36 protein-coding genes (1 of these 36 only partly in view) are annotated in these 45,184 nt (G+C 72.0%); 14 read left to right on the top strand and 22 right to left on the bottom strand.

Going from position 1 to position 45,184, the window contains the following annotated elements; translation table 11 throughout:
- Window positions 1–238 precede the first annotated feature (238 nt).
- The 8 genes from A5481_RS00405 to A5481_RS00370 form a co-directional block, all read right to left on the bottom strand.
- Window positions 239–1,297, bottom strand: a complete 1,059-nt coding sequence (locus A5481_RS00405) for a protein kinase domain-containing protein (protein WP_053082357.1) — start codon at window positions 1,295–1,297, stop codon at window positions 239–241.
- Window positions 1,294–2,778 carry a type VI secretion system-associated protein TagF gene (gene tagF / locus A5481_RS00400; protein ID WP_048433813.1) on the bottom strand — a complete coding sequence of 495 codons (1,485 nt, stop codon included), beginning with the start codon at window positions 2,776–2,778 and terminating at the stop codon, window positions 1,294–1,296. Before tagF ends, A5481_RS00405 begins: the two co-directional genes overlap by 4 nt.
- Entirely contained in the window at window positions 2,775–5,612 is a 2,838-nt protein-coding gene (tssM, locus tag A5481_RS00395) for a type VI secretion system membrane subunit TssM (RefSeq protein WP_053082358.1), read from the bottom strand. Before tssM ends, tagF begins: the two co-directional genes overlap by 4 nt.
- On the bottom strand, window positions 5,609–7,024 hold the full coding sequence (icmH, locus tag A5481_RS00390) for a type IVB secretion system protein IcmH/DotU (RefSeq protein WP_048433814.1): 1,416 nt from the start codon (window positions 7,022–7,024) through the stop codon (window positions 5,609–5,611). Before icmH ends, tssM begins: the two co-directional genes overlap by 4 nt.
- A 293-nt stretch (window positions 7,025–7,317) precedes the next feature.
- A complete protein-coding gene (tssK, locus tag A5481_RS00385; RefSeq protein ID WP_048433815.1) occupies window positions 7,318–8,655 on the bottom strand; it encodes a type VI secretion system baseplate subunit TssK in 1,338 nt (445 codons plus the stop codon).
- A 32-nt stretch (window positions 8,656–8,687) separates the two neighbouring features.
- On the bottom strand, window positions 8,688–10,016 hold the full coding sequence (locus tag A5481_RS00380; RefSeq protein WP_048433816.1) for a type VI secretion system-associated FHA domain protein: 1,329 nt from the start codon (window positions 10,014–10,016) through the stop codon (window positions 8,688–8,690).
- Window positions 10,017–10,055: 39 nt separating this feature from the next.
- Window positions 10,056–11,366, bottom strand: a complete 1,311-nt coding sequence (locus tag A5481_RS33180; protein ID WP_053082359.1) for a DotG/IcmE/VirB10 family type IV secretion system protein — start codon at window positions 11,364–11,366, stop codon at window positions 10,056–10,058.
- Between the two features lie 119 nt (window positions 11,367–11,485).
- On the bottom strand, window positions 11,486–12,448 hold the full coding sequence (locus A5481_RS00370; protein ID WP_197514116.1) for a DotH/IcmK family type IV secretion protein: 963 nt from the start codon (window positions 12,446–12,448) through the stop codon (window positions 11,486–11,488).
- 772 nt (window positions 12,449–13,220) lie between these two features.
- Here A5481_RS00370 and A5481_RS00365 point away from each other — a divergent pair.
- On the top strand, window positions 13,221–14,264 hold the full coding sequence (locus A5481_RS00365) for a type IV secretory system conjugative DNA transfer family protein (protein ID WP_064503707.1): 1,044 nt from the start codon (window positions 13,221–13,223) through the stop codon (window positions 14,262–14,264).
- Entirely contained in the window at window positions 14,261–14,851 is a 591-nt protein-coding gene (locus A5481_RS00360; RefSeq protein WP_082984876.1) for a YcbK family protein, read from the top strand. Before A5481_RS00365 ends, A5481_RS00360 begins: the two co-directional genes overlap by 4 nt.
- A 138-nt stretch (window positions 14,852–14,989) precedes the next feature.
- Here the strand turns inward: A5481_RS00360 and A5481_RS33175 are convergent, their stop codons facing one another.
- A complete protein-coding gene (locus A5481_RS33175) occupies window positions 14,990–15,166 on the bottom strand; it encodes a hypothetical protein (RefSeq protein WP_156312274.1) in 177 nt (58 codons plus the stop codon).
- Between the two features lie 133 nt (window positions 15,167–15,299).
- Between A5481_RS33175 and A5481_RS00355 the strand changes: the two genes are divergently transcribed.
- Together A5481_RS00355 and A5481_RS00350 are read left to right on the top strand one after the other, a co-directional pair.
- Complete coding sequence (locus tag A5481_RS00355; protein WP_064503709.1) at window positions 15,300–16,361, top strand: alpha/beta hydrolase; 1,062 nt, start codon at window positions 15,300–15,302, stop codon at window positions 16,359–16,361.
- A gap of 38 nt (window positions 16,362–16,399) precedes the next feature.
- The gene (locus tag A5481_RS00350; protein ID WP_064503705.1) at window positions 16,400–17,281 is read left to right on the top strand and encodes an intradiol ring-cleavage dioxygenase; all 882 of its coding nucleotides are present in this window, start codon (window positions 16,400–16,402) and stop codon (window positions 17,279–17,281) included.
- Window positions 17,282–17,298: 17 nt separating this feature from the next.
- On the opposite strand, the gene A5481_RS00345 is transcribed toward A5481_RS00350, so the two are convergent.
- Window positions 17,299–19,455 carry a methyl-accepting chemotaxis protein gene (locus A5481_RS00345; RefSeq protein ID WP_064503704.1) on the bottom strand — a complete coding sequence of 719 codons (2,157 nt, stop codon included), beginning with the start codon at window positions 19,453–19,455 and terminating at the stop codon, window positions 17,299–17,301.
- A 1,053-nt stretch (window positions 19,456–20,508) separates the two neighbouring features.
- On the opposite strand from A5481_RS00345, the gene A5481_RS00340 reads away from it, so the two are divergent.
- On the top strand, window positions 20,509–21,123 hold the full coding sequence (locus tag A5481_RS00340; RefSeq protein WP_156655600.1) for a hypothetical protein: 615 nt from the start codon (window positions 20,509–20,511) through the stop codon (window positions 21,121–21,123).
- Window positions 21,124–21,626: 503 nt separating this feature from the next.
- Here A5481_RS00340 and A5481_RS00335 read toward each other — a convergent pair.
- Window positions 21,627–22,241 carry a TetR/AcrR family transcriptional regulator gene (locus A5481_RS00335; RefSeq protein WP_064503702.1) on the bottom strand — a complete coding sequence of 205 codons (615 nt, stop codon included), beginning with the start codon at window positions 22,239–22,241 and terminating at the stop codon, window positions 21,627–21,629.
- Between the two features lie 88 nt (window positions 22,242–22,329).
- Between A5481_RS00335 and A5481_RS00330 the strand changes: the two genes are divergently transcribed.
- Both A5481_RS00330 and A5481_RS00325 read left to right on the top strand, forming a co-directional pair.
- Window positions 22,330–23,574 carry an efflux RND transporter periplasmic adaptor subunit gene (locus A5481_RS00330; protein WP_064503701.1) on the top strand — a complete coding sequence of 415 codons (1,245 nt, stop codon included), beginning with the start codon at window positions 22,330–22,332 and terminating at the stop codon, window positions 23,572–23,574.
- Between the two features lie 517 nt (window positions 23,575–24,091).
- Window positions 24,092–27,283, top strand: coding sequence for an efflux RND transporter permease subunit (locus tag A5481_RS00325; RefSeq protein WP_048437293.1), 3,192 nt, complete (start codon window positions 24,092–24,094; stop codon window positions 27,281–27,283).
- Window positions 27,284–27,574: 291 nt separating this feature from the next.
- Here the strand turns inward: A5481_RS00325 and A5481_RS00320 are convergent, their stop codons facing one another.
- The 8 genes from A5481_RS00320 to A5481_RS00285 all read right to left on the bottom strand — a co-directional run bounded on the left by A5481_RS00320 (window position 27,575) and on the right by A5481_RS00285 (window position 35,069).
- A complete protein-coding gene (locus A5481_RS00320; RefSeq protein WP_064503700.1) occupies window positions 27,575–28,159 on the bottom strand; it encodes a hypothetical protein in 585 nt (194 codons plus the stop codon).
- 179 nt (window positions 28,160–28,338) lie between these two features.
- Window positions 28,339–29,043, bottom strand: coding sequence for an ABC transporter ATP-binding protein (locus tag A5481_RS00315; RefSeq protein WP_064503708.1), 705 nt, complete (start codon window positions 29,041–29,043; stop codon window positions 28,339–28,341).
- The gene (locus A5481_RS00310) at window positions 29,036–29,767 is read right to left on the bottom strand and encodes an ABC transporter ATP-binding protein (protein ID WP_064503699.1); all 732 of its coding nucleotides are present in this window, start codon (window positions 29,765–29,767) and stop codon (window positions 29,036–29,038) included. The genes A5481_RS00315 and A5481_RS00310 overlap by 8 nt, the downstream gene beginning before the upstream one ends.
- On the bottom strand, window positions 29,764–30,804 hold the full coding sequence (locus A5481_RS00305; RefSeq protein ID WP_064503698.1) for a branched-chain amino acid ABC transporter permease: 1,041 nt from the start codon (window positions 30,802–30,804) through the stop codon (window positions 29,764–29,766). The genes A5481_RS00310 and A5481_RS00305 overlap by 4 nt, the downstream gene beginning before the upstream one ends.
- Window positions 30,804–31,682, bottom strand: coding sequence for a branched-chain amino acid ABC transporter permease (locus tag A5481_RS00300; RefSeq protein ID WP_064503697.1), 879 nt, complete (start codon window positions 31,680–31,682; stop codon window positions 30,804–30,806). The genes A5481_RS00305 and A5481_RS00300 overlap by 1 nt, the downstream gene beginning before the upstream one ends.
- Before the next feature lie 171 nt (window positions 31,683–31,853).
- Window positions 31,854–33,104 (bottom strand): ABC transporter substrate-binding protein, encoded by a 1,251-nt coding sequence (locus A5481_RS00295; RefSeq protein WP_197514115.1) that lies wholly within the window; start codon window positions 33,102–33,104, stop codon window positions 31,854–31,856.
- A 140-nt stretch (window positions 33,105–33,244) separates the two neighbouring features.
- Complete coding sequence (locus tag A5481_RS00290; RefSeq protein ID WP_048433513.1) at window positions 33,245–34,045, bottom strand: putative hydro-lyase; 801 nt, start codon at window positions 34,043–34,045, stop codon at window positions 33,245–33,247.
- 127 nt (window positions 34,046–34,172) lie between these two features.
- Window positions 34,173–35,069, bottom strand: coding sequence for a LysR family transcriptional regulator (locus tag A5481_RS00285; RefSeq protein ID WP_048433512.1), 897 nt, complete (start codon window positions 35,067–35,069; stop codon window positions 34,173–34,175).
- A gap of 159 nt (window positions 35,070–35,228) precedes the next feature.
- Between A5481_RS00285 and pdxR the strand changes: the two genes are divergently transcribed.
- From pdxR to A5481_RS35805, 4 genes are all read left to right on the top strand, one after another.
- Window positions 35,229–36,704 carry a MocR-like pyridoxine biosynthesis transcription factor PdxR gene (pdxR, locus tag A5481_RS00280; protein ID WP_048433511.1) on the top strand — a complete coding sequence of 492 codons (1,476 nt, stop codon included), beginning with the start codon at window positions 35,229–35,231 and terminating at the stop codon, window positions 36,702–36,704.
- 86 nt (window positions 36,705–36,790) lie between these two features.
- On the top strand, window positions 36,791–39,403 hold the full coding sequence (locus A5481_RS00275; RefSeq protein WP_245238763.1) for a putative bifunctional diguanylate cyclase/phosphodiesterase: 2,613 nt from the start codon (window positions 36,791–36,793) through the stop codon (window positions 39,401–39,403).
- A 286-nt stretch (window positions 39,404–39,689) separates the two neighbouring features.
- The gene (locus A5481_RS35810; RefSeq protein WP_342447331.1) at window positions 39,690–39,953 is read left to right on the top strand and encodes a DUF2867 domain-containing protein; all 264 of its coding nucleotides are present in this window, start codon (window positions 39,690–39,692) and stop codon (window positions 39,951–39,953) included.
- 6 nt (window positions 39,954–39,959) lie between these two features.
- Window positions 39,960–40,256: a DUF2867 domain-containing protein gene (locus A5481_RS35805; protein ID WP_342447330.1), complete on the top strand. Its 297-nt coding sequence runs from the start codon at window positions 39,960–39,962 to the stop codon at window positions 40,254–40,256.
- 481 nt (window positions 40,257–40,737) lie between these two features.
- Here A5481_RS35805 and A5481_RS34500 read toward each other — a convergent pair whose 3' ends face one another.
- The 3 genes from A5481_RS34500 to A5481_RS00260 form a co-directional block, all read right to left on the bottom strand.
- On the bottom strand, window positions 40,738–40,914 hold the full coding sequence (locus A5481_RS34500) for a hypothetical protein (protein ID WP_167350050.1): 177 nt from the start codon (window positions 40,912–40,914) through the stop codon (window positions 40,738–40,740).
- Between the two features lie 194 nt (window positions 40,915–41,108).
- Window positions 41,109–41,504, bottom strand: coding sequence for an SWIB/MDM2 domain-containing protein (locus A5481_RS00265; RefSeq protein ID WP_048433510.1), 396 nt, complete (start codon window positions 41,502–41,504; stop codon window positions 41,109–41,111).
- 168 nt (window positions 41,505–41,672) lie between these two features.
- Window positions 41,673–42,692: an aldo/keto reductase gene (locus A5481_RS00260; RefSeq protein WP_048433509.1), complete on the bottom strand. Its 1,020-nt coding sequence runs from the start codon at window positions 42,690–42,692 to the stop codon at window positions 41,673–41,675.
- A gap of 276 nt (window positions 42,693–42,968) precedes the next feature.
- Here A5481_RS00260 and A5481_RS00255 point away from each other — a divergent pair, with 276 nt between their 5' ends.
- The 3 genes from A5481_RS00255 to A5481_RS00245 form a co-directional block, all read left to right on the top strand.
- Window positions 42,969–44,120 carry an MFS transporter gene (locus A5481_RS00255; RefSeq protein ID WP_048433508.1) on the top strand — a complete coding sequence of 384 codons (1,152 nt, stop codon included), beginning with the start codon at window positions 42,969–42,971 and terminating at the stop codon, window positions 44,118–44,120.
- A gap of 99 nt (window positions 44,121–44,219) precedes the next feature.
- Window positions 44,220–44,990, top strand: a complete 771-nt coding sequence (locus A5481_RS00250; protein ID WP_048433507.1) for a polyamine aminopropyltransferase — start codon at window positions 44,220–44,222, stop codon at window positions 44,988–44,990.
- Between the two features lie 95 nt (window positions 44,991–45,085).
- Window positions 45,086–45,184, top strand: the 5' portion of a protein-coding gene (locus A5481_RS00245) for a sigma-70 family RNA polymerase sigma factor (protein WP_048433506.1). 576 nt of this gene lie beyond the right edge of the window; the window shows 99 of its 675 coding nt (coding positions 1–99); it begins with the start codon at window positions 45,086–45,088; the stop codon falls past the right edge of the window.

Raw genomic sequence — 45,184 nt, 5'->3', positions numbered from 1 at the left:
GCATTCTCTGAATCGCCCTGCATGCCACCCTGGAGTGGGTTGACCGGTCCCACCACCGCCGCCTCGCGCCGCTCGGCGACATCCCTCCCGCCGAGGCCGAAGCGCGCTATCATGCCCAAGTCGGCGACCAAGTCGGCGACCAAGCCTTGGCTGCCTGACCCAAGACAAACAGCTCCGAGAAACTCGGGGCGGTTCAGTCTTTCCGGCGTCGCGCAGGACGGCGGGCCCGGCGATCGTCTCACGCCTCCGTACGAGATCGCGCTCCGCCCGGCACCAGACGAGCCTTGAGCCATAAGAGCGGCGTCCCGGACAGGTGCCGCACGACCCCGTCCGCGTCCGGCCGCGCCTGCGGCTCGTCCCGGAGGAGATCGCGCACCACCCGCCCGAGTCGCCCGCCGATACCGGGATCCGGCAGGCGCGCGCGGGCGGCACACGCGCTGTCGCGATCGCGTCCGAGGCCGTAGCGCTCGCCTCGGGCGGCCGCCGCGAGCAGCAGGCCCAGCGCGTAGAGGTCGGCCGGGGGACCGCCGGGCTCACCGGCGAGCTGCTCGGGGGCGGCGACCGACCACTTGCCGGCGAACGCGACGTCCGGCAGCGCCTCGCCGGCTCGGCGAACCACGCCGAAATCGATCAGCGTCGCGCCGTCGGGCCCGCCGCACAGCATCACGTTCTCGGGCGACACGTCGCCGTGGACGAGGCCCGCGGCATGCACCGCCGCGAGCGCCCCGGCGAGGCGCCGGGCGAGCGTCGCAACCGCTTCGGGCGGCAGGGCCCCGCCGGTGCGCAGGGTCTCCGCCAGGGTCTCGCCGTGCAGGAGATCCATCACGATCACCGAGCGGCCGTCGCCGTGGCGCAGGAGGTCGCGGGCACGGGGGATCGCCGAATGGGACAACCCCATCAGGGCGCGGGCCTCGCTGACGTGCAGCCGCGCCAGCACGGGATCGAGGGCGCGCTCGGGCCGCAGAACCTTGGCGGCGTGGTCGCTGCGCAGGTCGCGGTGGCGCACCCGGTAGATCTCGGCGAGGCCGCCGCGGCCGATGCGCTCGCGCACCGTGTAGGTGTTGGCGATGATCGTCTCGGGCAGCAGCGAGGCCTCCGGTGGGGCGGGCGGCGCGGCCGGGAGGGCGCCGTCGCCGAGCCGGTCGAGGGCGGCCCGGGCGGCGTCGAGGACGATGCGGCGCTCCGCCTCCGGGCGCGGATGCCCGTCGCCGTCGCGCCCGATCGCCGCCGCCAGGGCGTCGAGCCGCACCTGCACCCGCAGGGTCTCGCGCCGCGCCGCCTCGGCCTCCCGGCTCATTGCGCCGCATCCCCCTCGCCCGCGGCGTCGACCACCACGACCGAGACGTTGTCCCGGGCCCCGGCGATCAGGGCGTCGTCGATGGTGCTGGCCACCGCCTCGGACGGGCCGCCGTGGCCCGCGACCTGGGCGAGGCCGCGCTCGCCCAGCGCGGCGACGAGGCCGTCGCTGCACAGGATGAAGCGGTCGCCGGCCCGCACCGGGCCGGCGGCCCAGTCGAGGGCGAAGGCGTCCTCGGCGCCGACCGCCCGGGTCACGACCTTGCGGCCCTCGCGGTGGGCATGGTCGCGGGTGAGCGGGGTGAGCGTGCGGTCGCGCAGCAGGTAGGCGCGGGAATCCCCGGCCCAGGCGACGGCGTAGCGCCCGGCCCGCACCATCAGCACCACGACGACCGCCGCCACCACGGCGTCGGGGCCGAGCCGTCGGGCGCGGGCGCGCAGGGCCTCGTTGGCCTCGCGCATCAGCCGCTCGATCGTGGCGCGGGTGAGCGCGGCGTCGAGGCCGGCGGGGAGCCCGGTCAGCCGCTCGGCCACCGTCGCGGCGGCGACGTCCGCTGCGGCGTGGCCGCCCGCCCCGTCGGCCACGGCCCAGAGGCCGAGGTCGGGCCGGGCGACGACCGCGTCGTCGTTGCGGCTGCGGCGGGTGCCCTTGTGCGAGCGCGCCGCCGAGACGAGCCGCACCGCGTCCGGCGGCGCCGACGGCGCGAGGGCGGCCGGCGCCTCCGGCACCGGGGATACGGGGGCCTGCGCCCGGACCTCCTCACGGGTCCAGTCCTGCCAGCCCCAGGCGTCCCAGCGCCCGTCGAGCAGGGCGGCGAACTGCTCCGGCGCCGGCACCCCGCGATGCAGGAGGAGCGAGGGCGCGACCGCCTCGGACCCGGTCGTCCACCACAGCGTGAAGGCGCGCCGCGAGCCGGCGAGCACGCCCTCGACCGCGTCGGCATAGGCTCGCAGCGCTTCGGCCTCGCCGTCGAGGCCGAAGCGCCGCGGCGCGTCGGCGAGGTCGCCCGGGGGCAGGCCCGGAAGGCCGAGGTCGGCGAGGCCGGTCTCGAAGGCGTGGAAGTCGAAATCGTCGTCGAGGCAGGCGCGGGCGCGGGCTTCGGCAGCGTCGAACCACCCGCCGGAGAGACGGAACAGCCGCCAGGGATCGGTGAGGCCCGGCATCTCGGCGGCCAGCACCAGGGGGAAGTAGCGCCCGACCCGGTCGACCGAGGGCATCAGCACGCCGACGGCCGGGTGCGGCCCCATCGTGCCGCGGCCGAGCACGAACCGCCAGACCGGGGCGACGAGATAGGCCGGCAGCCAGGCCTCGCCGAGCTGGCGGCGGCTCGCCACCAGCGCCCGCGACAGCCATTGGTCGAGGGCATCGTGCAGCGGACCGCCGAGGCGGCGGCTGACGAAGTCGCCCCGGGTCGGGACCTTGCCGAAGAACCCGACCGTCGCGGGTTCCGGCGTGGCGCCGGCCGCCCGCCGCCCCGTCACGGGAACCTCGGGCAGCGGAAGGTCCGCAGGGTGGCGAGGGCGAAGGGGCTCGGCCGGGTCGGGCTGCGCAACTCGAAGCTCGCCTCGTGCCCGCCCAGCGCGTAGGTGAGCCGCAGCCGGTCGCCGCCCGTGGCCTCGCCCCGCCCCGCATCGACGAGCCGGAACAGCGCCCATGGCCCGGTGAAGGAGATGGCGGAGGACGGACCCGGCTGCACGCTCACCCGGGCGACCGGGTCCCCCGATCCATTCATCCCGGATCCTTGGCCCGGCCAGGTCAGCTTCAGGGGCCGGGCGCTGCCGCGGGTGTAGACGACCTCCTGGCCGTCGGAGACCAGCGAGGCGGAGCTCGCCTCCGGGTCGAGGCGCAGGGGGAGCACCTCGAAGCTCATCGCCGGCCGGTCGGCATCGGTCTGGAAGAAGGCCCGGCGGATCTCGTCCGCCGCCTCGAAGCTGCGCAGCAGCGCCTCGTCCCCGTCCCGGTCCCGCCAGCGCCAGGGCTTCGTCTCGGTGTCGACCGCCGCCGCGAGGTGGTTGCGGAAGAAGCGGGCGAACAGGCCCTCCGGCCCGAACAGGGCGGAGAACTCGGAGATCCCGGTCCCGGCGGCGGCCGTACGGTCGAAGGGGTAGCGCCGCTCGGTCGCCGTCCGGCAGGCGCGCTCGCCGCCCTCCTGCGCCCAGCGGCCGGCGAGATCCCGTACCTGCGCCCGGTCGCGGGCGCGGGCGACGAGATCCTCGTCGAGCTCGATCGGGATCAGCGGGCGGGACAGGAGCGCCGCCACGTGGCCGTCGAGGCTCGCGCGCAGCGGGGCCTGGCGCCCCTCCGGGTAGAGGCGAGCGAACAGGCCCGACAGGCGCTCCGTCGCGAAGGCCCGGTCCAGGCTCTCCTCGCCCCCGAGCATCAGGTAGAGCCGCAGGGTGTCGGACAGGTCGGGCGCGGCCGGCGGTGCGGCCTCCGGGCGGCCGGCGGTCTTCTTCGGCCGGCCGGCCGGCTTGACTGCCTCGCCGGTGGGCCTGGAGGCAATGCCGAGTGGCGTGCCAGTCTCTCCGGCGGATTTTCCGGCCTCATCCGCAGGCTTCCCGGCTTCGCCGGCGGGTCGGCCCGCCTCCGCTTCCCGCAAGGTGGTGCCGAGGGAGACGAGCAGGCGCGGCAGCAGGTAGCCGGTCAGCGAACGCTCGTAGAGGTTGGCCTGCCCCGCCCGCACTTTCGCGCCCTGGTCGAAGGTGGCGAGGAGGGCCGGCGTGGTGATGCGGTCGTAGGACGCGGCGGCGTCGCGGGCCTGGGACAGAACCGCGTCGGCGCGCACGAAGTCGGCATCCGCCACCTTCTCCACCGGCAGCGTGGCGGCGAGCGCCGCATAGCGGGTCAGCCGTGCATCGGTCTTGGCAAGCAGGTTGTCCTGGCGCAGGTAGGCGGCGAGCCAGGTCAGGGCCAGCCCGAGGGCGAGGGCGGCGGCGAGGCCGCCCGCGACCCGGCTCAGGATACGCCGGCGGCGCTCGGCCGCCGGGTTGGTCGAGACGAGGTTGGCCTCGTTGAAGATCACGTCCCGGAACAGCCGGGCGAGGAAGAAGCTGCGATGCCCGCCCGCGCTCGCCGCGGCGAAGCGCGGCAGGTCGAGGGAGAAGCGCCGGCTCGCGGTGCGGCTGACGAGGTCGAGGACGCTGCCGTCCTGCTCGGCCGAGGCGAGATAGAGCCCGCGCAGGCGCGGCGGCGGGTCGAAGCGCGAAGACGCTGCGATCTCGCCGAGGGTCTCGTGCAGCGGCTCGGCCGCCAGGGCGAGCTGGCTCGGGAAGGCGAAGATCTGGGCGCGCTGCTCCGGGTCGGGCTCGTCCTGCAGGCGCTTGAGCAGGAGATCGTTGAGGCGCGCGACGAGCCCGTCGAAGGCGCGGCCGAACTGCTCGGCGAGGTCACGTCCCTCGATGCCGGATTTCGGCAGGGCCAGCGTCGTGCCCCAGACCTGCTCGCGGCCGCTCTTCGGCAGGTCCTCGAAGAAGGCCTGGAAGCCGGCGAGCCGGTCGGCCTTGGTCAGCACGACGTAGACCGGTACCCGCAGGCCGAAGGCCTCGTCGAGTTCCCGCAGGCGCTTGCGGATGGTGCGGGCGTGGTGGAGCCGCTCCGGTGCGGAGGACTGGATCAGGGTGTCGATGCCGAGCATCACGATGGCGCCGTTGAGGGGCTGGCGCCGGCGGTGCTTGCGCAGGAGCTTGAGGAACCCCTGCCAGCCGGCCGCATCCGCCTCCCCGTCGCCCTCCTGCGCGGTGTAGCGCCCGGCGGTGTCGATCAGGATCGCGTCGTTGGTGAACCACCAGTCGCAGAACCGGGTGCCGCCCACCCCCTCGACCGACTCGCCGACGCTGTCGGCGAGGGGGAAGCGCAGGCCGGAATTGCGCAGGGCGGTGGTCTTGCCCGAGCCCGGCGGCCCGATCAGCGCGTACCACGGCAGGGCGTAGGCCGCCTGACGGCCCATCGTCCGGCGCAGGAGCTTCAGGGCGTCGCGCAGGCGCGCCCGCAGCTCGGCCACGTCCTCCTGCCCCGCCCGGGCCGGGTCGGACTCGGAGACCGCGTCGATCAGCGCCTGGTCGCGGCGGCGCCCGCGGACGAGCACGTAGGCGCAGTAGGCGAGGTAGGCGACCGCGATCGCCGCGACGGCGTAGATCCGGGTCCGGACCGCCGCGAAGGGCCGCCAGGTCCCGAACGAGACCGCCTCGCCGTAGAAGAACACCACGCAGGCGGCGACGAGCGCCCAGATCAGCGCAACGAGCCACCACGCCTTGACCCGGCTCGCATAGGTCGTGGCGTAGGAGCGGATCTCGTAGATCCAGTTGAGGATGTTCACGGCCGGCCTCCCGCGGGCTCCGTTCCGGCGGGCGGGACGGACCTGTCGGCGTCGTTGCGGCGGATCACGAGTTCGGTGCGCCGGTTCTGCGCCCGGCCTTCGCGGCTGTTGTTGAAGGCGATGTTCTCGGCGCTGTCGTTCGGGCGCACCGGCTGGGCCTCGCCGCGCCCCTCGGCGCGGATCGCGTCGGTGCCGATCGACCGGGCGAGGATCGCCGCCACCGCCTGCGCCCGGGCGACCGACAATTCGTAGTTCGACGGGAAGCGCACGGTGCGGATCGGCACGTTGTCGGTGTGGCCGATGACCTGCACGGTGACGTCGTCGCCGCGGATCGCCTGGCCGATCCGGTCGAACAGGGCGACGTAAGCAGGCGCCACGTCGGCGCTGCCGCTCTCGAACAGGCCGGCGTTGCGGATGCGCAGGGTGGCGCCGTTGCCGTTCGGGACGACGTCGAGCGCGCCCTGGTCGATCTCGGGCTGGAGCGCGCGCCGCAGGCCGTCGACCAGGCGGTTCTCCGCCTTGGCGGGCGCGGTCCGGGCCCGGACGGGCGGGCTCGGGCGCTCGGCGCCCAGGCTCGGGGCGGCGTTCGGTGGCGCCGCGATGAAAGCCGCGAAGGTCGCGTCGGAGCGCCGGGTCACGGCCGATTGCAGCACGAGGTAGAGGCCCGCGAGCGCCAGGACCGCGAGCCCCGCCGCGGCCCAGACGAGACGCCGGGTGCCGGCGGCGGTCAGGCGGGCATCGACCCCGCGCCAGGCCGGCGAGAGTTCGCGCTCGGCCTCGTCCCGCAGGGTCCGGTACAGGCCCTCGCGGATCCGGCCGATCTCCAGGTGGCCCTGCGGATGCACCCGCATCCGCCCCTCGAAACCGAGGGAGAGGCAGTGATACATCAAGAGCAGGACGTCGCGGTTCGAGCCCGGATCCTTGTGCAGGTGGGCGAGCAGGTCGAAGAAGCGCTCGCCGCCGGTGACGTCGGTGTGGAAGGTCGAGACCATGCCCTGTCGTGCCCACACGCTGTAGGCGCCCCAGGAGGAGTTGAGGATCACGTCGTCGATCGTCGCGCAGAGGGCGTAATGCGCCGCCTGCGCCCGCTCGCGGGTCACCGCGACGCCCAGGATCGCCGCCTCGAACGCCTTCACGGCGGCGATCACCCGCAGGCGCAGGGCTTCGAGGTCGGGTGCGCCCGGCAGGGTGCGCAGCCGCGCGATCAGGCTGAGCAGCGGCAGGGCCGCCTCGACCATCGGCGGCATCCCGGTCCGGGCGAAGTCGCCGGCCTCGGGCTCGGGATAGGCCGACGGCGGCGGAGGGAGAATCGACCGCTGGTCGACCTGCAGCGCCGGCGCTGGTCGCACCCCGCCTGGGGTCGGCCTCACCACCGTCGATTCGGAGTCGAAGCTGCGCCGATCCGCCTCCATCAGCGCCTCCCGACCGGAACCATCGTCATCGCGGACACGCGCTCCCGTGCAAGCTCGACACTGATCTCGACATGGACAATGCACGAAACGCCCGAGCGTCGCATAGCGCAGCGATCCGAACGTCGAAAATCTGGTCTCCGCAATCTTGGCGACGATCTGCCCGAGGGGTCGCCGCGGCGGCTAAAGAGCATCCTCCGCCAGGCAGGGGCCGGTACTCCGCCCCAGATGTCCTGGCGGATTCCTCAGATCTCGACGAGGCCGGAATCGGACCTCGCCTGCCGTACAGGATGCACCTATCCCTTGATCGCCCAGAGTTCGAGATCGAGATCGGGAAAGTTGCCGGCGACGTGGATCGCCACCGCGCTCGACTGGTCGAGGTCGCGCCAGAGCGGGTTCGTGGTGTCGAGCTCGAAATAGACCGTGCCGCCGCGATACGGCAGCTGGCGCGGCGCGACCGCCAGGGCGCGCACGCCGATGCCCGGCAGCGCCACGTTGACGAGCTGCGCGATCTGCTCGACCGGGCCGATCTTGATCTGGTTCGGCAGCGAGCGCCGCAGGGTCTCGGCGGGCAGGGAGGCGCGCACCGCGAGCACGAAGCCCGCCCCGCGCAGCAGCGTGCGGTCGTTGATCGTGCCGACGCGCACGCCGTGGCGGCGCTCCTGCAGCTCGATCGGCACCGCGACCTGCTCGAGCAGCGCCGAGAGCGCCGCGCGCAGCTCCGCGAACACCGCGGCGAAGGTGGCGGCGAGGTCGTCGTGGCGGTAGTCCGGCAGCTGCGGCGCCCGCCGCGACTGCGCCGTGAAGGTCGCGATCTCGCCTGCGAGCCCGAGGCAGAAGGCGTAGAACTCCTCCGGGTGGAGGCGCCCGGCCTGGGCGCTCGCGTGGCGCAGCAGCGGCTCGGCCCGGTTGAGGACCTGGAGCAGCAGGAAGTCGGCGATCTCGCCGGCGCCGCGCGTCGTCGGGTCGGCGATGCGGGCCGACAACGCCTCGGCCCGATGCGTGACCAGCCCCTGCAGCTCCGTCACCAAGGCGGCGAGCGGCGCTTCCGCAGCGCAAGTGAGACAGGGTGCCACGAACCTCTCGTCGAGCACGACGGTGAGGTCGGAGCGGACCTCGACCACGCGGGCGGCGGCGAGCCGCTCGGTACCGGCGAGCGGCCCGTTCGACGGCGCGTAGGAGAGGCGCAGCCGCCCGACCTCGAGCGTCGCGCTCGCCGAGCCGTCGCCGTTGGCGTCCGGCGCGTCGTAGGCGGTGCGCCGCAGCCGCGCCGCCACGTCCTCGCGCCGGTCGCCCCCGACCTCGGCGCCGCCTGGCTGGCGCGTCGGCACCGCGAGGTGGATCGTGACGTCGCGGGTGCCCGGCAGCAACTCCAGGGGCGGCGGCAGGTCGGCGTCGCCCGGGGCCTCGAACGGCGTCCCGTCCGCGAAGATGCCGCGGGCGTGCGACAGGGCGAAGCGCCCGACGCCGAGGAGTTCGCGGTTGATGCCGATCTCCGAGAAGCCCCACGGATAGGGGACGAGGTCGCGGGTCAGGCCGCGCACGAAGCGCTCGGTCCACCGGTCGGCCTGCTGGAAGTGCTGGACGCGGAGGAACATCCCCTCCGACCAGACCACGCGGTTCTCGCTCAGCATCGTTCTCGGGGCTCCCGGGTCGGCTGGATCAATCAGGTGCGGCGGGCGTAGATCCCGCGCAGGGGCACGAGGACGACATCGGCGGCCGCGGCCCCCTCCCCTCCGGCGAGGTTGGCGTGGATCGCCGCGTAGCGCTCCCAGCAGGCCGCCTTGAGCAGCGGGCCGGCCGCCAGCCGGGTACCCTCGCGGGCGGCGTCCTCGATGGCGTCGGGCTGGATCTGCGCGCCGACGGCGTCGGCGGCCCCCGCGACCGCGAGGCCGAAGGTCCGCGCGTCGCGGGCGACGCCCGCCAGGCGCGCGACCAACCGGTCGCCCGCATCGGCACCGCCAGCCGCGAGAAGCTCCGCCAGCAGGTCCGGCAAGTCGGAACCAGGCAAGTCGGAACCAGGCAAGTCGGAACCAGGCAAGTCGGGACCAGGCGAATCGATCCCCTTGGGGGCCTCGGCGAGGCCGAGATCCCGCGCGGTCTCGCGCTGAACCGCCTCGACGGTCGCCAGCACGTCGACGAGGCAGCGCAGAAGGTGCCCGGTCCGCACCAGGGCGGCACGATCGCAGGGCCCCGGCCCGGGCACTCGCCCGCCAAGGTCGGTGCCCTCGATCAGGGCGGCCCAGACCTCGCCCCAATCAGGCGTGGACGGCGCCGGCCCGGTGGAGCCCACCCCCGCCGGCTCGGCGAGGTGCCAGTCCGGCGGCAGCAGGGTGCGGGCCGGCGCGAACTGTAGCGCCTGGTGGATCGGGGCGACGTGCTCGCTGCGGCTGGCGAAGTCGCTGACGGCGTCGACCTCCGCCTCCGGCACGTCGGTGAGCGCGGTGGCGGGCGGGGCCTGCCAGCCGTAGGGCTGCACCACCTGCGCGTCGGCGGCCCCGCCGGGCACCGCAGCGAGCCAGTCGCTCGCCGGCCCGCCGAGGCTCTGCGCGGCGCGGGCTTCGCGCGCCGCGCTCGTGTCGGCGAGGATCGCCGAGATGCTTCCCGGCGGGGCGATCCCGCCCTCCGGGACGCCGTCCGCCGGCCCACCGGTCTCGGGCGGGACCGCCTGCGGCTCGCGGACGATCCCGATGCGGTAGTCGCCGATCCTAAAACTGTCGCCGGCATCGAGCGCCCGGCGGTTGCCGCGCCCCACCGGCCGCGCCTCGGCGGCGAAGAACACGCCGTTGCTCGACAGGTCGACGAGGTAGAACCCATCCGCCCCGGACTCGATCCGGCAATGGATCTTGGAGACGTGCCGATCCGGGTCCGGCAGCACCCAGTCGTTGTCCCGGCCGCGCCCGATCGACAACGGGCCGCCCTCGGGATCGAGGCGGCGCGCTTCGATCTCCGGGACGCCGGCCGGCGCCTGCAGCACTCGCAGCGTGAGGGTCATCGCTCTCCCGTCGTCGTTCGCGGTCCCGCGCGGGCGGCCTCAGTTCAGGCGCGAGAGGGGCAGTGACGGCCGGGACCCCGACCCGCCGACATAGATCGCGTCGCGCGGCAGGGCCGGCGGCTCCAGGAAGACGACGCCGATCGGCAGGCCCGGCACGCCCGCGATGGTCGCCGGCTTGTTGAAGTTCTGCGCGCCGATCGCGGTCGCGGTCTGACCGAGGGGCAGCAGGGCGCCGAGGGCGGCCTGGGTGCGCTGGCCGCCGCCGGGCGTGGAGAGGGCAAAGCCCGTGACCGGGTCGATCGCGACGTTGCGGCTCGTCTGCAGCAGGAGCTGCCCGACCTGGCCGGCCCCCTGGATGAGCGCACCCGCGAACAGCCCGGCGTAGCGCTCGAAGGCGTGGTCGTCGACGTCGCGCGCGATGCCGGTGCGGGCGTCGCGCGGCGAGATCGCGTAGGCCTTGAGCGGGTACTGGCGGCCGTCGACGAGGACGAGCTGCGTGAACTGGATCGCGGCCTGGTTCGAGCTGTAGACGATCTGCCCGATCAGCCGGACGTTGTGCAGCGGCCCGGCCCGGCCGGCACCGTCGACGTCGTAGATCGTGGCGAAGATCGGCGCCTGCGGGTCGTCGGAATTGAAGCCCTGATCGAGGGAAGCGTAGACGGTGTCGCCCGCCCGCGCCACGGCGAAAAGCCGCTCGCTCGGCCGCACCGGGCCGCCGTAGCCGCCCTGGCCCGGCATGCCTCCGAAGCCACCGCCGCCCTGGCCCGGCTGGCCGGAATTTCCTTGCCCGAAATTCCCCTGGCCGACGCTGCCTTGCCCAAAACTCCCTTGGCCGTAGCCGCCCTGGCCGGCATTGGCCTGGCCATGATTGCCTTGACCGAAACTCCCCTGACCGTAGCCGCCCTGCCCTCCCGGGCCGCCGTAGCCGCCCGCCTGCGGGTAGCCCGCCTGCTGCAGCGTCGGCGTGGAGCGGCCGCCGTTGCCGCCGGTTCCGGCACCCGCCGCGGAACTGCCGGCGGCCGGCTCCGGCCGGGCGTAGCGCTGGACCATGAAGCCGCCGCTCGGCGGAGCCATCAGCGTCTGGATCTGCGCGTTGATGCGGGCTTCGATCGCCGGGTCCGATAGAACCTGGCCGGGCGGTCCCTGGTAGACGACGCTCGGCGCCGCCGGCGCCTGGCCGGGCAGCGGCGGCTGGACGAACGGCATCGTCGCCTGCGGCGTCGGCTGGACCGGGGCCGCCTCGGACCCGTTCCCCAGCCCATTCCCTTGCCCGTTCGCCTGGGCGAGGACGATCGGGCCTCCGGCCGGCCCGGCGAGTGCGGCGGCGAGGATCAGTGCGACGATCGGCATGGCGGAACCCTCCCGCTCCCTGGCGCTGGCGCATCCCCCGTCCGAACGCGCCGGCCCGTCGCGGAGGGTGCAGGATGATGGTGACCCCGAGGCCGCTTCCGGCCACCGGGAACGCATGTTCAATATTCGATCGAGACGGCGCGCTCGCGTCCGTCCGCATCCGTGACGAGGAGGCGCGGGACCGGCCGGTCGAATCGCCAGACCCGCATGCCGTCCGGCGTCTGCGCCATGGCGTCCTGCACCGGGTTCACCACCACCACCGGGCCGCGCACGTAGAGGCGACCGCCGTAGGTCCAGGCCGAGACGGAGGAATCGTCGACCCGCAGGCGCGCCGCGCCGCGGGGCGGCGTGCCGAGGCCGAACTCGTCCATCAGCCGGTCGGGATCGTGCGTGGCGGCGCCGCGTCCCCGCGCGGCCACCGTGCGGACCGGCGCCGCCGCGATCGTACGAACCGGCCCCGAGGGTGCGGCCGCGAGGGCGGTATGGCGGCCCGGCGGGATCTGGGAGGGATCCGGTAGCCGGATCGTGGCGCCGGGCGGCACCGCCGCAGCGGTCGCGCCGGCCGGCGCCATAGCCTGGGCGGTGGCGGGGGCCGAGCGCCCGCGCACCTCGATCGTCACCGGCAGATCGACCGCCTCGACGCCGCGGCCGCCGCTCTTCACGATCAGGACGATCGGCAGCGGATAGTTCTCGAGAGTGATCGAGATGTTGCCGAAGGTGGAGACGCGGCAGGGCATGATGTGGATCGTGGTCGGCCGCTCGCTCGGCGCCGAGGCCTGGCCACCGCAGCCGCCGCCGTCGACGGCGAACATGCGCGGGTCATAGGCCGAGGCGGTGATCGGCCAGGGCCGCCCGCCGGCGTCGAGGATCGTGATCGGCGTCACCATGCCGAAGGCGAGGTGGATGGTCTGGGGCGCCGCCATGTCGACCTGCGGCTGCACGCTCATCAGCCGCGGCCTGACCTTGGGGGGTGCCTCGTCGGAGTAGCCGCCCATCGCCGCGCTCTGCGCGTCGATCACCCGGTTGCGGATCGCCCCGACATTGCCGGGAGTGAGGATCGCGCTGCCGGAGCGGTCGGTCATCACGCTCTGCAGGGCCGAGATCTCCGCTGGAGTCAGCTCCCGCGGCGGCGGCGGCGAGGCGGCGCGCTGGCCCTCGGTGCCCGGGGTCCGTTTCGCGTCCTGCGGGGCAGGCCTGGCTTCCGGCTGCGCAGGCTTCGCATCCGGCTCGGCGGGCTTCGCAACCGGAGGGATCGAGGCGGCCGGCGGCGCGCCATCCTGCTGCGCCACGCGCAGCGGCTGTGCAACGGGCGCGGCACCTCCCAGGGTCACCGAAGCGGCGAGGAGCATCAACCCCGCCGACCAGATCCGTCCCGCCATCCTGCCGGCCCCAACCTTCTGCGACTCGCCCGCTGCAGCGTCGTACTCTGCCGTGGCAACGGCGCGCAAGGCAACGTACATCGTGCAACAGACGGCGATTTCCAGAGTTCAGGTCGCAGAGTCATCACGATTTTTTGCCGGAAAACCCTCGTCCGACAACCGCCGGGGCGCCATTCATGTGCCAGAGCTGCAACACATGCGAATGAACCCTGCGTCGGCTCCGTATATCGATTGACATGCGGCAGGCGAACGACGATGACACACCCCCTGTTGGCGGACGACCGGACATGAAGTCGTTATGGCTGCTTCTCGTTCTTTCCTGTACCGCATGTCTGCAAGGGTGCTCCCTTACGGGAACACGGCCCGGTTCGCCGGAAAGTACGCGAACCTTCCTCAAGGAAGAAATGGGCCGCCGCGGCTTGTGAGTGCGGCGCTTGTCGCCGGGTGTCTTGCCACGCTCACGGGCAGCCCGGTCATGGCCCAGCTCAACCCGATCGTCGCGGCCACCCAGGTTCCGGGCGTTCCCGGTGCGCCCCTCTCCCCGTACGGGGCACCCTACGGCTACGGCGGCTACTACCCGCCCTACCAGACCCAGAACCCGGGCCTCACCGCGCTCACCCAGGGTCAGAACAACCCCAACATCGCGAGCCGCGCCGGCGCCACACAGATGCCGGGGCTGCTCGGCGGCGGTGGGGGGAGCGGGGGTGCCGGGGGCGGGCCGGGCAACGGCGGTGCGCCGGGCGGCGGGGGCAATGCCGGGAGCGCGACGCTGCCGACGCCCAACCCCGCCACGAGCTACGAGTTGCTGCAGGATCCGGGCTCTCCGGTCTTCGGCCGCTACGGCGGTCTCCTGTCGAAGAACGGCGACATCCGCCAGCAGGTCCTGGCCCAGGCCGCCCGCGGCGTCGGGATCCGGCAGGGCTTCGCGGAGGAGACGGCGCGCCTCAACGCCGAGCTCGACGGCGCCTACGGGGCCGAGCTCGACCGGCGGTACGATTTCGGGCCGCTGATGATCGACCGCACCCTGGTGCCGCCGGTGATCACGGAGCTCGACCGGCTCGCCGAGCGCGTCTCCGACCGCACGCTGTATCTCACGCTCGGCGCCTTCGAGATCGTCCGGCCGGCCCGCCTCGCGCTGCGGCCGCCGGACTGGCGCGACTACCTCTACAACACCGGCGTGCCCTCCGCCCCACACGGGCCGGCGGCGGAGGTGCGGCCGGAGGACTCCACCGAGGACGGCGTCTGGAGCGTGGCGCTCGAGGCGGGCCTCGCGGTCGGCATCGCCGAGGCGCGGGCGAGCTTCGTGGCGAACCTCAACCGTCTCGACCGCGATTTTACCGGCATGGGCCGCTACCACGATCTCGCCCGCAGCGGCGCGGTGAGCCTGCCGGTGGTCGCCCGAAGGTCCCACCCGGTCCGGATCGCGGCCGGCGGCGAGCGGGCCTTCGTCGGCGAGCGGATCGTCAGCCTGGTGGTGAGCCCGAAGTTCCGGTCCGCCCGGCCGGCCGCCTTCCGGTGAGCGGCCTCACCCGCCGCGCCCTCCTCGGCGGAGCCGGCCTTGCAACTGGCTCCTTGGCTGCACTCGACCGGGCGGTGGCGGGCGCCGCCGAGTCCTTGCACGACGCGCCGACGGGCCGCGACCGACTCTGGCTCAAGCGGCCGGACGGCTCGGAGCTGCGTTGCCGCTTCCGCACCGAGGCCGGCCAGGACCGCACGCAGATCCTGCTCCTGTCCTGGTTCATGCGCGACATCCGCGACGACGGCAGGGCGGTCTGGATGGAGCCGGCCCTGTTCGATCTCCTGGCGGGCGTGCAGGCCAGCATGTCGGCGGTGCATGGGGGAGCCCTCCCCCTGATGGTGACGAGCGGCTACCGCACGCCCGGGCACAACGCCGCCTTGGAGAACGCCGCGCGCAACTCGATGCACCTGTACGGCTACGCCGCCGACGTCCAGGTGCGCGGTTACCCGCCCCGCGCCGTGGCTCTCGCCGCATCGTTCTTCTCCGAGGGCGGGATCGGCCTCTACGACAGCTTCACGCATCTCGACGTCTGGCAGCGCCGTACCTGGATCGGACGTCCCGCGGCGGGCGAGCGTGTCAGGAAATGACGGCGTCGCGTGGGCGTCGCAGGACATGAGCGCTGATCGCTCCGCCGACCCGTCCGACGAAGAACGGGCTCTGGTCGCCCCTTATCTGGCATCGCTGCGCGAGGAACCGGGCCACGGGCAACTCGAGGAGTGACGCGATCACCCCGGGTTCCCAGGATCCTTCTCGTCCTCGGGGTTGATCCGGATCTCGGACGCTTGCTGATCGAGAAATGCCGCATGAAGCTCGTCGAGGCGGGAGGCGACGAAACCACCGAATGAAGAGTTTCGATCGATCGCCAAGGTGATGGTCGCCCCCTTGCGGGAGATCTCTGCCACAGCCTGTCCTCCCTGCCCTCTGTGCGGAGCCGGTTGCGGCGGTGGGCGGACGCGCCCGCGCGCCCTACTCTCCTCCGACCGCGCAGCGCCGCACGAGACGGCGCGGGCGGTCCCTCGGGAGGACGACATGCAGATGCAATCCCTGTCGCGCCGGCTCGGCGCCGCCCTGGCGGGCGCCGTCGCGGCGACCGCGCTCGTCACGGCGGCCGCCGCGCAAGGCGCCCCGCCGCTGCAGGTGCCGGCCAAGAGCGTGCCCGTGCCGGCCGACATCAGCCCGCAGATGGCCAGGATCGTCGGCGCGCCGCTGCGCTCCAACTGGGACATCCACCCGAAGACCGGCGAGGCGTGGAAGCCGATCGCCGAGGCCGGCGCGGCGGCGCTTGCCAAGCAGGTGCCCGGGATGCTCGAGCGCCTGAAGGTCAAGGTCGAGCGCACCACGATCGACGGCGTGCGGGCCTTCGTCCTGACGCCGGAGACCCTCCCGCCCGAGAACCGCGACCGGCTGCTCGTGCACGTCCATGGCGGCTGCTACGTGCTCAATCCCGGCGAGGCCGGCCTGCCGGAAGCGATCTTCATGGCCGGCTTCGGCCGGTTCAAGGTCGTCTCGGTCGATTACCGGATGCCGCCGGAGGCGACCTATCCGGCCGCCCACGACGACGCCATGACGGTGTGGAAGGCCGTCGTGACGACGACCGATCCGAGGAAGACGGCGATCTTCGGCACCTCGGCGGGCGGGGCGCTCACCCTCGCGATGGTGCTGCGGGCCAAGCAGGAGGGGCTGCCGCTGCCGGCCGCGATCGCCCCCGGCACGCCGATGTCGGACACCACCAAGGTCGGCGACAGCTTCGTCACCAACGCGATGCTCGACAACGTGCTGGTCTCGCCCGACGGCTTCTGCGACGACGGGGCGAAGGTCTACGCCGCCGGGCACGACCTGAAGGACCCGATGCTGTCGCCGGTCTACGGCGACATGCACGGCTTCCCGCCGACGATCCTGACCACCGGCACCCGCGACCTGCTGCTGTCGAATACCGTGCGGGTGCACCGCAAGCTGCGGGATGCCGGCGTCGAGGCCTTCCTCCAGGTCGGCGAGGGCCAGTCGCACGCCCACTACATTCGCGACGACACCGCGCCGGAGACCCGCAAGGTGTTCGAGGAGATCGCCGGGTTCTTCGACAGGCATCTCCAGCGATAGGCCGGGCCGCGGGGCGGGCGAGGGAGGAGGGTTCACCGATGCGCGACTTCGACGAGCACACCATCACCCGGGCGGTGGTCGAGCGCCTCGCCGACACGCCCGACCCGCGCCTGAAGGCGATCCTGACGAGCCTGGTGCGCCACCTGCACGACTTCGTGCGCGACGTCGACCTGAGCTTCGAGGAGTGGCAGGCGGGAATCGCCTTCCTGACCCGCACCGGGCAGGCCTGCGACCGGCACCGGCAGGAATTCATCCTGCTCTCGGACACGCTCGGCGTCTCGATGCTGGTCGACGCCCTCGCCCACCGCCTGCGCGAGGGCGCGACCGAGACCACGGTGCTGGGACCGTTCTACGTCGCGGACGCGCCCGAGCGGCCGAGCGGGTCGGACATCGCCGGCCCGCTCGAGGGCACGCCGCTCCTCGTCACCGGCTCGGTCGTGTCGGCCGGCGGCGCGCCGCTCGCGGGCGCCACCGTCGACGTCTGGCACGCCGACGAGGACGGCGCTTACGACGTGCAGCAGCTCGACGCGCTCGGCGGCCTCGCCGGCCGGGCGCGGTTCCGCACCGACGCCGAGGGCCGCTTCCACTTCTGGACGATCATGCCGGCCTGGTATCCGATCCCCGACGACGGGCCGGTCGGCGCGATGCTCAAGGCCACCGGCCGCCACCCGAACCGCCCGGCCCATGTCCACTTCATGGTCGCGGCGGAGGGGCACGAGACCCTGATCACCCACGTCTTCTCGGCCGACAGCCCCTGGCTCGACTCCGACGCGGTGTTCGGGGTGAAGACCTCGCTCGTCGCCGACTTCGTCGCGCACCCGGCCGGCACGGCGCCGGACGGGCGGGCGATGGACCGGCCCTACCGCCACCTCGCCTACGATTTCGGCCTCGAGCCCGCCCCCGCGCGGGCGGCGGGCTGAGGCCGCAGCCGCAACTCTCAGGCGGCCCGGACGCTGGCGAGGAAGCCGTCGACTTCCCGGCGCAGGTGGGCGCACTGGTCCGACAGGTCGCCGGAGGCCTGCGCCACCTCGGATGCCGCGCGGCCCGCCGACCCGGCCGCCTCGGCGACCTCGGCGATGTCGCCCGTCATCGCCGCGGTGCCGTCCATCGCCTCGGCCATCTGGCGCACGATCTCCTGGGTCATCGCGCCCTGCTCCTCGATCGCCGAGGCGATGCCGGTCGCGACCTGGCTCATCGTCTCGATCTGCGCGGTCACGCCGGCGATCGCCTCCCCGGCCCCCTGGCTGGTCGACTGGATCGCCGCGACGTGGCGGCCGATCTCGTCGGTGGCTCGGGCCGTCTGTCCCGCCAGCTCCTTGACCTCGGCGGCGACGACCGCGAAGCCGCGGCCCGCCGCCCCGGCGCGGGCCGCCTCGATGGTGGCGTTGAGCGCGAGCAGGTTGGTCTGCGCGGCGATCTGCGACACGAGGCCGACGACGTCGCCGATGCGGGCGGCGGCGGTCGAGAGCTCCGCCATCGTGCCGCCGGCGTCGCGCGCCTGCGCCACCGCCTCGGCCGACAGGCCCGCGGCCTGCACGACCTGACGGCCGATCTCGGCCACGGTCGCGCCGAGCTCCTCGGCGGCCGCCGCGACGGCGCCGACATTGCCGCTGGTCTGCCGGGCGACCGCCGCGACGCTGACCGAGCGCGAGGCGGTCCCCTCGACGGCGTGGGTCACGGCGTCGGAGGCCCCGGTCAGCCCCTCGGCCGCGCCCGAGACCCGGGCCACGATGCCGCCGACGGAGACCTCGAACCGGTCGGCGAGAGCGCGCAGCAGGGTGCGCCGGTCCTGCTCCTCGCGCAGGCGCGCCGCCTCGGTGGTCTGCAGCTGCCGGGCCGCCTCCTCGAGGGAGACGTCGCGGATCGCCACCACCGCCCGGGCGATGTCGCCGATCTCGTCGCGGCGCCGGAAGCCCGGCACCTCGTCGAGCGCCTGGCGGGCGGCGAGCGCCTTCAGCGCCCCGGTCAGCGCCGCGAGCGGACGCACGATCGCCCGCGACATCATGAGGCCGAGGAGCGCGGTGCCGACGAGCACGCCGAGGCCGATCAGCACGAGCATCCGCGACAGGGCGTCCACCGCCCGGAGCGCCTCGGCCTCGGACTGCTCCGCGACCATCGTCCAGCGGGTGCCGAGCACCGGCGCGACGGCGCTCACCGCGATGCGGCGGCCCGAGGGCGTCTCGTAGCTGAACGGGGCCTGCGCGGCGACCAGGTCCGGGGTGATGCCGAGATCGCTCGCGGCCGCGCCGGCCGCGGCGCCCTGCGTCAGGGGCGGCTTGGCCCGCAGGCGCCCGTCGGGGCCGACCGCGAGGGTCTCGCCGGTCTCGCCGAGGCCGGCGCGCTGCGACAGGGCCTGGTCGAACAGGGAGGGCGCGAGGCGCATCACGATGTAGCCGGCGCGCTCGACCGCCTGCGCGGTGCCCATGGCGACGTTGGCGCGCCGGTTCATCGGCTTGCCGATGAAGGCCGCGGGCTCCCCGCCGACCGGGTAGGCGGCGAAGTCGGCGAACGAGACCGCGTCGGACCCGGCGCCCTTCATCTGCTCGAACAGCCGCGCGAGGCCGGTGTCGCGCAAGGGGCCGTCGGTCACCGCGGCGGCGAAGTCGTCGCCCTTGGTCGCCGTGTAGACGATCCGGCCGTTCGGATCGAGGAACATGAGGTCGGCGTAGCCGGGATGGCTCAGGAGCTTGCGGGCGACCTCCTGCACCTTGCCGTGCCGGCGGCCGTACATCGTGTTGGTCGTGGCGCCGTCGAAAGCGAGCCGCGCCTCGAGACCGGCCGGCGCGCGGAAGGCCGCGAGGATCCCGGCATAGTCGGGCTTGCCCGGGTCGAGGGTCTCGATCAGGTCGGTGAAGTTCGAGGCCACCTGCGGGTGCCCGGCCGCGGCGACGAAATCGGCCTGCGCCCGATCGGCGACGAGGGCGATGCCCTGACCGGTCGCGGTCGCGGCGAGCCGCAGCGTATCCTGGACCGAGGACACGAGGCTGCTCCTCGCGGAATGCCAGCTCAGGCCGCCCATCACGGTGGCGCTGACGAGGGCCAGTCCGACGATGGTGGCGGGCAGCCTGACGGCCAGCTTCGATAGGGACAGCATGAGGTAATCCAGCTCGCGATGGGCGGCGGCCGCTCAAGGCATGGAGATCGGGACAGGGCTTCCGTTGCCGCCACACTGCCGGGATCCGGATAATTTTCCGTGAAAAGATCCGATTCCGGTCACCACTGCGTCAGCCGGCGCCCGTTACCCGAAAAGTCTCATTGCGGGCCCCGGCGAACCCCGATCGCGCGCACGACAATCGGCCATCCGGCGCGGAGAGACTGCGTCATGCACGGAGGACCCGGCATCGCCGGTACGCGGGGGGCGGGGCGGCACCAGCGGCGGCGCGCGGCCGGGCCGCGAGACGGCGACCGGGCGCGCGACGTCCGGCCACACTCGATCGGTGATCATCGTTCGATACGATTTGCAATCGTCAAGGTGACCGCCCGGCCTCGTCGATCGGCCGGGACTCCGTATCGGGAATATACCAGCAGATCGATATATTGATGCCATCACGCGACATATCATATGTTGCAATCAAGATCGCAGCGGATCGGCGCCAGGCCGTTTCAATACATGGCCATGAAGACGCGGCGTGCGCCGGCGCACAACCGGAACCGGTCGGTCGCGAGCGACATCGGCAACCGAGGCATGGCCCCGGACCGATTTGGTCTCCGCCTCGGTCGTACCGCGCCAGACATTGATAACTTGAAAATCGTCGATATCTTCCTCTAGGTACGTGACGTCATCCTGGGTCGCATTCCGAGAGAGCGTCACGTGCCGGCCGTCGAGATTTTTTGAGCTATTAAGGAGCCCGAGTTAAATGATATTGAGAAGCACGGACGCTTTCACGCTGCGCCGTACGGATCGGAGGGCAAGTATTTTTCAACCACCATGGACGATGTTTCACATTACGCCAGGGTGGCCTACAAATCATACATCAAGGAAGGACCCTACACTGCTTCCTCAGGAGAAGTAGACGCATCAGTGTTTTCTGATGAGTCCATGTTTATTGTCGATATTTCGATTGTTTCGATACTTATTTGCAACGAAAATTTATCGAAAATTCTGAATGTCCATGTCAAAGATCACATGAGCGTATAGGTTCGCGTCATGACAAACCGGACGAGGATCACGATTGCAGACAGCCGCGACGCGGTGTTGCACGGGTGGACGGATGCTCTCCGCAAAACCGGATCGATCCATGTCGTTTCGCGCCATGACGATGGGGTGAAGAACGCGCATTTCGACGCGATCGTGCTGCCGGTTGCCTTGGCGCACGAGAAATTTGGCGGCAAGCCGGTCTTCGAGCGTGTCCAGATTCTCGACGCTGGCAGCCAATCGCACGCCTTCATCGGCAATCCGAACTTCGTCGTCACGACCGTCCCTTATCCGGGAAACCTCGAAATCGTCGTCGATGCCGAAGGCAAGCGAACGCTCAAGATCGTTCCCAAAACACAACGATCATTGAAAGATATATCATATTTATTATTCAAGTCCGTCCTGCGCGCGATCGACGAATTCAATACGTCGCATCCGGATTCGATCAAGACGGTCCTGTTCGATCTGGAAGTCATCGGCTTCGCGCCCGAGGCGGCTGCCGAGGAGGCGGAGGGTGCCCGCACGGCGATCACCGAACACCGGCTTTTGCCCGAACCGGCCTCGTCCAGCGCCCCGGCGGCGGAGGAGTCCGATCCCTCGACGGCGCGGCGCGGCGCGGGAAGCTGAAACAGACCGTCGAAGAAACGGATGTGGACCATTTTCGAACCGGGGGTTTATTCGACAAATCGTACGTCAAAACCGGCGCGACGAATTCCATTAAAATAAGGAAATTTTCCGTGTCGTATGGCCTTCAGACCCAGCTGAGGGAATTGAAAGTTTCGGTCGGATTGCTGCTCGATGCCATCATCGATGAGATTTCTCAGATAAAAAAAATTACAAATTCAATGGTCGCATTCCCACAAAATGGCCGGTCACACTCGCCTTCGAACACGAGGAGGCGTCTTATAAGATATTTGCCGTGCTCAATGCAAATCGAGGCTACCTGTCCGTCAGGACATTGAAGAAATACAACTCGTCGTATTCGGAATAGCGATCGTATTCCGGCCAGACAATTCTGCACGCCGTCGGAGCGGTCTCTCCGGCGGAACCGAGCAACGGTCCCGGGCGCCACGGCGGGGAAGGCACCGGGGCATGCGGGCGAGCCGGCGCGGACCCGCGGCACCGCCTCCTCACGCCGGTGCGCCCCCGGCCCCGCGCCCGGGGGGGAACGCCCCCAGCGACACCCGCGCCACCTCCCGCAGCGCCTCCCGGTCGGCGCCGGACGAGGCTAGCACGCCCATCCCCGAGGCCACCGTCGACAGAAAGCGGGCGAGCGCCGCCGGGTCGGCGTCCCCGGGCAGGTCGCGCTCCGCCTTTGCCCGCTCGAAGCGCGCGCGCAACTCGGCCTCGCCTTGCGCGCGGCGGGCGGCGAGCTCGAACGGGATGTTCTCGGAGCCGGCGCCGCAGGCGAGGCCACCCTGGACCAGCAGGCAGCCGGGCGGGTTCGCCGGGTCGGTGTGGCTCTCGGCGATGCTCGACAGGAAGCGCTCGGCCACGTCGCGCGCGGTCGGCCCGTCGAGCACGTAGCGCATGTGCTCCGAGCGGCGCTCGGCGTAGCGGTCGAGGGCGGCCTTCAGCAGGCCCTCCTTGCTGCCGAAGGCGGCGTAGAGGCTCGGCGGCTTGATGCCCATCGCCTTGGTCAGCATCGCCAGGGTCGCCCCGTCGTAGCCGTGGCGCCAGAACACCTCCATCGCCTCGTCGAGGGCCTTCTCCGTGCAGAAGGCCCGGGGCCGCCCCATCGTCATTGTCCGCCGGCTCCAATTTTTGTATCGAGTGGTAGATAAGTCTCTTGACGGCCGGCGTCCATGCCGACATGTGTAACGCACCTTACAGATGTCGGAGCCGGTCGTGAATCCCGATCCCGCTATCGTCCCGTCCCGCCTCCCCCGCTTCGCCGCGGCCGGCCTCGCCGTCGCGCTGGCGGCGGGCGCCTCCACTGCTTACCTGCCGCTGCCGCGCTTGTCCCCGGGTCAGGCCGTCGCCGCCACGCCCCCCGCCGAGCCCGCGATCCCGGTCCCGGTCGCGACGGTCGAGCCCCGCGACGTGGTGCTCTACGACGAGGTCTCGGGCCGTCTCGAGGCGGTCGAGCGGATCGACGTGCGCGCCCGGGTCGGCGGCGCGGTCCAGGCGACGCATTTTTCGGAAGGAGCGCTCGTCAAGGCCGGCGACCTGCTGGTGACGATCGACCCCGCGCCCTACGCCGCCGAGGTCCGGCGCCTGGACGCCCAGGTGGCGGGCGCCGAGGCGCGCCTGGCGCTCACCGCGAGCGACTACGAGCGCGGCCAGCGCCTGTCCGACCAGCGCATCGTCACGGCGCGCGACCTCGACGTGCGGGCGAACGCCTTCAAGGAGGCGAAGGCCAATCTCGACGCCGCGACGGCGACCCTGGCGGCGGCCCGCCTCAACCTCGACTACACGCAGGTGCGGGCGGCGGTGGGCGGACGGGTCGGGCGGCGGGAGATCACGCCGGGCAACCTCGTGGCGACCGGGGCCGGGGCCGCGGTGCTGACGACCCTCGTCTCGGTCGACCCGATCTACGCGAGCTTCGACGCCGACGAGGCGGTGGTCCTGAGGGCGCTCGCCGGCATCGCCGAGGCGTCGGGCCGGCGCGGCCGGCTCGACCGCATCCCGGTCGAGATGACGACCGCCGACGGCGAGCAGGCGAAGGGGCACCTCCAGTTCATCGACAACAAGGTCGATCCCCGCAGCGGCACGGTGCGGGTGCGCGCCACCTTCGCCAATGCCGACGGGCACCTGATCCCGGGCCAGTTCGCCCGCCTGCGCCTCGGCCAGGCGGTCCCCGAGCGGCTGCTCCTCGTCGACGAGCGGGCGGTCGGCAACGACCAGGACAAGCGCTTCGTGCTGGTGGTCGGGGCCGACAACCGGGCGGAGTTCCGGGCCGTGACCCTCGGCCGGTCGGTCGAGGGCCTGCGGATCGTCACCTCCGGCCTGTCGGGGTCCGAGCGGATCGTCGTCAACGGCTTGCAGCGGGTGCGCCCGGGCAGCCTCGTCAGCCCCTCGCCGGTGACGATGGGGGCGCGGCCGATGCAGGAGCCGGGGAAGCTCGCGCAGCGGTGAGGGGAAGTGGGCGGATGCCTTTCGGGCCATCGGCCGGCATCTCTCCCCGTCATCCTGGAGCGAGCCTTGACGAGAACCCGGGATCCATGACCGCTGGCGCTGGAGAATACGGCGATCAGCGTCCTGCCTCATCCGGGATCGTCAGCGGTCATGGATCCCGGGTTCCGCTGCGCGGCCCCGGGATGACATAGCGGGTTTCAGGTCTGCGGAGCGCACCATAGTCCGTTCCGAATCCGGCTCCGTTTTCCAAACAAAGCTCAGTTCCCCTCTCCCGTGTGGGAGAGGGGCCGGGGGATCGAAGATCCCGCGTGAGGGTGCCACGCTGCCGAGATAACCTCGGATTGTTCCGGTCCCGGCATCCCGATCAGTGCTCGATCCTGAACCGTATCACCCTCGCGCGATCTTCGATCGCCCCTACCCCTCTCCCACTCGGGAGAGGGGATCCCGCGCCATTTTCTTATCCTGACATTCGAGGCGGCGACCGCCTTCAGGATCCCTCGCGCCCCCGGAGGGCGGCATGAACCTCTCCAAGTTCTTCATCGACCGCCCGATCTTCGCGGGCGTGCTCTCGGTGCTCATCTTCATCGGCGGGCTCTTGTCGCTGCTCGCGATGCCGATCTCCGAGTATCCGGACGTCGTGCCGCCCTCCGTCGTGGTGCGGGCGACCTTCCCGGGCGCCAACCCGAAGGTCATCGCCGAGACCGTGGCGACGCCGATCGAGGAGCAGATCAACGGCGTCGAGGGCATGCTCTACATGTCGAGCCAGGCGACGACGGACGGCATCATGACGCTGACCGTGACGTTCCGGCTCGGCACCGATCCCGACAAGGCGCAGCAGCTGGTCCAGAACCGGGTCTCGCAGGCCGAGCCGCGGCTGCCGGCGATCGTGCGCCAGCTCGGCATCGTCACGGTGAAGTCCTCGCCCGACCTGACGATGGTGGTCCACCTCGTCTCGCCGAACGGCCGGTACGACATGACGTACCTGCGCAACTACGCGGTGCTCAACATCAAGGATCGGCTGGCCCGCCTCGACGGCGTCGGCCAAGTTCAGCTCTTCGGCTCGGGCGACTACGCGATGCGGATCTGGCTCGACCCGCAACGGGTCGCCGAGCACGGCCTGTCGGCCGGCGACGTGGTGCGCGAGATCCAGGCCCAGAACGTCGAGGCCGCCGCCGGCATCATCGGCGCCTCGCCGGCTTTGCCAGGCCTCGACCTGCAGCTCTCGCTCAACGCGGAAGGGCGGCTCACCAGCGAGGAGCAGTTCGGCGACATCGTGGTCAAGACCGGCGAGAACGGCGAGATCACGCGGTTGCGCGACATTGCCCGGATCGAGCTCGGCGCCGCCGATTACGCGCTGCGCTCGCTCCTCGACAACAAGGCGGCGGTGGCGCTTCCCATCTCGCAATCGCCCGGCTCGAACGCGATCCAGATCTCCGATGCGGTCCGCCGCACCATGGCGGAGATCAAGAAGAATATGCCCGAGGGGGTCGATTACGAAATCGTCTACGATCCCACCCAGTTCGTGCGCGCCTCGATCGAGGCGGTGATCCACACCCTGCTCGAGGCGGTGGCCCTCGTCGTGCTGGTGGTGATCCTGTTCCTGCAGACCTGGCGGGCCTCGATCATCCCGCTGCTCGCCGTGCCGGTCTCGATCGTCGGCACCTTCGCGGTGATGCACGCCTTCGGCTTCTCGATCAACGCGCTCAGCCTGTTCGGCCTCGTGCTCGCCATCGGCATCGTCGTCGACGACGCGATCGTGGTGGTGGAGAACGTCGAGCGCAACATCGAGGCCGGCCTGTCGCCGCGCGACGCCAGCTACCAGGCGATGCGCGAGGTCTCAGGTCCCATCATCGCGATCGCGCTGGTGCTGGTGGCCGTCTTCGTGCCGCTCGCCTTCATCAGCGGGCTGACGGGCCAGTTCTATAAGCAGTTCGCGCTGACCATCGCGATCTCGACCGTGATCTCGGCGATCAACTCGCTGACCCTGTCCCCCGCCCTCTCGGCCCTGCTGCTCAAGGGCCACCACGCGCCGAAGGACCGGCTGACCCGGGTGCTCGACACCCTGCTCGGCTGGTTCTTCCGCCGCTTCAACCGCGCCTTCGGGCGCGCCTCGGACGGCTACGGCCGCGGCGTCGGCGGGGTCATCTCGCGAAAAGGCGCGATGATGGCGGTCTACCTCGTCCTCGTCGGGGTGACGGCGCTGCTGTTCCGCCAGATCCCCGGCGGCTTCGTGCCGGGCCAGGACAAGCAGTACCTCGTCGGCTTCGCGCAATTGCCCGACGGCGCGACGCTCGACCGGACCGAGGAGGTGATCCGCCGCATGAGCGAGATCGCCCTGAAGGAACCCGGCGTCGAGAGCGCGGTCGCCTTTCCGGGGCTCTCGATCAACGGCTTCACCAACTCGTCGAATTCCGGAATCGTGTTCTCGACCCTGAAGCCCTTCGAGGAGCGCAAGGGCCCGGGGCTCGACGGCGCGTCGATCGCGATGTCCCTGAACAGGAAATACGCCGGCATCCCCGAGGCCTTCATCGCGATGTTCCCGCCGCCGCCGGTCAACGGTCTGGGCACCATCGGCGGGTTCAAGCTCCAGATCGAGGACCGGGCCGGCCTCGGCTACGAGGCGCTGAACGAGGCGACCAAGGCCTTCCTCGCCAGGGCCGCGAAGGCGCCGGAGCTCGCCGGCCTGTTCTCGAGCTTCCAGATGAACGTGCCGCAGCTCTTCGCCGATATCGACCGCACCAAGGCGCGCCAGCTCAAGATCCCGGTCACCGACGTGTTCGACACGCTGCAGATCTATCTCGGATCGCTCTACGTCAACGACTTCAACAAGTTCGGCCGCACCTACTCGGTCCGGGTCCAGGCCGACGCGCCGTTCCGCGCCCGCTCCGACGATGTGGGCCTGCTCAAGGTGCGGGCGGGCTCCGGCGAGATGGTGCCGCTCTCGACGCTCCTGCGGGTGCGCCAGACCTCCGGCCCCGAGCGGGCGATGCGCTACAACGGCTTCCTCACCGCCGACATCAACGCGGGCGCCGCCCCCGGCTTCTCCTCCGGCCAGGCGCAGGCGGCCGCCGCGCGGATCGCCGCCGAGACCCTGCCGCGGGGCTTCTCGTTCGAATGGACCGACCTCACCTACCAGGAGTTCATCGCCGGCAATTCGGGGGTGTGGGTCTTTCCGCTGGCGCTGCTCCTGGTCTTCCTGGTGCTGGCGGCGCAGTACGAGAGCCTCGCGCTACCGCTGGCGATCCTCCTGATCGTGCCGATGGGGCTGCTCGCGGCGATGACCGGCGTGTGGCTGTCGGCGGGCGACAACAACGTCTTCACGCAGATCGGCCTGATCGTGCTCGTCGGGCTCTCGGCCAAGAACGCGATCCTGATCGTCGAATTCGCCCGTGAATTGGAATTCTCCGGCCGCAATCCGATCCAGGCGGCGATCGAGGCGAGCCGCCTTCGCCTGCGCCCGATCCTGATGACCTCGATGGCCTTCATCATGGGCGTACTGCCGCTGGTCACCGCCACCGGGGCCGGCTCGGAGATGCGCCGCGCCATGGGTGTCGCGGTGTTCTCGGGCATGATCGGGGTGACGGCGTTCGGGCTGTTCCTGACCCCGGTCTTCTACGTGCTGCTGCGCCGGCTGACCGGCAACCGGCCGCTCAAGCAGCATGGCGGGCATGGGGCGGTGGCGGAGGGGCACGTGGTCGAGGTGGCGTGAGGCGGCCGGCTCGGTGTTGCTGCCACACGCCCTATTTTGCGCTTATGTTTCAGAATTGAGCGCGGGATCCCCTCTCCCGTGTGGGAGAGGGGTTAGGGGTGAGGGTGCTACGGTTCCGAGTAAAGCTCAGGTCGTCACACTGCCAGCACGACGGTCATAGCTTTACACGGAAGCGTGTCACCCTCACCCCTGCCCCTCTCCCACACCTCGCAGCGATACCGGGCAAGCCCGGCATCGCCTGGAGAGGGGATCCCGCGCTTTATTGACGAAGCGGGGTGAGTGGAGTTCTCGTCAGACCGCGAAATCCCCCGGCGCGATGTCGGCGCTGCGCAGGAAGATCTGCAGGGCCGGCTGCATCGACCGGTGCAGGTGGGCCAGGTCCTCGCGCGGACCGCCGAGCGCCCGGGTCATCGCCTCGTCCAGGCCGCCCGGGCCGTAAGGCGCGCCCGCATCGACCGCCGGCACGCCCCGCGCCGCGTCCCAGCCCATGGCGAGGTGGCGGATCAGGGCGATGTGCTCGGGGCCGACCTCGAACACGATCTGCTCGGGGGACGTCCCGGCGCTCTCGTCGCGAAACACGTCGGAGACGTGGGACAGGTCGAGCTTGGTCAGCGGGTTGTGGTAGCTGTAGCGGCCGGGCTTGAGTTCGGCGTGGCGCAGGAAGGCGACCAGCGCCTCGCCCACCGCCCGGTGCTCCTCGGCCGCGCCCTCGTCGTCGCCGGTGACGTTGGCGATGTCGCCGTCGCGGTCGAGGCTGCCGTAGGGGGCGTCCGGGTGGATCACCGGGGCACCTTGCCCCACCGGATCCCAGGCCACGACCAGCCGCCGGATCAGGGCGATGCGCTCAAGCGTGATCTCGGTGGTGCGGCTGGTCATCGATGGGTCTCCGTGCGGGGACCTCTGTAGAGCATCGGGCGGGTGGGCGGGAGTCTTGGCGCTGCGGCCCCTTTCCCTCTCCCCGCGGGCGGGGAGAGTGGAGATCCGCGCCTCATTGTTCAGGGACCGTCGAGTCGGCCGCCGCAAGGATCAGGAGGCGCCCGCTCTCGATGCGTCGATCAAATCCCCAGATAGGCCCGCCGCACCTCCGGATCGTCCCGCAGGGTCGCCGCCGGGCCCGAGAGCATCAGGCGGCCGGTCTGGAGCACGTAGGCGCGGTCGGCGATGCTCAAGGATTCCGCCAGGCGTTGCTCGACCAGCAGGATCGTCGTGCCCGAGGCGCGGATCGCCTCGACCGCGGAAAAAATCTCGTCGACGAGCTTGGGCATGATGCCCTGCGAGGGCTCGTCGAGCATCAGCAGGCGCGGCCGGGTCATCAGGGCGCGGCCGATGGCGAGCATCTGCTGCTCGCCGCCCGACAGCGTGCCGGCGCGCTGCGGCAGGCGCTCCTTCAGGCGGGGGAACAGGGAGAAGACCCGCTCCAAAGGTGCCTCGCGGTCGGCTTCCTTGCGGTGGAGGTAGCTGCCGAGCCGCAGGTTGTCGGAGACCGACAGGCGCGGGAACAGCCGCTTGTTCTCCGGCACGTAGGCGATGCCCTTCGCCGTGATGGCGTGGCCGGGCAGCCCGTCGATGCGGGCGCCGTCGAAGACGACCTCGCCGGAGCGGGGGCGCTCCATCCCGGCGATGGATTTCAGCAGGGTCGACTTGCCGGCGCCGTTGGCGCCGGCCACGACGACGATCTCGCCGGTCGCGACCTCGATCGAGACGCCCTGGATGGCGAGCAGGCCCTGATAGGCGGTGGAGAGCGCGCGGACCTCAAGCAGCACGGTGGCGCTCCCCCAGATAGGCGGTGATGACGCCCTCGTGGCGCACCACCTCCGTCGGGTGGCCCTCGGCCAGCACGCGGCCGAGATGCAGCACCACGGCGCGGTCGACGAGCGGCATCACCACCTCCATCACGTGCTCGACCATGATGACGGTGACGCCGCTCGCCGCCACCTTGCGGATCAGCTCGACGCCGGCCTTGGCCTCGCTCGGAGTGAGCCCCGTCAGCACCTCGTCGAGGAGGAGGAGCTTCGGCTCGGTGGCGAGCGCCCGGGCGACCTCGAGGCGGCGCTTCTCCGGCGGGGTCAGTTCCCCCGCCACGGCCTCGGCCCGGTGACTCAAGCCCGCGAAATCCAGGGTCTCGAGCGCCACGCGCCGGGCCACGGCGGCGCCGGCGTGGCGGGCGAAGCCCCCGACGATGACGTTCTCGACCACGTTCATCGAATCGAACGAGCGCGGCACCTGGAAGGTGCGGGCGATGCCGCGCCGGCAGCGCTCGGGCGCCGGGAGATCGGTGATGTCCTCGCCGCGGAAGTAGATCCTGCCCTCGCTCGGCCGGTAGGTGCCGGAGATCAGGTTGAACAGGGTCGACTTGCCGGCGCCGTTCGGCCCGAGCAGCCCGAGGATCTGGCCCTCCGGCACGTCGAGGCTGACATCGGCGTTGGCGACGAGGCCGCCGAAGCGGAGCGTGACGTGATCGATGCGCAGCAGGGATTCACTCACGGTGTCGCCTCCTCGTTGCGGGCCTTGCGGGTGCGGCGGAACAGGCTGAGCACGCCCTCGGGCCGGGCGAGCGCCACCACCATCACGAGCAGGCCGTAGAGCATCAGGTCGAGGCCGTTGCCGCTGCCGCCGAGATAGGAGCGGCTGATCTCGGTGAGCGGGATCAGGATCGCCGCACCCACGAGCGGCCCCCACAGGGTGCCGATGCCGCCGAGCACCGCCGGCAGGGCGAAGAGCAGCGAGAAGCGGAAGCTCATCACGCTCTCGGGATCGATATAGGAGACGTAAGCGGCGTAGAAGCCGCCACCGATCGCGGTGAAGAAGGCCGAGACCGCCGCCGCCGCCATCTTGGAGCGGAACACCTCGACGCCGAGGCTCTCGGCGGCCTGGGCGTCGTCCTTGACCGCGCGCCACCAGTAGCCCCAGCGCGAGCCCTCGATCAGCCAGGTCACGAACCAGACCACGGCCAGCAGGCCGACGGCGAAGTGGACGTAGGGGATCTTGTCGCGGGCGAACTGGAGCGTCCACCAGGAATCCGGGTTGAACGGCCACTGGATGCCCATCGCGCCGCCGACGAAGTCCCAGTTGTGGACGAGCAGCAGGCCGATCTCCGCGATGACGATGGTGGCGATCGAGAAGTAGTGGCCGGCGAGCCGGAAGCACGGATAGCCGAGGAGGAGCGCCACGGCGGCCGAGAGCACGCCGCCCGCCAGCATGCCGAACCACGGCAGCACGCCGTAATTGACGAACAGCACCGTGGTGGCGTAGGCGCCGAGGCCGAAATAGAGCGCGTGGCCGAGCGAGACCTGCCCGCAATAGCCGCCCAGGATGTTCCAGCTCTGCGAGAGCGCGGCGTACATCAGGGTCAGGATCAGGACGTTCTGGAGGTAGACGTCGCGGATGCCGTAGGGCAGGGCTGCGAGCGCGGCGAAGACCAGGGCGGCGACGATCAGCTTGCGCCGGCGCCGGCCTGCGTAGCTCGCCTCGGCCCGCGCGAGGCCGGAGCCCGGCGCGAGGGCGGTGGTCAGCGTGGTCATCAGAGCCTCCCGAACAGGCCTTGCGGCCGCACGAACACCACCGCGAGGTAGAGGGCGTAGACGCCGATGGACTTGAGCGCTGGCGGCAGGATCACCGCCGTGAGGGCCTCGACGAGGCCGACGATGATGCCGGCGACGAGCGCACCCGCCACGCTGCCGAAGCCGCCGAGCGCCACCGTGACGTAGGCGATGAGCGCGAAGCTCGCGCCGACCTGGGGGTGGATGTAGTAGAAGATCGCCAGCACCGCGCCGGCCAGCCCGACGAGCGCGGCGCCCAGGCCCCAGCCGAGGGCGAAGACCCGGTTGCGGTCGATGCCGACGAGCGCCACCGCGCCCTGGTCCTCCCGCGTCGCCTCGAGCGCCCGGCCGAAATCGGTGCGGCTCATCAGGAGGTGCAGGCCGCCGAAGGCGGCGAGCGAGACCACGGCGCCGAAGATCTGCGGCCAGGGCAGGAAGACGCCGCCGAGATCGAGGGTGCGCCCGCCGAGCCAGGTGTTCTGGACGTTGCGGTAATCCGGCGTGAACAGGTACTGGGCGGCGCCCTGGAGCAGGATCGCGAGCCCGAAGGTCGCGAAGATCTGCACCATGCCCTGGTTGGCCTTGGCCCGCATCGCGAAGCGCACCACGCCCATATAGGCGGCGGCTCCGAGCACGAAGAGCAGGCCGGCGACCAGCGGCATCAGCACCACCGGGTCGAGATGGGTCACCAGCACCAGCCCGAAGGTCGCGTACATGGCGAGCATCAGGAACTCGCCGTGGGCGAAGTTCACCACGTCCATCAGGCCGAAGATCAGCGAGAGTCCGACCGCGATCAGGGCATAGATCAAGCCCATCAGGAGGCCGCTCGCCAGCACCTGCACCAGGGCTTGCGTCGTCATGGGGTCAAGGGCTCCGGTGGGGCTCGAGAGATGCGGGCGCTGTCACCAAGGCGCCTCCCCTCCCCCTTGTGGGGAGGGGTGAGGGGGTGGGGGTGGTGCCGCGTAAAGCTCAACGGCCTATCCGGCACCACCCCCACCCCTAGCCCCTCCCCACAAGGGGGAGGGGAACGATTACGCATTCATCGGCCACTTCGCCGTCGCGGCCGCGGCCGATTCGGGGAAGATCGTGACGAACCTGTCGCCGATCCATTGCAGCAGCACCGGATCGGCATGGACGTTCTGGCCGTCGGGGCCGAAGGCCACCTTGGTCCAGGGCATCACCGTGCGGGTGCCCGGGATGTCGGTGGCGGCGAGCGCCGCGCGGATCTTCTGGCCGTCGGTCGCGCCGGCCCGGTCGAGGGCGTCGGCGAGCACGATCATCGCCATGAACTGGCGCGAGGAATTGTCGTTGAGGTCGCGGCCGGACCGGGCCTTGTACATCCCGTTGACGGTGGCGACCATCGGGCGCTTGGCGGCGAGGTCGAGGGAGAAGCTGCCGCGGGAGATCACGCCCTGGAGCTTGTCGCCGACGGCGTCGTAGGTGACCTTCTCGGAGAAGCCGGCGGCCTGGGCGATGATGCTCTTCGGCTTGTAGCCGAGCTCGGCCATCGTCTTCGTCAGCAGGATCGCGTCGGTGGTGTAGCTCGTCGGCAGCAGCACGTCGGCGTTGGCGCTCTTGAGCTGCTGCACCTCGGCGGTGAGCGAGGGCGAGTTGCTCTTGTACTTCACGTCCGCGACGAGCTTGTAGCCGCGCTCGGCGGCGAGCTTGCGCTGCACGGTCGAGGAATCGACGCCGTAGATCGTGTCCTCGAAGAACAGGGCGACCGAGTCGATCTTCTGGCCCTGCTTGCGCAGCGAGTCCAGGAAGTCGAACATCGCGGTCGAGAACATCTCGTCGTGGGCGGCCGGGCGGAAGAAGTACTTCAGGCCCTTGCGGTGCAGGCTCGGCGACGAGGAATCGGCGCAGACGAAGGGCACGCCGTAGCGCTCGGCGGTGGCGCTGACGGTCGCCGACACCGCCGACTGGTAGCAGCCGACGAGCGCCGCGACCTTGTCCTGGGTGATGAGCCGCTCGGCCTCGGCGCGCCCTTTCTGCGGGTCGGCCTGGTGGTCGGCGAAGACGAGGCGGATCTTGGCGCCGCTCATGCCGGCGAGCCCCGAGCCCTTGGCGCCCGGCAGGTCGAGGTCGTGGTCGTTGTTGACGAGGTCGACCGCCGTCTCGATGGCGTGGCGGGCGTCCACGCCGACCTGTGCGCTCGGGCCCGACATGGCGTAGAGCACGCCGACCACGATCTCCGGCGCCGCGGCGCGGGCGGGGGTGCCCCGTGAGGCGACGAGCGAGAGGGCGCCGGCCCCCACCAAGAGTTCTCGACGACGGATCATGCGCTGGCCTCCAGGCGGCGGGGAGTTCCTCTAAGCCTCATTCCGCCGGCTTTGAAAAGCCGGTGTCGACGCTGTCACCAGCCCGACGGCGGGAATGATGCTCGAACAAGAGATTAAGACGAAAGGATCGGGGACATCTTTCAGAGAACCGCAAATTCGCTGTTGCGGCGATCGGTGATCAGCATGCAGCCCGGCGCATGGGTGATGGCGAAGGCCGGCCGGACCGCGGCGATCACCGATTGCGGGGTCACGCCGCAGGCCCAGAAGACCGGGATCTCGTCGTCGCCGATCGCGACCGGATCGCCGTAATCGGGCGTGCCGATGTCGCGAATGCCGATCAGGTCCGGCCGGCCGAGATGGACCGGGGCGCCGTGGACGGAGGGAAAGCGCGAGGTGATCTGCACCGCCCGGATCGCCTGCGCGGGGGTGAGCGGGCGCATCGACACCACCATCGGGCCGGAGAAGCGGCCGGCCGGCGCGGTGGGGATGCCGGTGCGGTACATCGGCACCCGCACCCCCATCTCGACGTGGCGCAAGGGCAGGCCGTCCTCGGCGAGCGCCGCCTCGAACGAGTACGAGCAGCCGATGACGAAGGCCACGAGGTCGTCGCGCCAGTGCTCCGCGACCGAGTCGCACTCCGCCACCACCTCGCCGTCGCGCCAGACCCGGTAGCCGGGAATGTCGGTGGCGATGTCGAGGTCGAGGCCGAGTTCGGGAATGCTGCGCTCGCCCCGCGCCGAGACGCCGATGATCGGGCAGGATTTCGGGTTGCGCTGGGCAAACAGCAGGAACTCGTCGGCGAGGTCGGCGGGCAGCACCGCGAGGTTGCCCTGGACGTAGCCGTCGGCGATGCCGGCGGTGCAGCCGGTGATCGCGCCGCTGCGGCAGGCGAGCCGGGCGGCCTCGCCGCTCATCCGTGCCCGGTCGAAGGGAAGGGTCATCACCGTTCCTCTGCTCAAGGATGCGCCATGATCACATCGCAGGCAGGTAAGGGCCAATCGTGATTTCGCATCGGTTTCGATAAGTTTCCCTTATCGCAAGCCCACCCGGCGCGCCGGTGGGAGCGGGTCACTGCCGCCACTCGGGCGAGGCCGCGACCTCGCAGGCCAGCCGCGCCGCCGTCGCGGCGAGCCCGCAATCGGGCGCGCTGGCATAGGTGGCGGTGAAGCTGATGTCGGGGAGCGCGGGCGCCGGGGCGATCACCCGCAGCGAGCCCGCCGCGAGGTCCTGGCGCACGACGTCCGGCGGGATCACCCCGATGCCGATGCCCTCCCGCGCCATCCGGACGATGGTGGAGAGCGAGGCGTTGCTGTGCAGGCGCGGCGGCGGCAGGTTCGACTGCGCCAGCATCTCGCGCAACGACACGTAGGGGTTGGTGTTCTTCGGGTAGGTGATGAGGGGATGGCGCAGCAGGCCCGCCAGGCTGACCTCGCCGGGGCCGAGGTCGAGATGCGGCGCGGCGATCCAGGCGAGCGACACGCTGCAGAGCGGCAGGTTGACGAGGTTCGGCATGGTGATCGGCCCGACCAGGAAGGCGAGGTCGAGGTCGCGGTTCAGGAGCGCGTCGCGCATGTTGGGCGAGATGTCGACCGCGATGTCGACGGTGACCCCCGGATAGGCCTCGTTCATGCGCGCGATGAAGCGCATCAGCCAGGTATGGACGATGGTCTCCGAGACGCCGAGCCGCAGCACGCCGCGCACCGCGCCGGGCCCCGCCACCGCCTGCTCCATCTCGGTGCGCAGGCGCAGGAAGCGCTCGGCGTAGGCGAGCAGGTCGCGCCCCTTGGCGGTGAGCACGACCGAGCGGGCGCGCCGCTCGAACAGCCGCACCCCGAACTCCTCCTCCAGCGCCGCGATGCGCTGCGACACCGCCGGCTGCGAGGTGTTCATCCGCTCCGCCGCCTTGCGGAAGCTGCACAGCGAGGCGGTCCAGTAGAAGATCTCCAGGCTTCTCAGTTCCGCCATGCCCCGTCCCGGATCGCGCGCCCGGCATAGTGGAGCAAGGTTCGTACCGGGTGCAAATCGCGGCGCGAGGGCGGCGGCGGCGCATCGCGGGCCCCTGGTCCTCCGCGCGAAACCGGCCCATGCTGACCACCCGGTTCGAACCGAAAAGGGTGGGCCAGTCTGGACGCTCCCTCGCCCCGCCTCCTGTCCGTCAGCGCGCGGATCGGCGCCGACCTGAAGGCGCAGATCGCCGACGGCACCTATCCGCCGGGCAGCCCCCTGCCCTCGACCCGGGCGCTCGCCGTCGAGCTCGGGGTGTCGCGCACCACCGTGACGGCGGCCTACGACCAGCTCGTCGCCGAGGGCTACCTCGAGACGCGGCCGGGCAGCCGGACGCGGGTCGCCCCCGGCGTCCTGCCGGCCCCGCCGCCGGTCGCGGCCGCGCCGCCGCAGCCGCCGCGCCTGTCGGCCTTCGGGCAGCGGATCCTCGCGATGCCGGCACACGATGCGGCGCCGGGCCCGGCGATCGATTTCCGCACCGGCGAGCTCTCGGGCGACGACTTCCCGGCCCTGGCCTGGCGGCGGGCGCTCGACGCCGCGCTGCTGCGCCGGCCGGCCCGGATCGGCTACGACGACCCGCGCGGGCTGCCGGAGCTGCGCGCGGCCCTGCAGGCCTATCTCTGGCGCGCCCGGGGCCTGCGCTGCGGCCTCGACCAGATCGTCGTCGTCAACGGCTCGCAGCAGGGCATCGACCTCTGCGCCCGGCTCCTCGTCGATCCCGGCGACCGGGTGGTGATGGAGGAGCCGGGCTACCGGGCGGCGCGGGGCGTCTTTTCCGCCGCCGGCGCGACGATCCTGCCGGTCCCGGTCGATGGCGACGGCCTGCGCACCGATGCGCTCGCGGCGCTCGACCCGGCGCGGCTCGCCTACGTCACGCCCTCGCACCAGTTTCCCCTCGGCGGGGTCCTGCCCGCCTCCCGCCGGCAGGCCCTGCTCGCCTGGGCGGAGGGGTGCGGCGCGACGATCGTCGAGGACGATTACGACGGCGAGTACCGCTTCGACGCGAAGCCCGTCGAGGCGCTGCTCGGCCTCGATCGCGCGGGCCGCGTGATCTATGTCGGCACGGTCTCCAAGACCCTCTCGCCGCAGCTGCGCCTCGGCTACCTCGTGGTGCCGCAGGCCCTGGGCGCGGCCTTCGCCGAGGCCAAGCGCCTCGCTGACCGGCAGGCGCCGGGTCTCGAACAGGCGGCCTTGGCCCGCTTCCTCGCCTCGGGCGGCTACGAGCGCCACCTGCGCCAGGTCCGGCGCCGCAACGCGGCCCGGCGCGCCGCCCTGCTCGCCGCCCTCGCGGAGAGCTTCGGCGACCGGGTCCGCGTCGAGGGCGCGGCGGCGGGCCTGCACCTCGTCGCGTGGTTCCTCTCCGTGCCGGCCGGTGGCGAGGCCGCCCTGGTGGCGGCGGCCCGGGCGGCGGGCATCGGCGTCCACCCGGTCGGCCCGCTCTACCTCCGCGCGGCGGCGCGGCCGGACCGGGCCGGGCTGGTCCTGGGCTTTGCCGGCAACGGCCCCGAGGCGATCCGCGCCGGCATCCGCCGCCTCGCCGCCGTCGTCCGGGGTGCGGAGCTAACCCTCGACTCACCCGTCGCCGGGCCGACCTAAGCAATCGGCAATGAATCCGCTCTAGAGCGGCAAGATGTCGGCCGGAACTTCCTGAGCGTCGCCGTCGAGAGTGCCGAGGATTCATCGTGCATCAACCATCTGCGGCGCGGTTCACGAGGGTCGGCCGGTCCTGGCGGCGGCTGCGGCGCCGGGGCCGCAACCTCGGCCTCGGGCACCGGCTGTGGATCACCGCGATCGCGCTCGCGGCGAGCCTGCTCGCCCTGACGGCCCTCGTCGTCGCGCCCTCGGTCACCGCCTACCGCGACAGCCGGGACAACCTCGCCCGGGTCAGCCGGCTCGGGCAGGTCTTCGCCGCCGCCAACCGGCTGTCGGCGGAGCGCGGCCCGGCGAACGTCGCGATGTCGATCCCGCCCGGCAGCGATCCGGCCGCCCTCGCCCGGCTCGCCGCGTTCCGGGCGGCGAGCGACGGCGCGCTCGCGGCCCTCGGCGGGCTCGAGGCGCCGACGGCGGATGCCGCGCTCCCCACCCTGCCCTACCGCTTCCTCGCGGCGACGGCGGCCCGGCTGGCCGAGGCGCGCCAGGACGTCGACCGGGTGGCCGGGCTGCCGGCGGCGGAGCGGAGCCTCGACGACATGACCGGCGCGATTGCCCGGATGATCGCCGCCGTGGATACGTTCCAAGACGCGGTCGCCTGGGAGATCCGCGAGATCGGCCTGGCCGATCCGTCGCTGGCCGGGCCGGCCCTGATCGCCCACGTGGTGAGCGACCTGCGCGAGTACGGCGGCCGGATCGGCTCGGCCATCATCCCGGCGGTCGCCGTGCACCATCCGCTGAACGCCGCCCAGCTCTCGGATGCCCGGCAGATGCGGGGCCGCATCCTGGAGATGCTGCGGCTGCTGCGCGGCCAGGCGGCCTTCGGGCCCGGGCAGCCCTACGAGGCGCTGTTCGCCGCGGTCGAGACCACCTTCGCCGGGCGGGGGCTGGCGCTGATCGAGGCGACGATCGCGGAGGGGCGCGGGACCGGCCGCTACTCGCTCACCGCCGACGAGCTCACCCACCGCTACGTGCCGGCCCTGAAGCCGGTCGAGGCCCTGCGCGACCGCTACCTCGCCGGCCTGATCGAGGGCTTCTCGGCCGAGCGCGACGCGATGCGCCGGCGGCTCGTCGCGGTGGCCGTCGGCGGCGCCGTCGTCCTGGCGCTGCTGGTCGCCCTGCTGCACTCGCTGAGCGCCACGGTGCTGCGCCCGCTCCTCGTCGCGCGGGAGATCGTCGTCGCCCTGTCCCGGGGCGACGCCCTGCGCGACAGCCCGCCGCCGGGCGGTCCCGCCCGTCCGGCGGCGATCATCCGCATCACCGGGATCCGGCGGCTGTTCGAGGCGCTCGCGGTGCTGGAGGAGCGCCTGCGCGAGCGCGCGCGCCTGATGGAGACCCTGCGCCGGCAGGCCGAGACCGACGGCCTGACCGGGATGAGCAACCGCCGGGGCCTCGCCCTGGCGATGGCGCAGGCCGCCGCCGCGCCCGAGGGCCCGGCCGCCGCCCTGATGATCGACCTCGACGGCTTCAAGAAGGTCAACGACGCCCTCGGCCACGAGGCGGGCGACATCCTGATCCGCCAGGCCGGCGAGCGCCTCGGCGCCTGCATCGGCGGGGACGGCCTCGTCGCCCGGATGGGCGGCGACGAGTTCGCGATCCTGCTGCCCGGGCGCGACGGGCCGGCGGCGGAGGCCGCCGCCGAGACGATCCTGCACAGCCTCTCCGAGCCGTTCGCGGTCGAGGGCCAGACCATCCATCTGGGCGCCAGCATCGGCATCGCGCTGAGCCCGCGCCACGGCCCCCTCACCGACGCGCTGCTCGCCTGCGCCGACATGGCCCTCTACGAGGCCAAGCGCGCCGGCCGGCACTGCCACCGGCTGTTCACGCCGGCCCTGCGCGACGCCACCCTGTCCTGGACCGCGCGCCAGCAGGAACTGCCCCGGGCGCTGGCGGCCGGCGAGTTCGCGCTGGTCTACCAGCCGCAGGTCGACCTGCGGGATCGCCGGATCCTCGGGGCCGAGGCGCTGATCCGCTGGCGCCACCCGCGCCTCGGCCTCCTCGCCCCGGGCGAGTTCCTGGCGCCCCTGGAAGCGAGCCGCCTCGCCGCGCCGGTGGGCCGCTGGGTGCTGCGCACCGCCTGCGCCCAGGCCGCGGCGTGGCGCAGCGCCCGCCACCCCGCCGGCGCGCCCGACCTGCGCGTCAGCGTCAACCTGTTCGGGGCGCAGTTCCACTCGGCGAGCCTCGTCGACGAGGTCCGGGCGGCTCTGGCCGATTCCGGCCTGCCCGGCTCCGCCCTCGAGCTCGAGATCACCGAGACCATCATCCTGCAGCACGACGAGGCCCTGATCGCCCCGCTGCGGGCCCTGCGCGACCTCGGCATCGGTCTCGCCTTCGACGATTTCGGCACCGGCTACGCCTCGTTGAGCCTGCTCAAGCGCTTTCCGCTCACGCGGCTGAAGATCGACCGCTCGTTCGTCCAGGGCATGGACGCCTCGCCCCAGGACCGGGCGATCGTGCAGTCGGTGCTCAGCCTCGGCCGCAGCTTCGGCCTCGCGGTGACCGCGGAGGGAGTCGAGACGGAAGCCGCGGCCCGGCGCCTGCGGGCGAAGGGCTGCGAGGAGGCGCAAGGCTACCTGTTCGGCCGGCCGATGGAGGCGGCGGCGTTCGAGGCCCTGATCCGGGACGGCGAGCGGCGCACGGCGTGAGGCGAGGGACGGCGCTCCGCCCCGGCGGATGCGCGCCCGCGACGACCCGGGCCGGCGCCAGGGATCGACGCTCGATCGGCGCGAGCCTGCGAAGGCCCGCCGGGGCGGGATGCGGGCGTCGACCTATCCCTCGCAAGCGGACGCTCCTCCTGCGAGACATCCGACATCACGTCGATCGTCTCCGTCGTCGCATCGGACGAGGAACGGCGGATGACCGGGCGGGTGATCGCGGCAAGCCGCGGCTGTAGGCTCCGCCCCCTCGAGGCCGGAATCCGGAGCCGTGAGCATGCCCAAACGCCTGACCCGGATCCGGACGACGATGCCGCCGACCGATTGCGCGGTGGCCTCGTGGTATCCGGGCGCGGACCTCGTCGACTCCTTCGCGGTGACGCTGCCCGGGCCGGGACCGCATGACCTGGCAAGGCTGGACCTGGCAAGGCTAGACTTGGCAAGGCTGGCTCGGAGCGGGCTCTCGAACCCCGCCCCCTGGATCACGGCGGCCCTGACACTGCGCGACGCGGCCGTACGCCTCTTCGGCATCCGGACGTAGGGGGAGATGAGAGCCCGGCTGAAGGCCGACGGCCGGGACCGGATCGACTTCTTCCCGGTCCTCTCTCGGTCCGAGCGCGAGATCGTCCTGGGAGAGGACGACATTCATCTCGACTTTTGCCTGTCGCTTCTTCTCAGCCCAAGCCTGGACGGGCGGGCGGACCTCGTCGCTACCACGGTCGTGCGCTGCCGCAACCGGCTCGGCCGTGCCTATCTCGCAGCCATCATGCCCGGGCACGTCCTTGTCGTCCGCTCCGTCCTGAAAAGGGCTGCGGCATTCCAGGCGGACAGGGGTGCCGCCTGACGAACCTTGCAGTCCGCTGGCGCCGGCACACTTCAGCGCCGGCGAAGGAAAAGGGGACCTTGCGGGCTTGGCCGGCGCCTTCGAACCGATCCGTTCCAAGGCGCGGCGGAACCCGGAATCCATGACCGTTGACGATGCAGGATGAAGCGGAACATCGCACTACCCTCCGCCGTCGGCGGTCATGGATTCCGGGTTCTCGCCTGCGGCGAGCCCCGGGATGACATTGGGGGATGTAACCGATTTTCCCAATCAAGCAGGCTCTCCGAGCTGCTTCCGGCATGAAATCCGAAAGTGATCTTCCGGATTTCATGCCATCAGCCCGCGCGGCGCACGAGCGAGGCCGTTTTCCGCATCGCGAAGCGATCAGCCGGGAAATGCGAGAGCGGAGGAATCGAGGATCTCGGTCTCGACGAACGCTGCCGGACCGCTCCCGATGCCGGACGCAGCCCCTCGCCCGGTCAGGCGGGACAGGGCACGGCCCCTAGCGCGGCAGCACGGCGCAATCGCGGCGGCCGCTCGCCAGGCAGTCCTCGCGCGCCGCTTCCCGGCGCAAAGCCCCGGCGAGCCAGACGCCGCCGAGCACCAGGACGAGCAGGAACAGGATGGCGGCGAGGGCGCGTCGTCGAGCGGCGTCGTCAGGGTCGTGGGGTGTCGTCATCGAAGGAACGCCCGGCCCGATTGGTCCGGTCGGCCGCGGTCGCGCGGACGGCGGCGGGAGATGCCGGGCCTGCCTGATCGCGCGGATGCATCGCCCCCGGGCCGGTCCGCTCCGCCGAAGGGCGGACCGGATGGCCGCGTCGCGCGGCCATCCGGGGCGGGAGGAGGCGGGTCGCCCGACCGACGCGGATCGCCCTACTTCAGGTGCTGGGCGAGGTACTTGTTCATCTCGAACATCGTCGCCTTGTCCTTGCCGAAGACCTTCTTCAGCTTGTCGTCGGCGAGGATCTCGCGCTTGTTCTCGGGGTTCTGGAGCGAGTGCTTGCGGATGTACTCCCACACCTTGCTCACCACCTCGCCGCGCGGGATCGGCTTGTCGCCCACGATGGCGCCGAGTTCGGCGGTGGGCTGCAGCGGCTTCTGCAGGGCGTTGGGCTTGTCGCCGGTCTTCGGCGCCGCGACCTTCTTGCCCTTGCCCTCGTCCTTGCCGTCGTCCTTGGCGGCCGCCTTCGGGGCGGCGGCCTTGGCGGCCTTCGGGGCGGCCTCGGGCTCGGCTTTCGTCTCGGCTTTCTTGGTGGTCTTGGTCGCCATCGGTCTCCTCCGGTCTGCAACCCGTCTCCCAGGGTCGAACAGTGGACATGCCTGGGCACTTAGCATCAAGAACTAAGCCGTGCGCGGCGCGTTCCAAGAGGAAATCCGCCATCGACCGGCGTCATCCACACCGGATGACGCCGTGAGCCCGACATCCGCGAGCGTGGCTCAGTCGAGGGCCGCCGTCCAGGTGGTTCTCCCCTCGAGCGGATAGGCCGGGTCGGTGTAGCCCGGCGTCGAGGGATGGCCGGCCGGCACGAGGCGATCGACCAGGGCCTCGTCCTCGGGCGTGAAGCGGTAGCCGAGGGCATCGGCGTAGGATCGCCACTGGGCGAAGGTGCGCGGCCCGGCGATCACCGCCGTGACGGCGCGGTTGTTGAGCACCCAGGCGACCGCGAAGTCGATCACCGTGGCCCCCTTGGCTTCCGCGTGGCGCTTCAGCTCCTCGGCGATGCGCAGGCTCTCGGGCCGCCACTCGGTCTGCATCATCCGGGCGTCGCCGCGCCCGGCGCGGGTCCCCTCGGGCGGCGCCTCGCCGGGACGGTACTTGGCGGTCAGCACGCCGCGGGCGAGCGGCGAGTAGGGCACGACGCCGAGGCCGTAATGGGCGCAGGCCGGCAGGTGCTCGACCTCCGGCATCCGGTTGAGGGCGTTGTAGTAGGGCTGGCTCGCCGCCGGCCGGTCGATGCCGTGCTCGTCGCACAGGCGGCAGATCTCGGCGACCCGCCAGGCGCGGTGGTTGGAGACCCCGAAATACCGCACCTTGCCGGCGCGGATCAGGTCGGCCATCGCCCGCACGGTCTCGGCGAGCGGCGTGTCGTGGTCCTCCTTGTGGAGGTAGTAGAGGTCGATCCGGTCGGTGTTGAGCCGCCGCAGGCTGTCCTCGCAGGCCTGCACGACATGGGCCCGCGACAGGCCGCGGTCGTTCGGGCCCGTCCCCATCGGGTTCGCCACCTTGGTGGCGATCACCCAGGCGTTGCGGTCGCGCGCGACGGCCCGGCCGACCACCTCCTCCGAGCGCCCCCCGGTATAGGCGTTCGCGGTGTCGATGAAGGTGATCCCCCGGTCGCGGGCATCGGCGACGATGCGCTCGGCCTCCTCGTCGGGGGTCGGCCCCCCGAACATCATGGTGCCGAGGCAGAGCTGCGAGACCTTCAGGCCGGACCGGCCGAGCATGCGGTATTCCACAGGCGTCCCTCGCGTGATGATGGCGTTTGCGTGGCCGTGGCGGCGTGTCCGCACCCGTCCGCATTCGCGTTGTGGATGCCGGGGTTTTCCGCTTCTTCACCCCGTTCGGCAAGCTCGCGTTAAGCACGCGATCGCGAAGCTCGCGTCCATGATCATCGCAGCCCTCTCCCTCGCCTTCTGTGCCGCCGGCGCCCTCATCCTCGGCCTCGGAGCCATCGTCACGGTCGAGCCGCCGCGGGACCATCCCCACGGCGCCGGCCTGATCTGACGCACGCGATGCGCGGTGCGCTGCCGCGCTTCGTCCTCGTCTACGCCGCGCTCTATGCCGGCTACGGCCTGACCACGCCGTTCCTGCCCGCGCTCCTCAGCCAGCGCGGGCTGTCGCCCACCGAGGTCGGGCTGGTGCTCGCCGCCGGGACCGGCATCCGCCTCGCCGCCGGACCGCTCGCGGGCCGGATCGCCGACCGGATGGCCGCCGGCCGGGGCGTGCTCGCGGCCTGCGCCGCCCTGTCGGGGCTGAGCGCCCTCCTGTACCTCGCCGGCCACGGCCTCGCCGGGCTGATGCTCGCGAGCCTCGCCCACGCCGCCGCGACGGCGCCGCTGGCGCCGCTCGCCGACGCCCTGGCGCTGCCCGCCGCGCAGACCGCCCGCTTCGCCTACGGCACCGTACGGGGCGCCGGCTCGGCCGCCTTCATCGCGGGCACCCTCGTCGCCGGCCAGGTCGCGGGCCTCGCCGGGCTGTCGGCCCTGCCGGCGGCGGGCGCCGTCGCCTTCGCGGGCCTCGCCGCGGCGACGCTCGGCTTGCCCGACGGCGGCGCCGCCACGGGGGCGCCGGCCACCGCCGGGGCCGGGCTGCTCCTGCGCGCCCCGGTCTTCCGCCGCCTCGTCGCGGTGGCGGCCCTGGTGATCGGCAGCCACGCGGTGCACGACGCCTTCGCGATCATCCGCTGGCGCGACGCCGGGCTGAGCCCGGCCACCGCGAGCCTGCTCTGGGCCGAGGCAGTGGCGGCGGAGGTGCTGGTCTTCCTCGTCCTCGGCCCGCCGCTGCTGGCCCGGATCGGCCCCGCCGCCGCCCTCGGCATCGCGGCCGCGGCCGGACTCGTGCGATGGTCGGCGGCGGCGCTCACCGCGGCCCTGCCGGCGCTCGTCGCCATCCAGGCCCTGCACGGGCTGACCTTCGCGCTCCTCCACCTCGCGGCGATGCGGATCCTGAGCCGGAGGGTGCCGCCCCACCTCGCGGCGACGGCCCAGACCCTCTACGGCACCCTCGGCCTCGGCCTCGCCACCACCCTGGCGACCCTGGCGGCCGGCCCGCTCTACGGCCGCCTCGGCCCGGGGGCGTTCTGGGTCATGGCCGCGGCCTGCGCGGCAGCCCTGCCGCTGGTGCGGGGATTGGGGACGGAGCCGGACCGGGGAGACGCCCGATAGGCGCCGCCTCGCCTTGCGTCAGGTCGGGGAATCGGACCTAACTGCGCGCGGCCGGCCGGGATCGGGCCGGCTCGGCACGCGACCGACGAAGGCGACGACATGACGATTCCACCCGGCCTGGCCCCCTTCGCGTTCGACCTGTTCGTGCCGGAATACCGGCCGCTGCGCGCCGGTGCCTGGCGGGTGCATCACGCGCGGAACGTGCTGTGCCAGGGCTACTGGAGCCCGGCGCTGCTGGTGCCGGACCTCGTGACGCTGATCCGCGGCGGCGACACCTGGATGTCGACGACGCCGGTCGAGCTCGAGAGCCAGGAGATCGGCGTGCGCCTGGCCCACGGGCACGTCGTCGTGTTCGGCCTCGGGATGGGCTGGTCGGCGGTGGCGAGCGCCGTCAGGCCGGAGGTCACCGCGGTGACGGTGGTCGAGCGCGACCCCGAGGTGATCGCGCTGCATCGCGAGCTCGACCTCGCCGCCCAGCTGGCGCCCGAGGCGCGGGCGAAGATCCGCATCGTCGAGGGCGACGCCCATGCCTGGCGGCCAGACCGGCCGGTCGACCTGCTGATGCCAGACATCTGGCTGCCGCTCGTCTCCGACGGCCGGGTCGAGGAGGTGCGCCGCATGCAGGAGAACGTGGGGGCCGCGCAGATCTACTTCTGGGGCCAGGAGCTCGAGATCGCCCGCCACGCCGCGGCGGCGGGACGTCGCCTCGACGAGGACGGCATCCGGGCCACCATCGCGGCCTTCGGCCTGCCGCTGATCGGACCCGCGCATCCGGGCTATGCCGAACGGCTGGGGCAGGCGGCGGAGCGGCACATGCGCGGGCGCTGGCTGCCCGGCACGCCCCCGTCCGCCGGCGCGGCGGCGGGCTGAGCCCGCCGGACCGGCGCCCGGAGGACTAGTACGTCGAGATCATTGTAATGGTACGCCGCGACGTGCCTTAAGCGCCGGTCACAGGAGACCGCGCGATGCCGTCGCTGATCACCAGGGGCCCGGCAGGGACCGATACGGACCGCCCCGAGGCCCCCGCCCTGCCGGCCGGCATCCAGGCCCATCTCGGCACGACC

Source organism: Methylobacterium platani (assembly GCF_001653715.1).
GTDB classification, from domain to species: Bacteria; Pseudomonadota; Alphaproteobacteria; order Rhizobiales; family Beijerinckiaceae; genus Methylobacterium; species Methylobacterium platani.
The sequence above is the reverse complement of the archived record's forward strand: the minus strand, read 5'-3'. Positions and strand labels throughout refer to the sequence as shown.

What these genes read in the sequence shown, in the direction of transcription:
- tssK (WP_048433815.1), bottom strand. Translation starts at nt 8,655, where the DNA reads ATGCTGAGCGAGAACCGCGTGGTCTGGTCGGAGGGGATGTTCCTCCGC.
- icmH (WP_048433814.1), bottom strand. Translation starts at nt 7,024, where the DNA reads ATGGAGGCGGATCGGCGCAGCTTCGACTCCGAATCGACGGTGGTGAGG.
- A5481_RS34500 (WP_167350050.1), bottom strand. Translation starts at nt 40,914, where the DNA reads ATGACGACACCCCACGACCCTGACGACGCCGCTCGACGACGCGCCCTC.
- A5481_RS00330 (WP_064503701.1), top strand. Translation starts at nt 22,330, where the DNA reads ATGTCGGAGCCGGTCGTGAATCCCGATCCCGCTATCGTCCCGTCCCGC.
- A5481_RS00305 (WP_064503698.1), bottom strand. Translation starts at nt 30,804, where the DNA reads ATGACCACGCTGACCACCGCCCTCGCGCCGGGCTCCGGCCTCGCGCGG.
- A5481_RS35805 (WP_342447330.1), top strand. Translation starts at nt 39,960, where the DNA reads ATGAGAGCCCGGCTGAAGGCCGACGGCCGGGACCGGATCGACTTCTTC.
- A5481_RS00295 (WP_197514115.1), bottom strand. Translation starts at nt 33,104, where the DNA reads ATGATCCGTCGTCGAGAACTCTTGGTGGGGGCCGGCGCCCTCTCGCTC.
- A5481_RS00350 (WP_064503705.1), top strand. Translation starts at nt 16,400, where the DNA reads ATGCGCGACTTCGACGAGCACACCATCACCCGGGCGGTGGTCGAGCGC.
- A5481_RS00265 (WP_048433510.1), bottom strand. Translation starts at nt 41,504, where the DNA reads ATGGCGACCAAGACCACCAAGAAAGCCGAGACGAAAGCCGAGCCCGAG.
- A5481_RS00335 (WP_064503702.1), bottom strand. Translation starts at nt 22,241, where the DNA reads ATGACGATGGGGCGGCCCCGGGCCTTCTGCACGGAGAAGGCCCTCGAC.
- A5481_RS00345 (WP_064503704.1), bottom strand. Translation starts at nt 19,455, where the DNA reads ATGCTGTCCCTATCGAAGCTGGCCGTCAGGCTGCCCGCCACCATCGTC.
- A5481_RS00320 (WP_064503700.1), bottom strand. Translation starts at nt 28,159, where the DNA reads ATGACCAGCCGCACCACCGAGATCACGCTTGAGCGCATCGCCCTGATC.
- A5481_RS00325 (WP_048437293.1), top strand. Translation starts at nt 24,092, where the DNA reads ATGAACCTCTCCAAGTTCTTCATCGACCGCCCGATCTTCGCGGGCGTG.
- A5481_RS33180 (WP_053082359.1), bottom strand. Translation starts at nt 11,366, where the DNA reads ATGCCGATCGTCGCACTGATCCTCGCCGCCGCACTCGCCGGGCCGGCC.
- A5481_RS00365 (WP_064503707.1), top strand. Translation starts at nt 13,221, where the DNA reads ATGGCCCAGCTCAACCCGATCGTCGCGGCCACCCAGGTTCCGGGCGTT.
- A5481_RS00370 (WP_197514116.1), bottom strand. Translation starts at nt 12,448, where the DNA reads ATGACCGACCGCTCCGGCAGCGCGATCCTCACTCCCGGCAATGTCGGG.
- A5481_RS00355 (WP_064503709.1), top strand. Translation starts at nt 15,300, where the DNA reads ATGCAATCCCTGTCGCGCCGGCTCGGCGCCGCCCTGGCGGGCGCCGTC.
- A5481_RS00255 (WP_048433508.1), top strand. Translation starts at nt 42,969, where the DNA reads ATGCGCGGTGCGCTGCCGCGCTTCGTCCTCGTCTACGCCGCGCTCTAT.
- A5481_RS00290 (WP_048433513.1), bottom strand. Translation starts at nt 34,045, where the DNA reads ATGACCCTTCCCTTCGACCGGGCACGGATGAGCGGCGAGGCCGCCCGG.
- A5481_RS00380 (WP_048433816.1), bottom strand. Translation starts at nt 10,016, where the DNA reads ATGACCCTCACGCTGCGAGTGCTGCAGGCGCCGGCCGGCGTCCCGGAG.
- A5481_RS00405 (WP_053082357.1), bottom strand. Translation starts at nt 1,297, where the DNA reads ATGAGCCGGGAGGCCGAGGCGGCGCGGCGCGAGACCCTGCGGGTGCAG.
- A5481_RS00300 (WP_064503697.1), bottom strand. Translation starts at nt 31,682, where the DNA reads ATGACGACGCAAGCCCTGGTGCAGGTGCTGGCGAGCGGCCTCCTGATG.
- A5481_RS00285 (WP_048433512.1), bottom strand. Translation starts at nt 35,069, where the DNA reads ATGGCGGAACTGAGAAGCCTGGAGATCTTCTACTGGACCGCCTCGCTG.
- A5481_RS00340 (WP_156655600.1), top strand. Translation starts at nt 20,509, where the DNA reads ATGACAAACCGGACGAGGATCACGATTGCAGACAGCCGCGACGCGGTG.
- A5481_RS35810 (WP_342447331.1), top strand. Translation starts at nt 39,690, where the DNA reads ATGCCCAAACGCCTGACCCGGATCCGGACGACGATGCCGCCGACCGAT.
- A5481_RS00250 (WP_048433507.1), top strand. Translation starts at nt 44,220, where the DNA reads ATGACGATTCCACCCGGCCTGGCCCCCTTCGCGTTCGACCTGTTCGTG.